The sequence below is a fragment of the Mesorhizobium sp. M0152 genome, from assembly GCF_040322415.1.
In the GTDB taxonomy this organism is placed as follows: domain Bacteria; phylum Pseudomonadota; class Alphaproteobacteria; order Rhizobiales; family Rhizobiaceae; genus Mesorhizobium.
The window spans coordinates 56617-112988 of record NZ_JAMYTH010000008.1 but is presented as its reverse complement, the minus strand read 5'-3'; the positions used below and the strand labels follow the sequence as shown (position 1 = coordinate 112988).

Here is a 56372-nt window from a genome sequence, read left to right as displayed (position 1 = left end):
TCGAGACTGGCGCCCATCTGCAGGTTTTCCATCACGGTCATGCGCGGGAAGATGCGGCGTCCCTCCGGCGATTGGGCGATGCGCATGCGCGCGATCTCGTGCGTCGGCAATTGGGTGATATCGGTGCCGGCGAAGGTGATGGTGCCGTTGCGGGCGCGTGGCGCGCCGAAGATAGTCATCATCAGCGTCGATTTGCCGGCGCCGTTGGCGCCGATCAGCGCCACGATCTCGCCTTGCTTGACGGTGACATCGAAACCGTTAAGCGCCCGGATATTGCCGTAGTAGGTCTGCACACCCTTGATATCGAGCAGCGTTGTCCCGGCCATCACTTGCGCCCTCCACGCTTGCCCGTCGCAGGCTTGGCGGCGGTTTTTCCGGAAGCTTTGCTGGCGGTTTTCCCGGAGACTGCTCCGGCAGCCTTCCCGGAAGGAGCTTTGGCGGTTGCCGGAGCCTTGGCTGCGGGTTTGGCCGCTGCGGGCGACTTCGCCGCCGTTCCGGTTCCCGCCTTTGGCGCGGTTTTCCGAACAGGCTTCGCCTTCGCCGCGGGAGCGGGTGCCGATGGCGAGGCGGTCGCGGAGGCCGCCTTGTTCGCCGCGGCGCGCGACTTGGCGTCGACCTGACCGGCCTTTGACGCGCCCTTGGCCACCGTCACGCGTTCGCCGGTGCTGTGGCCGACCGTGTCGGTCACCGGCCCGGCGAGATACGAGGACGATGTCCCCGGACCATGCGCCGAATCAGGCCCGGTATCGAGCTGTTCGATGACGTCCTCGTCGCCGACTTCGGTCAGCACGGTTTCGACTTCCTCGTCGTCGACGCCGAGATAGGCGGCGATGACGCGTGGATCGGTGCGCACCGATTGCGGATTGCCGTCGGAGATCTTGCGGCCGTATTCCAGCACCACGACATGATCGGAGATCTGCATGACCACCGACATGTCGTGTTCGATCAACAGGATCGATGCGCCAGACGTGTTCTTGATATCGATCAACAGCTCGTTGAGCGCAGCCGATTCCTTCGGATTGAGGCCGGCCGCCGGCTCATCCAGACATAGGAGCTCCGGACCCGTGCACATGGCGCGCGCGATCTCGAGCCGCCGCTGCGCGCCATAGGGCAGGTCTCCGGCCGGATCGTCGGCGCGATCGACGAGATCGGCCTTCTCCAGCCAGTGCCTGGCAAGCTCCACCGATTCGGCGGAGGCCTTGCGGTAACCGCTGAAGCCGAACAGGCCAAGCACCGTATAGCCAGACGCCTTCATCAGCTTGTTGTGTTGCGCAACGAGCAGGTTCTCCAGCAGCGTCATGCCCGAGAACAGGCGGATGTTCTGGAAGGTGCGCGCCACCTTGGCGCGCGCCGGTATCTCATGATTGGGCAAGCGCTCCAGCAGATAGGTCGAGCCGTTGGCCCGGTTGAGCGTAATCATGCCTTCCGACGGCTTGTAGAAACCGGTGATGCAGTTGAACACGGTGGTCTTGCCGGCGCCGTTGGGGCCGATCAGCGCGGTGATCTCGCCGCGCTTGGCGGTGAAGGACAGATCGCCGATGGCGACCAGGCCGCCGAACTTCATCGACAGGTGCTCGACCTGCAGGATGGCGTCGTTCACGGACGGGCTCGCATTCATCAGCCGTGGCCCTCCTTGGTGAAGGAACTGGAGACAGCCCTTCGCACCTTGAGGAAGGCGGTTGGTTCACGGCTGCCGACGAAGCCGCGCGGCTTCCACAGCATGACGATGACCATGGCCATGCCGAACAGAAGCATGCGGTAGAGCTCCGGCGTGAAATCGGGTCCGAAGACCTGCTTGAGGAAGTCGAGTTCGCGCAGCGCCTCGGTGCCGCCTATCATCACCATCGCGGCAACCGCGATGCCGACCAGCGAACCCATGCCGCCGAGCACGACGATGGCCAGGATGATGGCCGATTCCAGGAAGACGAAGGATTCCGGGCTGACGAAGCCTTGCCGGGCGGCGAAGAACGATCCGGCGAACCCACCGAACATGGCGCCGGTGGCGAAGGCGGTGAGCTTGGTGGTGGTGGTGTTGATACCGAGCGAGCGGCAGGCGATCTCGTCTTCGCGCAGCGCTTCCCAGGCACGGCCGACCGGCATGCGTCTCAACCTGACGGTGACGAAGGCGGTGAGCATCGCCAGCGCCAGGATGAGATAGTAGAGGAAGATCTTGTAGTAGGCGCTCGACGTCGCGATGTTCAGCACCTTGCCGATGTAGTTCGGATCCGAGACGTTGAAGCTCATCAGGCCGAAGAAGGTGACCTTGGGAATGCCGGAAATGCCGGCCGAGCCGTTGGTCACCTCGCGCCAGTTGATGATCACCAGCCGGATAATCTCGCCGAAGGCAAGGGTCACGATCGCCAGATAGTCGCCGCGCAGACGCAGCACCGGAAAGCCGAGCAGTACGCCCCAGAAAGCGGCCATCGCTCCGGCGGCCGGCAATAGGATCCAGAACGACAGGCCGTAATGCGTGCCGAGCAGCGCATAGGCATAGGCGCCGACCGCGTAGAAAGCGACATAACCGAGGTCGAGCAGGCCAGCCAGCCCGACGACGATGTTCAGGCCCCAGGCCAGCATCACATAGATCAGGATCTGGATGCCGAAATTGTCGACCCATTTCAGAGATCCCTGCAACCCGCCGGCGATCGACCAGGACATCAACGACAGCACGGTGACGACCATGATCGGGTAAAGCACCAGCGCGGCAATGCCGAGCTTGGTGAAGTTGGCGTGGATGAAGCCGCGGAAATAGTAGATCACGCAGGCCAGCACATAGATGACCGTCAGGGCACGTAGAAATTGCAGATAGCCGGCCGGCTCTGCCCCGATCCATCCAACGAGAGAACTGTTGAACCCGAACAGCAGGGCCGCCGCGATTATGGCCAGGATGAACGCCGGCAGCTGGAAAAACCGAGATGCGACGCTGGCAGGCAAAAGCCCTGTGGCGACGTCGACGATCTTCTGGTTGGCCAGGAAGGGCTGGCCATAGGCGACATAGAGAAAGCGCCCGACGGCCGTGGCGATCACCACTGCGGCGAGCAGCATCCAGCGCTGGGTCAGGACCAGTTCATTGGAGATGTTCTGACCGGTCTTGAGGCCGATGAACAGCACGAACAGGCCAAGCGCGATGGCGCCGGCATAGAAGGCTTCGCGTAGCGCGCGCTGAACGGGGCTGGCGATGGTCTCGCTTTCAGGAGATACGGTGACGGCCATGGGTCTCAGACCTTTTCGACTTCAGGCCGGCCCAATATGCCGGAAGGCAGGAAGATCAGCACGATGGCCAGGATCGAGAACGCCGCCACGTCCTTGTAGTCGATCGAGAAATAGGCCGACCACATGCTTTCGATGAAGCCGATGAGCAACCCGCCGAGCACGGCACCCGGCAAGGAGCCGATGCCGCCAAGCACCGCGGCCGTGAACGCCTTCACCCCCGGCACGAAGCCGTCCGAGAAAGCGATGACGCCGTAATACATCAGGAACAGCGTGCCGGCGACGGCCGCAAGGGCGGCGCCCATGATGAAGGTGATCGAGATGGTGCGGTCGACATCGATGCCGAGCAACGCCGCCATCTTGCGGTCCTGCTCGCAGGCGCGCTGGGCGCGGCCAAGCGAGGTCCTGTTGACCAGATACCAGAACAGCACCAGCAGCAAAGCGGTGACCACGACGATGATGATCTGCTTCAGCGACACGCTGATGCCGTTGATGTTGTAAACCTGGCTGACCATCGGCGGGATCGGCTTGTTGCGCGGCCCCTGTGTCACCTGGACGAAGTTCGACAGCGCGATCGACATGCCGATGGCGGTGATCAACGGTGCCAGCCGGAACGAACCGCGCAGCGGCCGGTAAGCCACCTTCTCGATCGTCCAATTGTAAAGGCTGGTGAGCAGCATCGCCACGATCATCATGACCAGCAGCGCGACGACCACGGGCACCGAATAGAACAGCGCGCCGAGGATGAGGAAGACGATCAGCGCCGTGAAAGCGCCCACCATAAAGATGTCGCCATGGGCGAAATTGATCATTCCGATGATGCCGTAGACCATCGTGTAGCCGATCGCGATCAGCCCATAGATCGATCCCAGCGTCAGCCCATTGATAAGCTGCTGGACAAAATACTGCATGTGTACGTGGCTCCCCTGGAATGTCGCCCATGCAGACGCATTCCTTTTCGTATTTCCCCTAGTCGTAAAGTTTCGAGGCCGGATTGCAATGCGATTTTTTGGTTGCCACGCGTGTTTCCCATGCAGGCCATTCCGATCGCCCGTTTTTTTGCACCCGACCCCTGGACTATCGCGGACCCTACCATTGGCATAACGCAATGTCTTTGGCGATTCAGACGCATCATGCACCGCGTTTCGAAGGAATCGCCGTCAAAATAAGTTGATAAGAAGATTCCTTGCGTTGGTGACAGCATTCCACTTTGCGCGCCATCGCCTTCCGTTGCGTGATGAATTGCCTATTGGACCACGAATCCGTGCGCGAACGGATCGCGGTCGTCGATGAAGATCGTGTTCAATCCGGTCATGCGTGCCCAGCCCCCGATCGAAGGAATGATCGCCGGCTTGCCCGCCACGGCAACCTCCTGTTCGACCTTGCCCTTGAACAGCGAACCGATGATCGATTCATGCACGAAAGCGTCGCCGGCCTTGAGTTTGCCCTTGGCATGGAGCTGTGCCATGCGCGCCGAGGTGCCGGTGCCGCATGGGGAGCGGTCGATCGCCTTGTCGCCATAGAAGACGGCGTTGCGGGCGTCCGCCTCGGCATGGGTCGGCTGGCCAGTCCACAGCATGTGCGACAGCCGGTTGATGCCAGGGTTTTCCGGATGCACGAACGAATATTTCTCGTTGAGCCGCTGCCGCACCACCGGGCTCCAGGCGATGAGGTCGCCGGCGGAATAGTCGGCCATGTCGCGATAGTTCGCCTGCGGCTCGACGATGGCGTAGAAATTGCCGCCATAGGCGACGTCGACGGTGATTTCACCGAGCCCGGGACACTCGACCGTCAGCCCTTCGGCATGGAGGAAGGACGGCACGTTGGTGATGCGCACCTCCTCGACATAGTCGCCGACCTGTTTGTACTCGGCGACGACCAGTCCGGCCGGCGTATCGAGCCTCAGCACTCCCGGGGTCTTCGGCTTGATCAGTCCGTGCTCGATGGCCATCGTCACCGTGCCGATCGTGCCATGACCGCACATCGGCAGGCAGCCCGAGGTTTCGATGAACAGGATGGCGATGTCGCAATCGTCGCGCGTCGGCGGATAGAGGATCGAACCGGACATCACGTCATGGCCGCGCGGCTCGAACATCAGCCCGGTGCGGATCCAGTCATATTCGGCGAGGAAGTGCGCGCGCCGCTCCATCATGGTCGAGCCCCGCAGCAGCGGCCCGCCGCCGGCCACCAGCCGCACTGGATTGCCACATGTGTGACCGTCTATGCAGAAGAAGGATTTCTTGGCCATGACGCTCCTCGAATACTCAAAACCGTTGCGGGCTGAAAGGGGCCAGATCGATCGGCGGAGTCTGCCCCAGGACGAGGTCCCGGATCAACCGTCCGGTTGCCGCCGCCTGGGTCAAGCCGAGATGACCGTGGCCGAACGCATAGACCACCGGCCGGCCTTCCGACGCGCGGCCTATGACCGGAACTGAATCCGGCAGCGAGGGCCGGAACCCCATCCATTCGCGCCCGCCCGAGGGATCGAGCCCCGGCAGGAATTTCTGTGCCTTCCGCAGCAGCGCCTTCGATCGGGAATAATTGGGCGGTCGCTCGATACCGCCGAGTTCGACGGCACCGCCGACGCGCAGGCCCGTTTCAAGCGGCGTGATGACAAAGCCGTGCCCGGAAAAAATCAGCATCCGTTTCACGTCGAAGGCGCTCTTCGGCAATGTCGTGTTGTAGCCGCGCTCGGTCTCCAGAGGAATGCGGTCGCCAATCTGCCGGGCCAGGAGATGCGACCATGCGCCGGCGGCGACGATGAGATGCCTTGCCTGCCTTGTGCTGCCATCCGCCAGTGTCAGCGTCGCACCTTGCTCGTCCGCCGCGACGCGGTCGATCCGAGCCATTTCAAAGCGGGCGCCCTTGGCTTGGGCATAGGCCCACACCGCTTTGCCCAGCAGTTTCGGATCGGCGATCGTCTTCCATCCCGGTACGAACGTGCCCCTGATGAAGCGCGGCGACAGTCCCGCTTGCAGGGCGGCAAGGTCCCCGCCCTCGACATGGCGGAAGCCGATGCCGAAACGCTCGCGCGCCGCCCAGCCCGGCAGCGAGGCGCGAAACTCGGCTTCGCTCTCATAGAGTTCGAGCGAGCCGTCCTCGCGCAGCATCGGCCTGGTGCCGGAGCGGTCGAGCAGAGCCATCCACTCCGCTTCGGCAAGCTTCATCATGCTGGCCTGGGCGGCCAGGCTCGCCTCGAATTTTTCCGGCGCACCGGCGCGCCAGAAGCGGATCAGCCAGGGCAGGAGTTTCGGCAGATAGGCCGGCGGGATGCTGAGCGGACCGAGCGGATCGGCCAGCCATTTCGGCAACTGCCGGATCATGCCCTTGTGCGCCATCGGCAGCACGTCGGAAAAGGCGAAGGCGGCGGCATTGCCGGAACTCGTCTCCTCGCAGATGCCGGTGCGGTCGTAGACCGTGACGTTTCGCCCTGCCTCGGCAAGAAACGCCGCCGCGCAGATGCCGATGATGCCGCCGCCGACGATGGCGATATCTATTCCTTCTCCCCGTTCACGGGGAGAAGGTGCCCGAAGGGCGGATGAGGGGCGGCGCCCCGCTTGCGACGATTTGGAACTTCCTGTCACGTGGGCGCTGCCTCTCGGAAGAAAGCCTCAGAATTGCGGCAGTGTCGGCCGCACCGCGAGCGCGTCCTTGACGATCTTTTCGACCGCCTTGCGGCGCTCGCCCGACAGCGGTTGGCGCGGCATGCGCACGCGGTCGTTGGTCTGAATGGCGAACACTTCGGCAAGCTTGATGTTCTGCACCAGATAGGTCGAGACGTCGAGGTCGAGCAGCGGCCGGAACCAGCGATAGATGGCGAGCGCCTCCTCGCGGCGGCCCTGCTTCATCAGCTGGTAGATGGCGACCGTCTCGCGCGGGAAGGCGGTGACCAGGCCGGCCACCCAGCCGATGGCACCGACCGACAGCGCCTCGAAGGCCAGGTTGTCGACGCCGGTGAACAGGTCGTAGCGGCTGCCCAGGCGATTGATGATCTCGGTCGAGCGCCTGATGTCGTCGGAGGATTCCTTGATGGCGACGAAGCGCTTGTCCGACGCCAGTTCCTCCATTTGGTCGACGGTAACGTCGACGCGGTAGGCGAGCCGGTTGGAATAGATCATGACAGGCAGGTCGCCGGCTTCGGCAACGGCGCGTAGGGCCGCGACCGTCTCTTCAGCATTGGTGTGATAGATTGGACTCGGCACCACCATCAGGCCGTTGGCGCCTTCCTTGGCGGCGCGGCGGGCGATGCTGGCGGCCTCGCGCGTCCCCGCCTCGTTGACCGTCAGCAACACCGGCTTCTTACCGGCAACCTTCTGAGCGGTCTTCAGCACTTCGATCTTCTCGTCATGCGACAGCATCGGCCCTTCGCCCAGCGATCCGCAAACGATGATGCCGTCGCAGCCGGCCTCCATCTGCAAGCCGAAGCAGCGCTCCATCTCGGCATGGTCGAGGCGGTCGTCCGTGGTGAATTTGGTCGTGACGGCTGGGAAAACTCCGGTCCACATGGTCGTTGCTCCATCTGATATATCAGCCGTATATCTATCAGGAAACCCGCTGTCAATGCGGATTCTGCTATGATATATCCGAAATATATCAGGAGATCTGCCTTTGATATCCAGGGAAGCAAACATTGCGTTCGAGCCGGCTACGGCAAAAGCCTATCGCGTGCTCGAGCACATGATCGTCACGCTCGAACTGGCACCGGCGAGCTTCGTCACCGAGGGCGCGTTGATCGAGAAGCTGGCGCTCGGCCGCACGCCGGTGCGCGAGGCGATCCAGCGGCTGGCCTGGGAAGGGCTGCTGGACGTGCGGCCGCGCGCCGGCATCGCGATCGCTCCGCTCCATCCCGGCGACTGGCTGCGCGTGCTCGACGCCCGGCGCGGCGTCGAGGTTGTGCTTGCCCGGTCAGCCGCCCGCTTCGTCACTCGCGAGGCCGCCGACCTGTTCCACGAGGCGGCGCTTGCGATGCAGAAGGCGGTCATCTCGGGCGATGTGCTTGCCTTTATCCAGGCCGACAAGGCACTCGACGACGCCTTGGCGTTGGCCGCCGACAATCCGTTCGCGGCGCGGCTGGCGGCCCCGCTGCAGACCCACAGCCGCCGCTTCTGGTTCCGCTACAAGGCCGACACAGGTCTCGCCGAATCGGCAGAGCATCATGTCGCGTTGATCCGCTCGATTCTCGACGGCGACGAGGAAGCCGCCGCCAAGGACGCCAAGCGGCTGATGGCTTTGTTGCGCGGCCATGCCGAGACGGCGGCAACGCGGTAGAGCAAACCAAATCGCTCAACCCGGTTCAGGCGCCGGGAAGGGCTGCGGTAATCGTTGGGCTGTCCCAGCCTTCGCCTATGGACAAAATGCAACTCTGGCCCTTTGTGTCGGACGCCAGAACCGTCCAGCTGCCCTGTTCGGAAACAAAGACCTCGAGGACCACATTAGGATTGATCAGGCCGCGCCCGGCTTGGCTTTCGTGGAACTTCTCGCCAAGCGCCTTGATCAGATCGGCGCGCGGGGCGCATTGCCCGGCCGCATTCGCCGGCACTGCGCCGCCCGATATCGCAAGCGATGCTAGGAACATTGTCGCCACAAGATGTCGTGTCATCTGACACCTCCTTGCGCCAGACGAGAACCCCGGCTGTCACCGGCGCTGTTGATTGGCCTGCAAGCTATGCAGGGATATAGCCTAAGAACGATGATACCCGCTTGGTTCCATCACATTAGCGAGTTTGCGGATGAACGCCGCAGGCCGGAACGCAGAAAGGCCCGGGGTGCGGCCCAGGCCCTCTATGTGAATGCCGGCGGTCCACCGTCGAAGGCAAGGACGCGCAGACGAAGAAAACCGTCCGGTCAGTTCATCGTCGGAATGACGAATTCGGCGCCGTCCTTGATGCCGGACGGCCAGCGCGAGGTCACCGTCTTGGTCTTGGTATAGAAGCGGAATGCATCCGGGCCGTGCTGGTTGAGGTCGCCGAAGGACGACGCCTTCCAGCCGCCGAACGTGTAGTAGGCGATCGGCACCGGGATCGGCACGTTGATGCCGACCATGCCAACCTGAACCCGCGAGGCGAAGTCGCGCGCCGCGTCGCCGTCGCGGGTGAAGATGGCAACGCCATTGCCCATTTCGTGATCGTTGGCGAGCTTGATCGCACTCTCGTAAGTCGGCGCGCGCACCACCGAGAGCACCGGCCCAAAGATCTCTTCCTTGTAGATGCGCATGTCCGATGTGACGTTGTCGAACAGGCAGCCGCCCATATAATAGCCGTTCTCGTAGCCCTGCATCGTGAAGCCGCGGCCGTCGACGACCAGTTTGGCGCCTTCCTTGACGCCGGTGTCGACATAGCCCTTGACGCGCTCCAGCGCCTGAGCCGTCACCAGCGGGCCGAAATCGGCGGCGGAATCCGTCGACGGGCCGACCTTGAGGCTCTCGACGCGCGGCACCAGCCTTTCCATCAGCCGGTTGGCGGTGTCGTTGCCGACCGGGACGGCCACCGAGATCGCCATGCAGCGCTCGCCGGCCGAACCGTAGCCGGCGCCGATCAGCGCGTCGACGGTCTGGTCCATGTCGGCGTCAGGCATGATGATCATATGGTTCTTGGCGCCGCCGAAGCACTGCACGCGCTTGCCGGCCGCGGTGCCGCGCGAATAGATATAGTGGGCGATCGGCGTCGAGCCGACAAAGCCGATGGCCTTGATGTCGGGATCGTCGAGGATGGCGTCGACGACTTCCTTGTCGCCGTTGACGACGTTGAGAATGCCGGCCGGCAGGCCAGCTTCGAGAAACAGTTCGGCGATCCGGATCGGCACGCCCGGGTCGCGCTCGGAAGGCTTCAGGATGAAGGCGTTGCCGCAGGCGATTGCCGGCGCGATCTTCCACAGCGGGATCATCGCCGGGAAGTTGAACGGGGTGATACCGGCGACGACGCCGAGCGGCTGGCGCATCGAATAGACGTCGATGCCGGGGCCGGCGCCGTCGGTGAATTCGCCCTTCATCATATGCGGCGCGCCGATGCAGACCTCGACCACTTCAAGGCCGCGCTGGATGTCGCCCTTGGCGTCGGCAATGGTCTTGCCGTGCTCGCGCGCCAGTATGTCGGCCAGTTCGTCATAGTCGCGGGCGACCAGTTCGAGGAATTTCATCAAAACGCGCACGCGGCGCTGCGGGTTGGTGGCCGCCCATTTCGGCTGCGCCGCCTTGGCGTTCTCGACAGCCGCGCGCAGTTCAGCCTGCGAAGCCAGCGCCACCGTGCCGCGCACGGTGCCGTCCATCGGCTGCATGACGTCCTGCTTGCGGCCGCTGGTCCCGGCGACACGCTTGCCGCCGATGAAATGACCGTATTCGATCATGATCTCTCTCCCTGTGTTGTGATGGTCCATTGTCCGCCTTTGGCCGGCGGATGGCAACGCGAGTGAGAACGCAACCGTTGTGCAGAAAATAGATAACGGTTGACGGTGGAGCATCAAATCTCGCAAATGATGGGTGCCGTCGCTGTTACATGGATTGAAAGATTGCGTTCCTTCGCGCTCCCCTCTGTCCTGCCGGACATCTTCCTGGCCCTCACCCTCCCCCGTGTGGGGAGGGTCGGCGAGCGGTCGGAGCGAAGCGGAGATCGTTTGACCGGGGTGGAGGTCTCGCGCCGGCCTCCCCCCACCCCGCTCCGCTACGCGGATCGACCCTCCCCACGAGGGGGAGGGTAAGATGAACTGGGATGACGTTCGCGTCTTCCTGGCCGTTGCGCGCGCCGGCCAAATCCTTGGCGCCGCCAGGCGGCTGGAGCTCAATCATGCCACCGTCTCGCGCCGCATCGCCGCGCTCGAGGATGCACTGCGCACGAAATTGTTTCGACGGCTGACCACCGGCAGCGAACTGACGCCCGCCGGCGAGCGCTTCCTCGACATTGCCGAGCGCATGGAAGGCGACATGATCGCCGCGCGTTCCACGATCTCGGGCGAAGGCGACGATGTCTCCGGCACGGTGCGTATCGGCGCGCCCGACGGTTTCGGCGTCGCTTTCCTGGCCAAGCGACTTGGCGAACTTACTGCCCAGCACCGCGAACTCACCATCCAGCTGGTGCCGGTGCCGCGTTCCTTTTCGCTATCGCGCCGTGAGGCCGACATCGCCATCACCGTCGAGCGGCCGACCGAAGGTCGGTTGGTGGCGGGAAAACTGGTCGATTACTCGCTCGGCCTGTTTGCCTCGCGCCCCTATGCCGAGGCGCATGGTCTGCCCAGAACCGCCGCCGAGCTTGACCAGCACACCCTGATCGGTTATGTGCCGGACCTCATCGTCAGCCCTTCGCTCGACTACGCCGCCGAATTCAGCGCGGACTGGCGCACCAGCTTCGCCATCTCCTCGGCACTCGGCCAGGCGGAGGCCGTGCGGTCCGGCGCGGGCATCGGCATCCTGCACACTTTCGTCGCCCGCTCGATGCCGGAACTGGTGTCAGTCGATGTCGTGGCGCCCATCCGCCGCGCCTATTGGCTGGTCTACCACGAATCGGTCCGGCCGCTGCGTCGCGTCCAGGTCGTCGCCAGCTTCATCACCAAGGCGGTGGAACGGGAACGAAGCCTGTTCGTCTAGACAGGCGTTCTGACCCGCTATCGAAGGTAGCGCTCCTGCGCCAGCGCGCGGGCATCGATGTCCGGCACCCGGCTCGAGATGATGTCGGCCAACACCTTGGCCGAACCGCAGGCCATGGTCCAGCCGAGCGTTCCGTGGCCGGTATTGAGAAAAAGGTTGGAGACCTCGGTACGCCCGATCAGCGGCGGCCCGTCCGGCGTCATCGGCCGCAGCCCGCACCAGAACGTCGCCTCCCGCATGGCGCCGGCGCCCGGAAAGAGGTCGCCGACCGAGTGTTCGAGGGTTCGCCGCCGCGATTCGTGCAGCCTGAGGTCGAAGCCGGAAATCTCGGCGGTGCCGCCGACGCGGATGCGGTCGCCAAGCCGGGTGATCGCCACCTTGTAGGTCTCGTCCATCACCGTCGACACGGGCGCCGCGGCGGCATCCTTGACCGGCACGGTGATCGAATAGCCCTTGACCGGATAGACCGGGATCGGCCGTTTTATCCGGCGCATGAAGCCAGCCGAGTAACTGCCCATCGCCATCACATAGGCATCGGCGGCTATGAAGCCCTTGCTGGTGCTGAGATTGGCGATGCGGTTACGACTGCGCAGGACCCGCCAGATCGTCACGTCGTATTCGAACTTGACGCCGCGCGCCACGCAAAGCTCGGCCAGCCTGTCGGTGAACATCTTGCAGTCGCCGGTCTCGTCATGCGGCAACCTGAGGCCGCCGACAAACTTCTCGCGCACCCCGGCCAGCGCCGGCTCGGCAGCAATGCAGCCATCCTGGTCGAGGATCTCGTACGGCACGCCATACTTTTTCAGCACCTCGACATCGCCGGCCGTGCCGTCGAGCTGTTTTTGCGTGCGGAACAGCTGCAACGTGCCCTGGGTGCGCTCGTCATAGGTGATGCCGGTCGCCTCGCGCAGCGCCTTCAGCGTGTCGCGGCTGTACTCGGCCAGCGGCACCATGCGCGACTTGTTGATCGCGTAGCGCTCGGCCGTGCAATTGCGCAGCATCTTGACCAGCCATGTCCACATATGCGGGTCGAAGGCCGGCCGAACCACCAGGGGGCCGTGCTTCATCAGCAACCATTTGATCGCTTTCAGCGGAATGCCGGGACCGGCCCAGGGCGAGGCATAGCCAGGCGAGATCTCGCCCGCATTGGCGAAACTGGTTTCCAGCGCCGGACCTTTCTGGCGATCGATCACCGTCACCTCGTGGCCGGCCTCGGCAAGATAATAGGCCGTGGTCACCCCAATGACGCCACTGCCCAGCACCATGATCTTCATCGCATCACGCTCCACGACGATGCCGCCGATACCGGGCATGCCATCCACTGTCTGCCGGATTTTGTCGCGCCCGCCAAGGGGTTAGCCATTGACGTAGCGCCGGTGAAAGCGCGGGCCGAGGCCGGCCAGGATTTCATAGCCGATAGTACCGGCATGGCTGGCCGCGTCGTCGACGCTTTGCGAGGGGCCCAGCAGCTCGACCAGGTCGCCCTCCGCGAGGCGGCCGGCCGGCAAGGCGGAAATGTCGAGAATGATCGAATCCATCGACACACGGCCCAGGAAAGGCAGCCGCATGCCCTCGAACCAGGCAGCCGACGCGGAGCGGCGCGGCCAGCCATCGGCATAGCCGAACGAGATCGTCGCCAGCCTGAGCGGGCCTTCCGCGCGATAGCTATGGCCATAGCCGATGCCGGCGCCTTTTTCGACGCTGCGCATCTGTGCCACCTTGGCCTGCAGCCGCACGACGGGCAGCATCGGATTGGCTTGCCCAGGCGTCGGGTTAATGCCGTAGAGCGCGGCGCCGGGGCGGGCGAGATCGTAGCGATAGGACGGCCCGAGAAAGATGCCGGAGGAATTGGCAAGCGAGGCAGGCGCCTCGGGCAGCATGGCGCGCAGCCAATCAAACGCCTGCCGCTGCTGTTCATTGGCCGGGTGGCGCGGCTCGTCGGCGCAGGCCAGATGGCTCATCACATATCTGACCTCGATGCCGTCGAAGGCGCTGCTGTCCTTGACCGCCGCTTCGACTTCGGACGGCGACATGCCAAGCCGCGACATGCCGGTATCGCCCTGGATGGCGGCCGGCAGTTTTCGGCCGGCGCGCCGCGCCGCCTCGCGCCAGGCTTTCAGCTGTCCGGTGCTGTTGATGACCGCGCAAAGGCCGGCGGAAACCGCCTCTGGCTCGGATCCCGGCGGCAGCCCGTTCAGCACGTAGATGTCAGGTCCGGTGCCGATCGCCTTGCGCAATTCGACGCCTTCCGCCAGCAGCGCGACGAAGAAGATGTCGCAGCCTTCCCTGGCCAACGCCGAGGCCACCCGGCTCGCGCCGAGTCCGTAGCCGTCGGCCTTGACGACGCCGGCGCAGCGGGCGCCCGCCAGCCGCGCTTTCAGCCGCCGGTAGTTCTCGCGGATGGCCCCGAGATCGATGGTCAGAATCGCTCCTGCCGCCGCTTCACCGATCGGCCAACTGGCGGCGGGTTTCGCAACAGTCCGATTGACGGTGTCGTTCATGGCACCCCTCGTCGCGTTCCCTCAATAGGACGGCTCTGCAGGCACGGCAATCTCGACCGCTGCCCGCGCGATTATCGCACCAGATGCCGGAACGCCGCCACCACATCCTCGTAGACATGACGCTTGAACGGAACGATCAGGTCAGGCAGATCCTGCATCGGCCGCCATGACCATTTGTCGAATTCGGCGGTGTGGCCGCCCGGCGGCGGATTGATCTGGATCTCGCTGGCATCGCCATGGAAGCGGAAGGCGAACCATTTCTGCGTCTGGCCGCGATACCGCCCCTTGAAGGCGATGCCGACGAGGTGGTCCGGCAGATCATAGTTGATCCAGTCCGGCGCCTCGGCCAGCAGCGAGACGCTGCGCATGCCGGTTTCCTCATAGAGCTCGCGCTCGGCCGCCTGCAGCGGCTCCTCGCCCTTGTCGATGCCGCCTTGCGGCATCTGCCAGAGCTGTGTCGTGCCGGCGAATTCGCTGTCGGGCTCGGCAATGCGATGCCCGACCCAGACCAGACCCTCGGCGTTGAGGATCAACAGCCCGACGCAGGGGCGATAAGGCAGCGTCTCGCGATCGACCTTTTTCGTCTTTTGCATAAGTCGGTTTCTTCCGTCTTTCGAGGGCTAGCCTTTTTGCGGATCGATGGCCACTGCCGAGATCGGCACGATTTCGATGCCGCGCTTCTTGGCCTCGGCAACCCAGGACGCCACGGTGTCGACCGTGAGGTCGAAAGCCGAGCCGATGCCGACCGCGAAACCTTTGGCACGCGCGGTCGCTTCGAGCCCGTCGAGTTTCTTCAGGATGGCGCCGCGATCCTGCACAGCATCGATCGCGGTGTCGCCGCCGACGAAGGGCACGCCGTCCTTCAATGCCAGGTCGGGTGCCAGGCTGCGCGCCGACGAGCCGTCATCGATATAGGCGAGGCCCCTTTTGCCAAGCTCGGCCATGAACGGCTCCATCGCCGCCGCGTCGGAGGAGAACCGCGCGCCCATATAGTTCATGACACCGGTATAGTTCGTTGTCCGCGACAGCGCCCAGTGCAGGTTCTTCAGATTCTCGTCCGCGCTCGCCGCCACCGTCAGCGTGTTGCGGCCCGGATTGACGTTGGGATAGTCGAACGGTTCGAGCGGCACCTGCATGACGATCTCGTGGCCGCTCTGCCGCCCGGCCTGCATCCAGCGGCCGATGCTGTTGCCTTGCGGCGCGAACGCCAGCGTCACCTCGGCCGGCAGCTTGGCAATCGCCGCCTGGGTGCCGGTCTGGGACACCGCCAGTCCGCCGATGACGATCGCCACGCGTGCCCCGCGCGCACCCGACCAGGGCCGCGCATAGACGTCGAACGGTCGCCGACCATCGGCGGACCGCATCGGCAAAGGCCCTGTTTCGCTGGCTTCGACCAGCGCCCTGTCGGGGATATGCGCAATCTTCAGATTCTGGCCGATGGTCGACGGATCGCGAATGACGATGGCCGCCTTGGGCGGCCCGTCACCCTCTTCCGTCTGCACATGGATGATCTGCGGCCCGCCTGTCTTGGCCGGCGCCTCCGGCCTTGGCGCGGCGACCGGCGCCAAGGCGCTCGTCAGTGCGGCAGGATCGGCCGCAGCCACCACCTTCGGTGTCGAGACGGCAACCTCTTGCGGCTTTCGAAACGGCCTTTCCCTGAATGCGATGGCGCCGGAGATACCAACCAGGGCCAGTACGACGAGGGTTCCAGCGAGCACACCCGCGCTGACCTTGCGGGCGGCGCGCGGCGGCCGGACGGTCAGTCCCAGCGGGCGTTCGATGTCCTTGCCGATATCAGCCAAGCCCAAATCCCCGGTCGCATGGCTTCGAATACGCAAACGTTCGAAACGGCATGCGCGAATCCATCAACCCCGGCGCATCGCTGGCGCCATCAACCGAGGCTTCGCCTTGCTTCGAAACAACTTGCCCCGAATCAAACTGCCGGAACCTTTCGGTTCCGGCAGCATCGCATCGCTTCGTTCAGGCGGCCAGACTGTTGTGGCCGCCCTGAGCACCGGGCCCAGAACGAAGCCGGTGCAGCGATAGAGCGGCGCGTGCGCCGCTCTATCTTTTTACTGGTTGAGCACGGCCTTTTCCGGATTGGGCGGGAAGGACGGATCGGTCTTCTGGCCGCGCAGCAGCTGCTCGGCATAGATGAGCTGCAGATCGTTCTTCGGATCCGGCGGCACATAGGCTGCCGAGCCGGAACCGGTCGAGCTCTCGTCGGCGCCCTTGATATGGCCCTTGAGATCGGACTCGCCGCGTGTCAGGTCCCTGCCCTGCAACTCCGCCGGCAGCGGCTGGTCGACTTTGATGTCGGGCGTGATGCCCTTGCCCTGGATCGACTTGCCGGACGGCGTGTAATAGAGCGCCGTCGTCAGCCTGAGCGCGCCGTTCTCGCCGAGCGGAATGATGGTCTGCACCGAACCCTTGCCGAAGGACTGCGTGCCGACCACCGTGACGCGGCGCAGATCCTGCAGCGCGCCGGCGACGATTTCGGAAGCGCTGGCCGAGCCGCCGTTGACGAGGACGATCATCGGCTTGCCGCCGATATTGTCGACCTGTTTGGGCTTGGCGTCGAAGCGGGTGACGTCCTTCGGATCGCGGCCGCGCGTCGAGACGATCTCGCCACGCGTCAGGAAGGCGTCGGACACGCTCACCGCCTGGTCGAGCAAGCCGCCCGGATTGAGGCGCAGGTCGAGCACATAGCCCTTGAGCTTATCGTTCGGCACCTGCTTCTTGATGGTGTCGATCGCGTTCTCAAGGTCATCATAGGTCTTTTCGGTGAAGGAGGTGATCTTCATGTAGCCGATGTCGTTCTCGACCCGGAACTTGACCGCCTTTACCTTGATGATGTCGCGCACCACCGTCAGCTCGATCGGCTTGTCAGCGCCTTGGCGCAGGATGGTGAGCTTGATCGGCGTGTTGACCAGGCCGCGCATCTTGTCGACAGCGTCGTTGAGGGTCAGGCCGCGAACCTCCTCGCCGTCGATCTTGGCGATATAGTCACCGGCCAGCACGCCCGCCTTGGCGGCAGGGGTATCGTCGATAGGCGTGATCACCTTGACCAGATCGTTCTCCATGGTGACCTCGATGCCGAGGCCGCCGAACTCACCCTTGGTCTGCACGCGCATGTCCTGCGCCTGCTCGGCGTTCATGTAGGAAGAGTGTGGGTCAAGCGAGGTGAGCATGCCGTTGATGGCGTTCTCGACCAGCGACTTGTCGTCGGGCGGCGTGACATATTGTGCCCGTACCCGCTCGAAGATGTCGCCGAAGATCGCCAATTGCTTGTAGGTCTCCGACCCCGCAGCATTCGCTGCCGAGCCGGGCGCACCATAAACCAGGCTCATGGCGGACGCGCCCATCAGCGCACCGGCAAACAGAAGCGACAGTTTCCGCATCATTTCACGTCCTTCCAGAAAAACGGTCCGCCCACCATGGGGCCGGATCGACGGGTTTTCCATCCTTGCGAAACTCGACATAGAGCTCCGGCGTGGCATTTCCATTCTTCGAAACCGAGGTGCTCGCCACCCGGGCCTCTCCCATCGCGCCGACCGGCTCTCCTGCGAGCACTGACTGGCCAGTCGCGACGCTGATTCTGCTCATCCCCGCCAGGACGACATGATAACCGTCGCCGGCATTGAGGATCAAGAGTTGACCGTAGGAGCGAAACGGCCCCGCATAAAGCACATTCCCATCCGCCGGTGCGGTAACGATGGCTCCCGATTGTGTCGCAACCATGTCGCCAAGCATCACTGCGCCGTTACTGTCCTCCGCGCCGAACCGTCGTTTGATCCGGCCGGTGACTGGCAGCGCGATCTGCCCCTGCAGCGCCGAAAAGGGTGCCGCGGCGGTAAGCCGGTTGCCTTCGGGAACCGGCAGGGAAGCCAACGATGCCGTCTGCCCGTCACTCGTCTGCCCGTCATTCGTCTGCTCGTCATTCGTCTGGCCGGCATTGGCGGTCTTGGCCGCATCCGCGGCCTTGCGGTTCTGGGCTGCCTGCGCTTCGAGCGAGGCGATCAGTTCCTTCAGGCTGCTGGCCTTGGCGGCCAGCGCCTGCGAACGCTGCTGTTCGGCCGTCAGTTGCGCCTGCGCGTCGGCCTCGAGCTTCTGCTTGGCTTCGAGCAGCATGCCGAGACGTTTCTTTTCCGCCGTCTGCTCCCCGACCGCCGCCGTCAACCGCGCCCGCTCGGCCTCGATCGAGGCCGTCACCCGCGACTGTTCCTTGAGATCCGCCAGCAGGGCGTCGGTCTGCTGGCGCAGTTCCGGCACCACGGCGCCGAGCAGGATGGCGCTGCGCACCGAGGACAGCGCGTCCTCCGGCTTGACCAGGATGGCCGGCGGCGGGTTGAGACCCATGCGCTGCAAGGCGCCCAGCACTTCGGCAAGCACATCGCGCCGCGCCATGAGCGAAGCCCGGATCTTCTTTTCCTGGCCCTTCAGTCCTTCCAGCTTGGCGCCGATATCTTCGATATCCTGTCCAAGCTTCTGCTCGGTCATCGCCGACTGGATCAACGCTGCGGTAATCGAGGCGTGGTCCTTCTTGACCGCGGCAATGTCGGCGGCAAGCTTGGCGAGCCGTTCCGACGACAGCGTTATCTCCTTGGAAACCTGTTCGTATTCTGCGCGGCTCTGGTCCGGATCGGGGGCCATGTCGAGCGTGTTTTCGGCCCAAGTGACATGCAGCGACAGAAGCACCGCCGCTGCTACGATGCCGCAGCGCGCGCGCCAGGAACTCGTCGTCCATTTCCAGCCTTCAGACATTCGCGGTCGACTCTATCTGCGGCTTCGTTAACGAACCATCAACCATGTTTGAAAGGCCCGCTCCCGAATGCATATCGCCCAAAAATCGTCCCGAATGCGGGAGGACGGCAGGCGTAAAAACCAAGGATGCACTTTTGCACGGCATTGGGGCGGAAATCCGGGTGGTGAGCGTCGATTCGTGGGTCTTGGTCGGAAATTCCGCGCCAGGCTCACGAGCGATGATAGGGGTGTCCCGCCAGAATAGTGGCCACTCGATAAAGCTGCTCTCCCAGCATCACGCGCACCAACTGGTGCGGCCAGGTCAACGCGCCGAACGACAGCACCAGATCGGCCTGGTCGCGCAGTGATTGATCGTGACCGTCGGCGCCGCCGATGGCGATGACCAGCGCCTTGCGGCCGCCGTCGCGTAGCTGCCCGATGCGCGCCGCGAACTCTTCGGAGGAGAAGCTTTTGCCGCGTTCGTCGAGGAGGACCAGCGCCGTGCCCGGCTGCAACTGTGCCAGCAGCCTCGAGCCTTCGTCACGCTGGCGCTCGCTGGCGCCCTGCGCGCGGCCTTCGGCGATCTCGGTGATGCCGGCGAATTCAAGCCCCACCGCCGGCCCGCTCTTGGCAAAACGCTCGAAATAGCGGTCGGCGAGTTCTCTCTCGGGGCCGGCTTTCATTCGGCCCACGGCATGAACTGATATCTTCATCCCTCGCCCCTATAAGCCGCTAATGCATGTCACCAAAAGTGGGAACCGGTATTGGGGCAATGACATGCATCAAAACAAAGGCGGCTTAGTGGAGGGTCTCTTCCTCGAGATCCGGCGCCTGCCACATCTTTTCGAGATTGTAGAATTCGCGGACTTCGGGGCGGAAGACATGGACGATGATGTCGCCTGAATCGATCAGGACCCAGTCGGCGCCGGACAGCCCCTCGACGCGCGCCGTGCCGAGGCCGGCATCCTTGAGCGCCTTGAGGAGATGGTCGGCAACAGCCGAGACATGACGGTGCGATCGACCCGACGCGACGACCATATAGTCGCCGAGGCTCGATTTCCCCTGAATGTCGATTGAGACGATGTTTTCGGCCTTGGAGTCTTCCAGACTGGCAAGGACTGTGTTGATGGCGCGGGACACGGCGTCGTTTACGCTGATCCCGGCCGGCGAAGGCACGATGTCGGCCTTCTTCCGCAGTGCTGTTCTCAGTGTATTTCCTTTCGCAGCAAGAACAACCAAATCACCCCTAAAGCAGGTGACACCGCTTAGATAGGCAGAGTTCCGTTGCAGTTTCAAGACGGAGCCCCGCTTCTAAGCGAACTCATTTGATGGCTGGCTTGTTCCGCGCGGCATGCAAAAGATCGGAACCCAGGCGTTCCGCAGGGGTTATCGGCTGATTGATCAACCGGAATCCCATCATGCCGATCGATCCGCAAAACGCCCTGCTGACCGTTCAGGCTGGGCTCTCGCAGCTCAGTGCGCTGATCGTCTCCTATTCCTTTTCGGCCATCGGCGCCGTCATCCTTCTGGTTGTCGGCTACGTCGTCGCCGGCCTTAGCGAGCGTTCGGTCTATGCCGGCCTCGGCCACATTCACGGCTTCGACGAGACGCTGCGGCATTTCTTCTCTCAGCTCATCCGCTATGTCATCCTGATCCTCGTCGTCATCATGGTACTCGGCCAGTTCGGCGTGCAGACAGCCTCGATCATCGCCGCCATCGGCGCCGCCGGCCTGGCCATCGGCCTTGCGCTGCAAGGCACGCTGCAGAACATTGCCGCCGGCATCATGCTTCTGGCGCTGCGGCCGTTCCGCATCGGCGAATCCGTCGAAGTCGGCTCCATTGCCGGCTCGGTCGAGGAAATCGGTCTCTTCGCGACCAAGCTCCGAACCGCCGAAGGCGTCTACATCCTGGCGCCCAATTCGACGCTGTGGAACCAGCCGGTGCGCAATTTTTCGCGCAACGGCGTGCGGCGCGGCGACATCACGCTCAGCATCGGCTCGTGGAACGACATCGACCGCGCCCAGAAGACGCTGCTTGCCATCGCCACTGCCGAGCGTCGCGTCAAGCGCGAGCCGGCGCCGACCGCCTTCGTCGCGGCGTTGGGCGATAGCACCGTCTCCATCACCTTGCGTTACTGGACGTCGGCCGCGGATTTCTTCGCCACCCAGGCCGATCTCACCAAGCGCGCCAAGCAGGAATTCGATCGCGAACGCATATCGATCCCGCTGCCGCCACCGCAAACCCCGGCGCCGGAAGCCCGCCGGTAATGGTCAATCGCTCCAGTGCCGTTGCCGTGGCTCGATTCCGTTTCGGTCTGGTTGTTCACGAGAGTGGCCGTGTCTGCGCAGGATTGCCCACCCGAATCAGCGCGTCGATCAGCCCTTCCCCTGATTGCGGATGGCAGTCGACGACAGCGACGAGCGCGGGCCATGGATGAAGGTCCAGGCCGGCGCCTTCATGCGGGCGAGCCTCGGCGCATCGCCTTCGTCGACGCGGGCATAGTCGAAAGTCTTGGCAACGACCGACGACAGGAACGACAGCGTCGCGCCCGGGCGGTCGATGACCGCGATCGGAAACGTCATGACGATCTCGCGCCAGCGCTGCCAGCGATGGAAATCGCGCAGGCTGTCGGCGCCCATGATCCAGACGAAGCCGACACCGGGATTGCGTGCCTTGACCAGCGCCAGCGCGTCGGCGGTGTAGCGCACATGATGCGTCGCCTCGAAGGCGGTGACCTTGATTTTCGGGTTCTTGGCGATCTGCTCCGACAGTTGCAGCCGCTCGCTGAGCGGCGCCAGCTCGCGCGTGTTCTTCAGCGGATTGCCCGGGGTGACCATCCACCACAACTGGTCGAGCGCCAGGCGTCGCAGTGCAATCTCGGCGACCAGCGCGTGGCCGGCATGCGGCGGGTTGAACGAACCGCCGAACAGGCCGACCGCAAGGCCTTTTTCAGCATGCGGCATTTTGAGGTATGCGGAGGGGACGAGGGGCTGGGACGACGACAGCATGGTGCTAGGCGCCCCCCTCTGTCCTGTCGGACATCTCCCCCTCAAGGGGGGAGATTAGCAGCTTCGGAGAAAGCGTCCATCTGGCGACCTCGGCGATAGGCGAAAGGCGCCGCGTCAGCCAATCTCCCCCCTTGCGGGGGGGATGTCCGGTCCACCCTCCGCAGCAGCTGCGCTGCAGCTGCGGAGGACGGGCAGGACAGAGGGGGGTGGCTGGGCGCAAGCTTCAAGCCCTTAGGACAAAAAGCGTCAAGGCCTCACCTGTCCCGACCCGCGTACGCGGTATTTGAAGGAGGTCAGCTGCTCGACGCCGACCGGGCCGCGCGCGTGCATCTTGCCGGTGGCGATGCCGATCTCGGCGCCCATGCCGAATTCGCCGCCATCGGCGAACTGTGTCGAGGCGTTGTGCAGCAGGATCGCCGAATCGATCTCGTTGAAGAACCGTTCGACGGCCTTCGGATCCTCGGCGACGATCCCCTCGGTGTGATGCGAGGAGAAGGTTTCGATATGCTCGATCGCACCACCGACACCGTCGACCAGCTTCACCGCGATTATGGCGTCGAGATATTCGGTCACCCAGTCGGCGTCTGTCGCCGGCTTGGCATCGAAAAACAGCTTCAGCGCTTCGGCATCGGCATGGATCTCGCAGCCGGCGGCACGCAAAGCGTCGAGGATAGGCACCAGATGGGTGGACGCAACGGCGCGATCGACCAGCAGCGTCTCCGCCGCGCCGCAGACGCCGGTGCGCCGCATCTTGGCGTTGACGGCGATCCCCACCGCCATGTCGAGCTGGGCGGAACGGTCGATGTAGAGATGGCAAATGCCTTCGAGATGGGCGAAGACCGGCACGCGCGCCTCGCTCTGCACCCGTCCGACAAGGCTTTTGCCGCCGCGCGGGATGATGACGTCGAGCGTGCCCTCGAGCCCCTTGAGCATCTCGCCGACAGCGGCGCGGTCGGCGGTCGGCACCAGTTGGATGGCGTCTTCCGGCAGGCCGGCGGCCTTCAGCCCCTCGACCAGGCACGCGTGGATGGCGGCCGACGAATTGAGGGAATCCGAGCCGCCGCGCAGGATCACCGGATTGCCCGCCTTGAGGCAGAGCGCGCCGGCGTCGGCCGTCACGTTCGGCCGGCTTTCATAGATGACGCCGACGACGCCGAGCGGCGTACGCACACGCTCGATATGCAGGCCGTTCGGCCGCTCCCATGCGGCGATCACGTCGCCGACGGGATCGCTGAGCCCGGCGATTTCCCGGATGCCGTCGGTCATGGCGCGGATGCGCGCCGGCGTCAGCTTCAGCCGGTCCATGGAAGACGCCGAGAGGCCCGATTGCTTGCCGTTCGACATGTCGATGGCATTGGCGTCGAGTAGCTCCTGCTGGCGGCGCATGATGGCGTCTGCCATGGCGGCCAGGGCGCTGTTCTTGGATGCGGTCGTGGCGATCGCCAGCGGCCGGGCGGCGGCACGGGCGCGTCGGCCGATACCGGCCATCAGCGCCACAGTGTCATCCCGGGATTTTTCATGCAGCTTCAGCATGGCTCATCCTCCGCCGGTTACGTGGTCGACAGCCGGTATCTGGTCACCGGCTTCTACCTGGTCGCTGCCCCGTACTTGGTCATTGGCCCGTGCTTGGTCACTGGCCCGTACTTGGTCACTGGCCCGTACTTGGTCACCGGTATGACTCACCACAAGGTCGTCACGATGGATCATCGCCGAACGCGCCTCGTAGCCGAGCACGGTTTCGATCTCGGCCGTTTTCAGGCCAGCGATCCTTACGGCATCGGCGGCATCATAGGCAACCAGTCCGCGCGCGATCTCGCGGCCCTCGGGCGACAGGATCGCCACCGTGTCGCCGCGCGAGAAATTGCCGCTGACCAGCTTGACGCCGGCCGGCAGCAGCGACTTGCCCGACAGCAGCGCGCCGATGGCGCCTGCATCGACCGTCAGCCGGCCGGCCGGTTCGAGCTGGCCGGCGATCCAGGTCTTGTAGCCCTTGACCGGATTGGCGCTCGGCCGGAAGAAGGTGGCACGCTCGCCGCGTTCGATCGCCATCAGCGGCGACAGCCGCGTACCGGACGTGATGATCATCGCCGTGCCGGCGGCGGTGGCGATCTTGCCGGCATCGAGCTTCGTCCGCATGCCGCCGCGCGACAATTCGGAAGCCGCCGCCCCCGCCATCGCCTCGATATCCGGGGTAATATGATCGACCACCGGAATGAACTTTGCCTGGGGATCCCGCGCCGGCGGCGCGGTATAGAGCCCATCGATGTCGGACAGCAGCACCAGCAGGTCGGCGCCCATCATCGTCGCCACGCGCGCGGCCAGCCGGTCATTGTCGCCATAGCGGATTTCGGACGTCGCCACCGTGTCGTTCTCGTTGATGACCGGCACCGCCTTCATCTTCAAGAGCGTCGAGATCGTCGCCCGTGCATTGAGATAGCGGCGGCGCTCTTCGGTGTCGCCGAGCGTCAGCAGGATCTGGCCCGATTTCAGGCTTCCCCTGCCGAGCGCATCCGACCAGGCGCCGGCAAGCGCGATCTGGCCGACGGCGGCCGCCGCCTGGCTTTCCTCGAGCTTCAAGGCGCGCTTGCCGAGGCTCAAAATCGTGCGGCCAAGCGCAATGGCGCCGGACGAGACGACGAGTATTTCGGCACCGCCATTGGCAAGCACGGCAATGTCGTCCGCGAGCGAGGCCAACCAGTCGCGCTTCAAGCCGGTCGCGCGGTCGACAAGCAGTGCCGAGCCGATCTTGACGGTGATGCGCCGGTAATTCTTCAGCGACTGCATGGCCTACTTTTCCCAGCGCGTCTCGACCGGGGCGGCGATCTGCGCGCGGGCCTCGGCGATCACCGCCATCAAGGCCCGCAGCACCGCCTCTACACCTTCGCCGGTGACGGCCGACAACAGCAGCGGGGCGCGGCCGGCGGCGCGCTTCAGCGAGGCCACCTTCTTCTTGCGCTCTTCGGCGTCGAGCGTATCGATCTGGCTGAGCGCCAGGATCTCGGCCTTGTCGGTCAGGCCGTGGCCATAGGCCTCGAGCTCGCCGCGCACGGTCTTGTAGGCCTTCCCGGGGTTTTCCTCTTGCGCCGAAACCAGGTGCAGCAGCACGCGCGTGCGCTCGACATGGCCGAGGAAGCGGTCGCCTATGCCGACGCCCTCATGCGCGCCTTCGATCAGGCCCGGAATATCGGCGATGACGAATTCGCGCGCATCCATTCGCGCGACGCCAAGACCTGGATGCAGCGTCGTGAACGGATAGTCGGCGATCTTCGGCTTGGCCGCGGTGACCGCGGCAAGGAATGTCGACTTGCCGGCATTGGGCAGCCCGACCAGCCCGGCATCGGCGATCAGCTTCAACCTCAGCCAGATGTTGAGCTCCTCGCCCGGCAGGCCGGGATTGGCGCGGCGGGGTGCCTGATTGGTCGAAGTCTTGAAGTGCTGGTTGCCGAAGCCGCCATTGCCGCCCTTGGCGAGTAGAAACCGCTGGCCGACCACGGTCAGGTCGCAGATCAGCGTCTCGTTGTCCTCTTCGAAAACCTGGGTCCCGGCCGGCACCTTCAGCGTCACGTCGGCGCCCTTGGCGCCGGTCATGTTGCGGCCCATGCCATGAACCCCGGTCTTGGCCTTGAAATGCTGCTGGTAGCGATAGTCGATCAGCGTGTTCAGCCCGTCGACCGCTTCCAGCCAGACATCGCCGCCGCGGCCGCCATCGCCGCCGTCCGGTCCGCCGAACTCGATGAACTTCTCGCGCCGGAACGACACGGAACCTGCGCCCCCGTCACCGGAGCGGACATAAACCTTGGCTTGATCGAGAAATTTCATCGGACTGGCGGTTTCTTTATTGGTTTTGCGGGATTGCTCTTAACCCTTGGCCTTGCTCTAAACCAAGGCGCGGCCAAGGGCGAGGCCCGTTTTGTGACAACGGCCGCGCGGGATTGGCCGGAGAGATGTCGGCATGCAGCTTGTAACTTACAATATCCAGTACGGCGTCGGTCTCGATGGACAGTACGATGTCGGCCGCATCGCCGATGCCGTGCGCGGCGCCGATGTGATCGCGCTGCAGGAGGTCACCCGCAACAATCCGAGGAACGGCGGGCGCGACATGGTCGCCGAGATCGGCGAGGCGCTGCCCGACTATTTCGCCGTCTATGGCAGCAATTTCGAGGCCAATATCGGCTCGCGCGTCGAGAATGGCCGCGCCATGACCACGACCTTCCAGCTCGGCAACATGGTGCTGTCGAAGACGCCCATTCATCTATCGCGCAACCTGCTTTTGCCGCGCAGCCGCAGCTTCGAAATGATGAACTTCCAGCGCGGCGCGCTGGAAGCGCTGATCGAGACGCCGCTTGGTTTCATTCGTTTCTATTCCATCCATCTCGATCACCGCAGCCCGGTCGAACGCGCCAGCCAGATCCAGTTTCTGCGCCGGCGCCTGTTGAACTATGCGCTCGAAGGCGGTGCATTGTCCGGCGTCGCCGAGATCGGACTGCCGGAACTGCCGCACCCGGAAGCCTTTGTCGCCATGGGCGATTTCAACATGCTGGCCGGCTCGCCCGAATATGTCGAACTCGCCGGCCGGCCGGACCACGAATTCGGCATGCCGCTGACCGCCGATTTTGCAGTCGACGCCGCCGTCCGCCTCGATATCACCGGCGACGATCTCGTCAGCTGGGTCGACCCCAAGGACCCCGCCAACACCAACCGCCACAAGCGCATCGACTACATCTTCACCAGCGCCTCGCTTGCCCGGTCGCTGAAGCGCCTGTGGGTCGACCGGCAAGCGGCCGGCTCAGACCATCTCCCCGTATGGGTCGAACTGGGCTGATGGTTCTTCATCCGGCTGCGTTTTCGCGGTCGACGATCGCCATCATGATCGTATCGCCATATTGTCCGTCGATACAGATAGCGTCGCTCTGCACACCCTCCCTGACAAACCCGACCTTGTCGTAGAGAGCGATGGCGCGGGCATTGTCGGCATGTACGGACAGCTCGACGCGGACAAAGCCGGCCTTGCGTGCCTGCGTCAGCGTCGCATTGATAAGCCGCAGTCCGAGGCCGCGCCCGCGATAAGAGGGAACAATCCCCATTCCGAGGGTGCCGCGATGGGCATGGATGAGCCGGTCATGGCGTGAGATATCGCACCAACCGACAACCTCGCCACGAACGACGGCGATGAACCCTGGATCGCCTCCCGCGATGCGGTCCAATACGAATCGTCGGGTTTGATCCAGCGGTGGCGCCTCGAGGAAGGACAGGTACTTCCGCTCACGCGCGACGAGATCAAGCGCGCGTCGAAAGCTTTCAACGTCCTCGGGCGTTATCGGCGCGATCGCGACCGTTTCAATATCGCTGCTGTCATCGACCATTGGCTTGACCGGCGTCATCCATCAAAAATGCACCCAGTTCCGCAGGCTGGTCCAGGTCTTCCTGTCGAGCCGGTAGCGCTCGACCGGCACCTGGCCGGCGACGATGGAGTTCAGCATGCCCTGGCCGGCGTACTGGAAGCCGCATTTGTGGATGACCCGGCGCGAGGCCGGATTGATCACCCGCGTCGAGGCGTGCAGCACCTGGATCGATGTCCTCTGGAAGGCGAGGTCGACCAATGCGTGGGCGGCTTCCGTCGCGTAGCCCCGCTTCCAGTAAGGCTCGCCGATCCAGTAGCCGAGTTCCAGCCCGCGGTCGGTTGTGTTGAGCCCGGCGCAGCCAACGAAGGTGTCGGTGCCGGCCAGCGTCAAGGCATAGGCGATGCCGGCACGGCGCGACTTGGTCATGGCGAGGAATGCCCGTGCCTCGGCCTCGCCATAGGGGTGCGGCATGCGCGCCAGCATTTCGGCGACATGGCGATTGTCGGCCAGCTCGACCAGCTGTGCGATGTCGCTTTCGCAGGGCGCCCGCATCACCAGCCGTTCGGTGACCAGCACCGGGCAGTCTATCGCGTAACTTTCGTCGTCGCTGTCTTCCGCTTCGGCAACCATTTGCAGTCCTCCAGGCACAAGAAAAAGGGGAGATGGAAACCCATCTCCCCTGATCCTTTTCCTGGCATTGCCAGACACCGGTTCCCGAGATGGGCGCCGGTGTTTTAGTGCGGAACCGGCTACTCCGCGGCTTTGGTAATCGGGTTGACCGATACGAAGGTTCGGCCGTTGGCTTTTTTGTTGAACGTCACGGCGCCGGCTTCGAGCGCAAAAAGCGTATGGTCCGTGCCCATGCCGACATTGACGCCGGGATGCCAGGTGGTGCCGCGTTGACGAATGATGATGTTGCCCGGGATGACGGCTTCGCCGCCGAACTTCTTCACGCCCAGACGCTTGGAATGCGAGTCGCGACCGTTGCGCGACGAGCCGCCAGCTTTCTTGTGTGCCATCTAACTAACTCCGATGCGCCCAAGGGCGCTTGAATGGTCTTATGAACGCGTTCGCGTTCCGTTTCAAGTCCGATCCGGCGACGTTTCGCGCCGGTCGTCTTACTTCTTCGCCAATTCCTTGGCCTGCTCGCGCCAGTCCTTGATCTGGTCGGCGCTGAACGGCATGTGCTCGTCGATCTTGGCGACATCCTTCTCCGTCAGCTTGGCGAGCTGCGCGAAGGTGATGATGCCCTGTTCGTTGAGATCCTTGGCTGCGACCGGGCCGATGCCCTTGATCACGGTCAGGTCGTCCGGCTCGCCCTTCGGCGCCTTGAACAGCGGCGCTGCCGCGGTCTCGGCTGCGTTTGTCTCGGCTGCCTTGGCCTTGGGCTCCTTCTTCGGCGCGGCTTCCGCCTTCGCTTCAGTCGCGGCCTCTGCCTTGGCTTCCTTCTTCGGCGCCTTGACCGATGCCGTCTTCGTCGGCTTGGCGCCACCCAGCAGGATCTCGGAGATCCGCACGGTGGTCAAAAGCTGGCGATGACCGATCTTGCGGCGCGAATTCTGGCGGCGGCGCTTCTTGAAAGCGATGACCGTGCGGTTCTTGCCCTGCTCGACGACTTCGGCGGTGACCAAGGCACCATCGACGAACGGCGCGCCGAACGTGACATTCTCGCCCTCGCCATGCGCGAGCACGTGGCCGATTTCGACGATATCGCCGACATTGGCTTCGACTTTTTCGATCTTCAGGAGATCGTTGGCGGCGACGCGATACTGCTTGCCGCCCGTTTTGATGACTGCGAACATTTTTTGCCTTTCGCTGTTCGGTCGGCCTCGATGAACCGCCTCTGGCGGTTCGGCCGTCTTTTTGTCAGTCTGCGGGTTCAAAAAACAAGCGGCGCGGAAGAACCCTCCACGCCGATTGCGCGCTGTCCCTAACCGAAGGTTGGGTGCGAGTCAAGGCAGCGCCGTTGTCGGGAGTTGCCGAGACCGTTATCGGCGGACAAGCACCCGCCGTGTCAACGCGATCGAACGCGTGCCCCCGTCTGGAGGCAAGGATGCGTGCATGGCCCGCAACGCCCGCGCCTCGCCGCACCGGAGCCACTATGAATCCGCCGCTTGTCCGGCAAGCCAAATAACTCGCGGATTGGCCTTGTAACCTGCCCGTTCAGCCGTTATCTAGTGCGCCGCGCCGGCAACGGCCGACCATGACCGCGGAGAGGTGGCAGAGTGGTCGAATGCACCGCACTCGAAATGCGGCATGGGTGCAAGCCCATCGGGGGTTCGAATCCCTCCCTCTCCGCCATCCTGCTTCGCCCTTCGAGCTTCGCAGGATTAGCGCAGCCGTGCCCGAAACAGGATGCCCTCCGAAGCTTCAGCGTCAGTGAGGTGCGGCTGACCCAAAGCCAGGGTACCTTATGTAAATGCTTGGGCTGGAAGGTACGCGCGCCTCTTGTGGCGCAACACGTGACCCAGCACGTACCGAATTTGGTCCAGCCGGCGGCGCGCGACCTCACAGCTCAGGTGGCCAGCCCGATCGTTCGGCTCGACGCAACGACGACTTTACGATCAGGCGATGGAATGGCGCAATTCCGGCGATATAGGCCCGCCCTCCCAAATGATTGAAGGTCACGACCGTTGTGGCGACAAGTCGGCGGCACAAAGCGGACTCTTCAACCAAAACGGACAAACGGAAGTCGAGATGGCGATCGTCCTAGCCAAGAATAATCTCATGACGACGCCGATCGTAGACCCGAAAGAAGTCGATCCTGTCGGTCGCAACGTCATCGCGCAACTCAGACGAGGTCTTAAGACCAAACCCCGCAACCAAGGTGTCCCTTAGAGCTATTAGCCAGCCAACCCACCGCGCCTGACCCATAAGCATATGGGCGGCGAGGCGCTCGGCGTCGCCCGTAGCATTGCCCGGCAGATCGATCGCGAATGCGTCAGCGAAGCCGGCCTTGGCGTAGAGCGGCTTAAGCACCGAACGTTGCGGCAAATCGACTCGAGCAACGCGCGCCATAAATGTTTCGCCCGGACTGAATGGAAGCGAAGAGGTGGGTGCATTCCGATAGCACGAACGGGGCTCCCCATCAAACATAGCAAGGAACTTCGGCTGTTGGCCTTTCTGCGACCTCGGGCAACGTCCGCTCTTCCGCCGCTATTGGGGTTGAGCGGACATAAGTTGGCAAGCCGCGCCGGTGGGATGTCCGTACAAATGTGACGATCGCAAGGGCGGAATTTGCCGTTCCGCCGCGAACAGCCTGTCCAAAGGCAGACCGTCTCGGTAGATTCGGACATAAGCGAAAGAACGAGGATGCCATGAAGAAGGAAGACGAGGAAAAATTCCTTGGCAACGGCCAGCCGGGCTTCGATCTCGGTCCGATAGAACACTACCTTCATGCCGTGGCAACGGAGCGGCGGTTACCGGATCTCGCGATTCGGCAGTGTACCGTCAGGATAGAAGAATCCGCTCCCGCACTGCGGGCGGTCCTCACAAGAGCGGCCGACGGAGAAGCTCTGTCGGAAGGCGAAGAGCTGCTACTCTTCCGAGGCCTGTACATTCTGGGCGGCGCCCACGACGGCCAGGCATGCCAACCCTTGCTGCGCCTGCTGCGTCGCCCCGCCGACGAAATCGATCGCCTGCTTGGCGACGCCGTTACCGAATCCCTGGCGCCCATTATCGCCGGTGTTTTCGATGGCAATGTCGACGCCCTAGTCGACATCATCGCCGATCGCTCGGTCGACGAATTTGTTCGCGACGCGCTGTTCGGCGCAATGACCTTTCTGACCTGGGACGGCCGTATCGAGCGTGGCCGGACACAGCAGTTTCTGGAGCGGTTCCACAACGAGAAGCTGGCTGACGACGGCGATTACGCCTGGATTGGCTGGCTGGAGGCAATCGCTCTGCTCGCCCTGCGCGACCTTGTTCCGCTGGTCGACAGTGCCTGGGACGAAGGCTGCGTGCCGGAAGGCGTGCTTGAACACCACCACTTCGAACGCGACCTGCTGGATGCCGAGCAACGACCGAACGACATCGACCGGTTCCACTATGCCAACCTCGGCTACATCGACGATGTGCTCGTGGCGCTGGACTGGACCCGCGGCTCCGGTTTTGGCGATGGCGTCGGGCTTGACGGGGAAGATCGGCAATCGCCCTGGCTAGACCGAAATTGGTACACCAACATGACTCCGGTCACGAACCCCTTGCGTGATGTCGGCCGCAACGATCCATGCCCCTGCGGGAGCGGCAAGAAATTCAAGAAATGCTGCCTCGCAAGTTGACTGTTGCCGCAGCACGTTGGCGGTGATTTTCAGCCCGCCCCATTCGCCTGGTGCTCCGCGATCGCCTGCAGAAAAGCCTGCCCGAACTCCTTCAGCTTCGCCGCCCCGACGCCATTCACCTCGGCGAACGCATCGAGGTCGCGTGGACGCCGCTCGGCCATGTCGATCAGCGTGCGATCTGAGAACACTACATAGGCAGGCACCTGGCGCTCCTTGGCGAGACGCAGCCGCAGCGCCTTGAGCGTGGCGAGCAGCGCGGCGTCCAGATTCTCGGCCTGCGCAATGTCCTGGGCGGCGCGCACCTTGCCGCGCGAGGCGCGCCCGCGCAGCTCAATGCGGTAGTGGAAGGGCATCTCGCCGCGGCCAAGCGCATGGCCCTTTTCCGCGATGGCGAGGCCGCCATGGCCGCCCGGATCCGGCTCCAGGAAGCCGCCAGCGGCAAGCTGCCGGATCAGCGACAGCCAGAAGTCCTTTTTGTGCGCCAGCCCGCCGCCGAAGCTGGCGAGCCTTTGGTGGCCCCTGGCCAGGATCTTCTCGGTTTCGTGACCGAGCAGAATGTCGATGACATGGCCGGCGCCGAAGCGTTCGCCGCTCTGCGCGATCGCCGCCAGGATGATCCGCGCCTCGGCCCCGCCATCCGCGCGCGGTGCCTGGTCGAGGCAGTTGTCGCAATTGCCGCAAGGTTGCGCTTCCTCGCCGAAATAACCGAGCAGCACCTGGCGGCGGCACTGCGCCGTCTCGCAATAGCCGATCAGCGTGTCGAGCCGGCGATGCGCGCGCCTTTTGTGCTCCGCCGGCGCGTCCTCGTCGTCGATGAACAGCCGGCGCATGCGGATGTCGCCGAGGCCGAACAGCATATGCGCCTCGGCCTCCCGTCCGTCCCGGCCAGCACGGCCGATTTCCTGATAGTAGGCCTCCAGGCTGCCCGGCAGATCGGTATGGAAGACGTAGGCCACGTCAGGCTTGTCGATGCCCATGCCAAAGGCGATGGTCGCCACCATGACGACGCCGGAGAGCGTCATGAAAGCGTTTTGATTGGCCTCGCGCGCGTCCTTGCTCATGCCGGCATGATAGGCGAGCGCTCGCACGCCGTTCCGCTCCAGGAAAGCAGCCATTTCCTCGGTCTTCTTGCGCGACAGGCAATAGACGATGCCGCTGCGGCCGGCGTGACGCTCGACGAAATCCAGCAATTGCCGCTTGCTGTCCTGCTTGGCCGCGAGGCCAAGCTTGATATTCGGCCGGTCGAAGCCCAGCACCAGCGTTTCGACGCGCTCGGCGAACAACCGCGCTTCGATGTCGGTACGGGTACTCTCATCCGCGGTTGCCGTCAGCGCGATGATGGGCACGTCGGGAAAGATGCCGCGCAGCCGCGACAAATCCTCATATTCGCGCCGGAACGCGGGACCCCATTGCGAAATGCAATGCGCCTCGTCGACGGCGATCAGGCTGACCTCGAGCCTCGATAGCGCCTCGAGCATCCGCTCGGTCATCAGCCGCTCTGGCGCGAGATAGAGCAGCCGCGTCTGCCCTGAGGCAACGCGGCGCCAGGCGGCGACATTGGCCTCGCGGTCGAGCGAGGAATTGATCGTATCGGCGCCAACGCCGGCAAGGCGCAGCGCGGCGACCTGGTCCTGCATCAGCGCCACCAGCGGCGAAACGACGATGGTGAGCCCACCCAGCACCAGCGCCGGCACCTGGTAGCAAAGCGATTTGCCCGCACCCGTCGGCATCACGGCCAGCACATGACGCCCGGACAGCAGCGCCTCCATCACGGGCGCCTGGCCGGGACGAAAATCATCGAAGCCGAACACGTCCTTCAGGACGCGCCGCTTGGGGTCCTCGGCCGGGATGTTCGCTGCCTCTGCCGGCATCAGTCGGGCACCGGGCTGGATTTGATTTTTGGTGGATTGGAGAGGATGTGGAAACCGATCAAAACGACTCTCCGCGTGAGGCCTTGCAGTAGCGCAGCTGTCGTCGAACGACAACAGGAACGGGCGCTCGCACGCTGCGGTCAAGATCACGATCTACCTCGCACCTGCGCGATCGGTGATGTCATGCAGCAGACAGGTCGATATTTCCCCTGGGCTGGGCACCTTCCCCTGCGACACCCGCGCCCCCGCTGGATTCCCCCGCGCTGTACGATGTAAGCTTGGCCCGGCAAGCCAGGGAGGGCGCGATGCTGCAGACCAGACAGGATGCTCTCGGCGAGCGGTTCCAGTTGCAGCGCGCGGCTTTCGAGGCGCAGCCTTTTCCGGACATCGGCGTGCGAAAGGATCGCCTGAAGCGGCTGCTGGCGCTTACCGAGCGGCATGAGGCCGACATCTGCGCGGCGATCGACGCCGACTTTGGCGGCCGCTCGGCGCACGAAACCCGGCTGGCGGAGCTGTTCGTCGTCCGCGCCGGCATCCGCCACGCGCTGTCGCATCTGAGGGGATGGATGCGGGAGCGCCGTGTCGCCACCTCAATGCCGTTCCTGCCGGGCAGGAACCGTCTCGTCCGACAGCCGCTCGGTGTCGTCGGCATCGTGTCGCCCTGGAATTATCCTTTTCAGCTCGCTGTCGCGCCGGTCACCGCGGCACTTGCCGCCGGCAATCGCGTCCTGGTCAAGCCTTCCGAACTGACGCCCGCTTTTTCCGCCTTGCTGGCCGAACTGGCAGGCGAGTATTTCGCGCCGGACGAGCTCAGCATCGTCACCGGCGATGCCGAGATGGGCAAGACATTCGTCTCGATGCCTTTCGATCACCTGCTGTTCACCGGCTCGACCGCGGTCGGGCGCCAGGTCGCGATCGCCGCGGCCGCCAACCTGACACCCGTCATGCTCGAACTCGGCGGCAAGTCGCCGGCGATCCTCGATCCGTCATGCGACCTCGATGCGGCAATATCCAGCGTCGCCTATGGCAAGCTCCTGAATGCCGGGCAAACCTGCATCGCGCCGGATTATCTGCTGGTGCCGAAGGGACAGGCTGGAACCGTCGCCGCGAAGCTGGCTACGGCAATGGCGCGGCTCTATCCGAGCCTGCGCGACAACCGCGATTACACCGCCATCGTCAGCGACCGGCACTATCAGCGCCTGCGCGAGATGATCGCGGAGGCCCGCGATGCCGGGGCCGATGTCACGGAAATCAACCCGGCCGGCGAAGAACTCGGCACCACGAGCCGGAAATTGCCGCCGACCCTGGTCAGGAACGCCGGGCCAAACCTGCGGCTGATGCGCGAGGAGATTTTCGGCCCGGTGCTGCCGATCATCGAATATGCCGGGATAGACGAGGCGATCGACCACGTGAACAAGGCGGACCGGCCGCTGGCGCTCTACTGGTTCGGCCGGAACAGCGGCAATCGTCGACGCATCCTGCACGAGACGGTCGCCGGCGGTGTCACCATCAATGACTGCATGCTGCATCTGGTGCAGGAGAACCAGCCCTTCGGAGGTGTCGGCGCCAGCGGCATGGGCGCCTATCATGGCGAATGGGGATTCCGCACCTTCAGCAAGGAGAAGCCGGTTTTCCTGCAGTCCCGGCTGAGCGCGGGCGCCTTGTTGCGTCCGCCCTATGGGAAGACGTTCGAGCGGCTTTTCAGCCTGCTCCGGCATATCACCTGAGGGCAGTCGCCGATCGTGCCGGCCAGGCGGTGCGTTAAGCTTATGTTCACCATCATGCGGCAGGGTCGACATCCTGCGGTGATGTTTTGAGTACCGCGGCGCCACAAGCGCCCAGGCAACAAGCCCGTGCCTCTCCTGAGGCGCGGGCGATTCATTTTTGGAAACGGCCACGCCGTCACGACATCCGTTGACCGTCGCGAAACCGGCCGCGGCGACCTGCTGTCAGGCGAGGAAATCGGCCCGGTGCGGCGTAAAACTGTCGACCAGCCGCCCCGCCTCCAGCGCCTTGACGCCGTGCACCAGATTGGACGGCACGATGAAGCTGCCGCCGGCCTCGAGGGTTTCGGTCCGGCCATCGATCGTCACCTCGAAGCGGCCCTCCGCGACATAACTTGCCTGGACATGCGGGTGCGAATGCAGCGCACCTACGCCACCCTTGTCGAAGCCGAATTCGACCATCATCAATTCATCGGTATGCAGGAGAACGCGCCTTCTGTTGCCGTCCGGGGTCGGCGTCCAGGCACCCTCGCCGGCATGCGCGAAAATCTTTGGCTCAGCCATCTTCAGCTCCTTATCGCGCCAACCAGCCGCCATCCACCGGCACCACGGCGCCATGCATGTAGTTCGACGCCGACGCCAGCAGGAAGACGGCGGCATCGCCGATGTCTCCCGGCTCGCCCCAGCGGCCGGCCGGAATGCGCGCCAGGATGGCGGCGCTGCGGTCGGGATCGGCGCGCAGCGCCTGCGTGTTGTTGGTCTCGATATAGCCCGGCGCGATGGCATTGACGTTGATGCCTTTTGCCGCCCATTCGCAGGCCAGCAGCCGGGTGATGCCGAGCACGCCATGCTTGGAGGCGGTGTAGGACGCGACCCGGATGCCGCCCTGGAAACTCAGCACCGAGGCGATGTTGACGACCTTGCCTTGGCGGCTGCTGGCAAGCACGCGTCTGGCGAAGCTCTGGCAAAGCAGGAAGACCGTCTTCAGGTTGACGTCCATGACGTCGTCCCAATCGGCCGCTGAGAGATCGACGGCGTCGGCGCGCCGTATGATGCCCGCATTGTTGACCAGCCCGTCGAGCGGACCGCTCTCGTCCCAGACCCGGTCGAGCAACGGGCCGGCGGCCGCCGTATCGGCAAGGTCGGCGCTCACCGCCTCGAATTGCCCGCCCGTCGCGGCGATCCTGCCTGCCGTGCCATCCATCGAAGAACGGCCGACGCCGATCACCGTGCCGCCGGCGCGCGCGATCGAGAGTGCAATACCTTGCCCGATGCCGGTATTGGCGCCGGTGACGAGAATGCGCTTGCCGGCCAGGCTGAAGGGGGAGAGGTCGCTCACCGCAGCTCGTCCATCGCCACCAGGTCGACATCGGTATAGTCGACATTGTCGCCGGCCATCGCCCAGATGAAAGCGTAATTGGAGGTGCCGGCGCCCGAGTGAATCGACCAGCCCGGCGACAGCACCGCCTCCTCGTTACGCATGACGATGTGGCGCGTTTCGTCGGGCTCCCCCATGAAATGGAACACCCGCGCCGCCTCCGGCAGGTCGAAATAGAGATAAGCCTCCATGCGCCTGTCATGCACATGGCAAGGCATGGTGTTCCACACCGAGCCCGGCGCAAGCTGCGTCATGCCGACGACGAGCTGGCAGGTCTTTACGCCCTCGGCATGGATGAACTGGAAGATCGAGCGCTCATTGCAGCTATCCTTGCTGCCGAGGTCGAGGCGCTTGGCATCGCCGATGCGGATCAGCCGGCTGGGCCAGCTCTGGTGCGCCGGCGCGCTGAGCAGATAGAATTTGGCCGGCTCGCTGGAACTTGCGGAAGCAAACGACACATCCGGCGTGCCCATGCCGAGATAGAGCATGTCGCGCGCCTGCAACTCGTGGGTTTGGCCGCCTGCTTTCACGCTGCCGGCACCGCCTATGTTGACGGCGATCAGCTCGCGGCGATCGAGGAAGTTCTTGGTCCCGGTCGGCTTGATCGCTTCCAGCGGCAGCGGTGTCGCCACTGGCATGGCGCCGCCGACGATCATGCGGTCGTAATGGGTGTAGGTCAGGCTGACGCGGCCGGGCTGGAACAGGTCTTCAATGTGAAAATTGTGGCGCAGCTCGTCGGTTCCCATGGCTGCGGCGGCCACCGGATCGATGGCGAAGCGGGATGTGTAATGGATATCGCTCTGGCTCATGGCTGTCCTGACTTGAGATGGGTCATTCGCCGGCAGCGGCCATGACCGAATTGGCATAGAAAACCTGCCTTGCGTGCAGGCGCTCGCGATAGCGCTGCTGGCTGGCAGCAAGGTGGACACGCATCGCCTCGCGTGCGGCCTCGGCATCACCCGATGTGATCGCGTTCAAAATCACCAGATGCTCGCGCTGCAGCCCGCGCTGGTATGCATCGGACTGGACCAGTTCCGTCGACCATGGCGAGGTCACGTCGCAAGGAATGGCGCGCCGGCCGAGCACGTCGAGCATTTCGACATAGAACGGGTTGTTGGTGGCGCTGGCGATGGCGCGATGGAAGGCGAGGTCGGCCGGACCGGTCGGCTCGCTGGCGAGCAGCAGCCGTTCGAACTCGAAGAAGGCTTCCTGGATCGCCGCCTCCTGCGCGGCGTTGCGGCGATCGGCGGCGAGCCCGGCCGATTCGATCTCGACCGCCAGTCGCACTTCTAGCACGTTGAGCGCGATCGAATCCTTGCTGCCCATGTCGGCGGCAAGCGCACCGAACATGGTCGAGATATGCTCGGTGACGAAGACGCCGGCCCCTTGGCGTGGCTCGACCAAGCCGTCGGCGGCCAGCTTGGCCAAGGCCTCGCGGATGACGGTGCGGCTGACGCCGAAGGTCTCGGTCAACTGGCCTTCGGTCGGCAGTTTGTGGCCGGGCAGGATCTCGCCCGCCTGCAGCTGCCTGCGGATCGCCGCGACGACGGTCTCCGACAGCTTGGGTTTTCGTTCGACCCGGAGGTCGGTTGCGGCAGCGGACACGTGGCAAACTCCTAGTGGAACAGGCTCGGCAGCCACAATGAGATTTCCGGTATGTAGGTGACAAGCATCAACACGGCGAAGGCCGCTCCGTAGAATGGCCAGATCGAGCGCATCGCCGTCCAGATCGGGATGCGGCCGATGGCGCAGCTGACGAACAGCACCGCGCCCACCGGTGGCGTGCACAGGCCGATGCCCAGATTGAGGATCAGGATGACGCCGAAATGCACCGGATCGACGCCATAGGCCATGACCACGGGCAGGAAGATCGGCGTGGTGATGATGATCAGGGGCGACATGTCCATGAACGTGCCGAGGATAAGCAGCACCACGTTGATCATCAGCAAGATGACCAGCTTGTTGTCGGACACGGATTGCAGGAAAGCGACCAGCGCTGCCGGGACCCTGAGATAGGCGAGCAGCCAGCCAAAAGCCGCGGCGCAGCCAATGATCATCAGCACCATTGCCGTGGTGCGCACCGCAGCGGTGGTGGCGGTGACGAAGTCGTTCCAGCTCATCGAACGGTAGATGATAAGCGTCACCAGGAAAGCATAGACGATGGCAATGCAGGAGCTTTCGGTGGCGGTGAAAATGCCCGACCGGACCCCGCCGAAGATGATGCCGATCAGGATCAGGCCTGGAATGGCGGCAAGAAGCAATTGCAGCGCCCGGCCGAAGCCGGCAAAGGGCTCCGTCGGATAGCCGCGGCGGCTGGCGACCCAATAGGCCGTGATCATCAGCGACAGCGCCAGCAGCAGGCCGGGTAGCACGCCGGCGGTGAACAGATCGGCGATCGAAATGCGGCCGCCGGCCGAAATCGAATAGATGATCATGTTGTGCGAGGGCGGGATCAGCAGCGCGATGATGGCGCCGACCGAGGTGATGTTGACGGCATAATCGACGCCGTAGCCGCGCGCCTTCATCTGCGGGATCATCAGTCCGCCGACCGCCGAGGCGTCGGCCACCGCCGACCCGGAAATGCCGCCGAACATGGTTGACGCGGCGATGTTGACCTGGCCCAACCCGCCACGCAGGTGGCCGACCAGCGAGCCGGCCAGTGCCACCAGCCGGGCGGCAATGCCGCCGCGCACCATCAGGTCGCCGGCGAAGATGAAGAATGGAATGGCCATCAGCGAAAACACGCTGACGCCGGAGTTGAGGCGCTGGAACACCACCAGCGGCGGCAGGCCAAGCACCAGCACCGTCGCGAAGCTGGCGACGCCGAGGCAAAACGCGATCGGCGTGCCGATGATCAGCAGGAAGACGAAGGTGCCGAACAGGACTGTCAGGGCCATTATAGATCCTCCTCGCCCGTGGCGTACTGATCGGCGTCGACGGGCAGACCGGCAAATCGCCCGGCCAGCCGCTCCAGTGAAAACAGGCAGACAAGCGCGCCGCCCAGGATGACCGGCAGGAAGCCGACGCCGCCGGGCAGTGCAAGGGACGGCATTACCGTGTTCCAGGTCAGCATGGTAAGCTGGACCCCGTAGACGATCATGCCGGCGCCGAAGGCGAGCACGACGATATCCGAAATGCTGCGCAACACCGCCTTGGCGGCATGCGGCAGGAAGTACAGCAGTACGTCGAAACCGAGATGCGTGCGCTCGCGAACCCCGACAGCGGCACCCAGGAAGATGAACCAGCCCATCAGAAGCACCGAGAAGGACTCGGTCCAGCTCGGCGAGCGGTTCAGGACATAACGCGAAAACACCTGCCAGAAGATGATTATCGTCATCAGGGTCAGTCCGGCACCGCTGACCCACAGTGCAAGCCTTGCAAGCTGTGACAGCATGCGCTCCGTGGCCAGCCAGAACGGTTTCATGTGCGCGCCTCCCTGGCAGTGGCGCGCAAATGGCGCCACCGCCTTCGCGAATGGATTATTTGGTTGCCTGGATGCGCGCCGCGAGGTCCTTCAGCGCCGGCGTCGACAGATATTTGTCGTAGACCGGCTTCATCGCGTCGATCAGCGGCTGCTTGTCGATCTCGCTGACCTTCACGCCCGCGGCTTCGACGATCCCGCGCGACTTTTTCTCCTGCGCGTCCCACAGTTCGCGCATCTTGACGACGCTGTCCTTGGCCGCCTGCCGGACGATCGTCTGATCCTCGGGAGACAGCTTGTCCCAGCTCGCCTTCGACATTACCAGCACCTCCGGAACGATCTGGTGCTGGTCCATCGTGTAGTGCTTGGCAACCTCGTAATGCTTGGCGGATTCGAAGCTCGGCCAGTTGTTCTCGGCGCCGTCGATGACACCTGTCTGCAAGGCCGAGTAGACTTCGCCGTAGGCCATCGGCGTGGCGTTGGCACCGAGCGCATTGACCATGTCGACGAACACGTCCGACTGGATGACGCGGAATTTCATCCCCTTCATGTCGGCCATCGAGGTGATGTCCTTCTTGGTGTTATAGAAGGAGCGCGCGCCGGAATCGTAGAAGGCGAGGCCGATCAGACCATGCGCCTCGAAAGCTTTCAGGATCTGATCGCCGATCGGCCCGTCCATGACATGGCGCATATGTTCGACCGAGCGGAACATGTAGGGCAGTGACGGCACCGCGGTTTCAGGCACGATGCCGTTGAACGGTCCCATCGAGACGCGGTTGAGATCGATGACGCCGGTCTGGGTCTGCTCGATCGTGTCCTTCTCCTCGCCAAGCTGCGCCGAATGGTAGACCTCGACCGAATAGCGGCCATCGGTGCGCTGCTTGATCAGGTCGCCCATGTATTTGACCGCCTCGACCGTCGGGTAACCATCGGGATGGGTATCCGACGATCGCAGCACCGTCTCGGCGTTGGCGACGCCGACCAGCAGCGAGCCGACGGCGAACGCGGCCGCCGTCAATTTCGAAAAATGCAACATGACTTCCTCCCTTTGTTAAATCAAAGCACCCGGCTCAGAGCCGGTACGCCTTCTTTGCAAGCGTGTAGGCAAGTTCCCGCGCCAGTTCGTGCGCTTCCTCTTCGCGCAGCCGGTGCTCGGCGACGAGGCGCGCCAGGAACGCGCAGTCGACCCGCCGCGCCAAATCATGGCGGGCGGGGATCGACGGAAAAGCGCGGGTGTCGTCGTTGAAACCGACGGTGTTGTAGAAGCCGGCAGTCTCGGTGGTCATCTCGCGGAAGCGGCGCATGCCCTCCGGGCTGTCGTGGAACCACCAGGCCGGCCCAAGCTTCAGCGCCGGGTAGACGCCGGCGAGCGGCGCCAGCTCGCGCGCATAGCTTGTCTCGTCGAGGGTAAAGAGGATGATCGTCAGGTCACGCTCCAGCCCGACGCAGTCGAGCAGCGGCTTCAACGCCGTCACATAATCGGTCCGCGTCGGGATATCGAAACCCTTGTCGCGGCCGAATTTCTGAAAAATGGAAGGCGAATGATTGCGCCAGGAGCCGGGATGGATCTGCAGGACCAGCCCATCGTCCAGGCTCATCTTGGCCATCTCGGTCAGCATCTGGGCGCGAAACAGCTTTCGCTCGCGCTCGTCCTGCGAACCCTGGCGGATGCGGCTGAACAGCTCCGCCGCAGCGGCGTCCGAAAGATTGGCGGTCTCCGCCGTTGGATGGCCGTGATCGGACGAGGTGGCGCCGAAGCTCTTGAAGAAGGCGCGCCGCTGGCGATGTGCATCGAGGTAGCCGCCCCAGCTGCCTGTGTCGCAGCCGGTGATTTCTCCGAGCCTATCGAGATTGGCCGAGAATCCTTCGAAATCCGGATCGACAATCGCATCCGGCCGGTAGGCGGTGACGACGCGGCCCCCCCAGCCGCTGTCGCGGACCATCTTGTGCCATTTGAGATCGTCGAGCGCGCCTTCGGTCGTGGCGATCACCTCGATGTTGAAGCGCTCGAACAGAGCTCGGGGGCGGAAATTCTCCCATTGCAGCAGCATCGCGATCATATCGTAATGGCGGTCCGCCGTTGCGGCGGTCAGCGGCTCGTCGATGCCGAACAGATGCTCGACCACATGGTCGAACCACAGCCGGGTGGGCGTGCCGCGAAACAGGTGATAGTTCTCGGCGAAGCGCCGCCAGATCGTCCGGCCGTCGGTTTCGACAGGTGCGCCGTCGAGCGCCGGCACGCCGAGATCCTCAAGCCGCACGCCCTGGCTGAAGAGCATGCGGAAAATATAGTGGTCGGGCACGATGAGCAGCTGCGCCGGGTCCGGGAAAGGCTCGTTCAGCGCATACCAGCGCGGATCGGTGTGGCCGTGCGGGCTGACGATGGGCAGGTCCTTGATCCCGGCGTAGAGATCGCGCGCGATCGAACGCGGACGCGCCTCGGCCGGAAACAGCAAATCCGCGTCGGTCAGTGCCACGTCGATCCTCCCAGAGCCGCCATCGGTAGGGTCGGTCAGAAATAATGTCAACATACAAAAATTAGATTGTTGTATGATGACTTTTCCAACCATTGTGTGGCAAGAAATCGAATGCTACGCCCCCTGCCGACCATCCTCGAGGCGATTTTCATGCCGTCCAACCAGACCAGCCGCACCACCATGACCAAGCGCCTCTCCGGCGGCACGGTACAGGCATTACCGGCTTTGGTGGCGAGACCTGCGTATGATCGCAGCCGTGTCGTCCCGGGCATCGTGCATCTCGGCGTCGGCGCCTTTCACCGCGCCCACCAAGCCGCCTATGTCGACGACTGCCTGGCAGCCGGGGAGACAGGCTGGGGCATAACAGGCGTCTCGTTGCGCAGCGCCGACACCCGTGATGCGCTGGCGCCGCAGGACGGGCTCTACACGCTGGCAATCAGGAGCAGCGGCGAGGAAAAGCTCCGCGTCGTCGGCTCCATCGGCTCGATGCTGGTGGCGCCGGAAGACCCCGGCGCGGTGCTGGCCGCGCTAGCCGATCCACGGACCCGCATCGTCACGCTGACCATCACAGAAAAGGCGTATCTGCGCGCGGCCGGCGGCGGCCTGGACACCGCTCATCCCGACATCGTCCACGACCTAGCGAACCTGCAAACCCCGAAGACGGCGCATGGTTTTCTGGCCGAGGCGCTCGCCCGGCGACGCGCCGCCGGCACGCCGCCGTTCACCGTGCTGTGCTGCGACAATCTGCCGGCCAACGGCGCCACGCTGCACAGATTGCTGATTGAATTTGCAGAATTGCGTGGCCCCGGCATGAAGAGCGATGCAGGGCTCGCCAGCCACATCGCCGACGCGGTCGCATTTCCCTCAAGCATGGTCGACCGCATCGTGCCGGCGACCACCGATGCCGACCGGGCGCGGATCGCTGGCCAACTCGGCGTCGAGGACGCCTGGCCGGTCATGACCGAGCCGTTCTGCCAATGGGTGATCGAAGACAAATTCCCCGAGGGCCGGCCGGCCTGGGAACAATTCGGCGTCACCATGGTCGATGATGTCGGGCCCTTCGAGGACATGAAGCTCAGGCTGCTCAACGGCTCGCATTCGGCCATTGCCTATCTCGGCCTGCTCAGCGGTCACGCCACCGTCGATCGCGCTTTCGCCGATCCGGCGATACGGGCTTTTGTCGACGCGCTGTGGGCCGAGGCCATTCCGACGCTGCCCACAAATGCCGGGCTCGATACGACGAGCTATACGGCAGAACTTACCAAGCGTTTCTCGAACACTGCGCTCGCCCACCGCACGGCGCAGATCGCCAATGACGGCAGCCAGAAATTGCCGCAGCGCATCGTCGCGTCCGCCATCGAGCGCATCGAAGCCGGCGCACCGCCCGAGCACCTGACGCTGGTGATCGCCGCCTGGATCGCCGCGTCCGAAGCGCGCGGCAAGACCTTGCCGGAAGCCCACTTCACCGATCCGCTGGATGCGGCGCTGGCGGAAGTTTTCAGCCAGCAGTTGCCGGCGAACGAAACAGTGGCGGCGGTATTCGACCTGGCCGGCTTTGCCAGGGAACACGCCGGACGCCAGACGCTGATGGAACTGGTGGCCAGCCATCTCGTGCACTTGCGGCAAGGTGGGGTGGAGCTTGCGCTCGCAGCACTTGGCATAGGAAGTGGGTCCAGTGCCGCGACATTAACTTAGAGCCTGGGAACGCAGAACGCCGACATCCGTGGGCCAGCGCCCGCCGACCTCCGCATACCCGAATCTTCACGCCACGCGACCAGGGACGTCTCAACAAAAAAGCGAGGCAAGGCCCCGCTTTTCATTCAATCGTCTGAAGCTAACTTCAGGCCGGAAGTATCGCGCCTTCCAGCGTGGTTAGCTGGCTAAGGAACTGTTCCGCCTTGCTGCGCGCCTGGTCGTCCTTGGCGTCGGCGGCGTCTTCCCTAGCTTCCTGGATGCGGCGGGCGAGATCGGCGCGGTCGACATCCTTCACCGCGACGGCCGATTCCGCCAGCAGCGTACAGCCGGCCGGAACGATGTCGGCGAAGCCGCCGAACACGACATAGCGTTCTTCGCTACCCGACACGGCCTTCACCGTGACGACGCCTGGCTTGATCGTGGTCATGACCGGGGCGTGATGCGCCATGACGGTCATCTCGCCTTCGGCGCCCGGAATGACGACGGATTCGACCTCAGCGGAAACCAGCAGGCGTTCCGGAGAAACCAGTTCGAACTTGAAAGCTTCAGCCATGATCAGTTTAGTGAGTAGGGAATAGTGAGTAGGGAGTAGGGAGAGAGGACAACCGCCCCGATCACCCAGCTGCTATTCACTACTGACTACTGACTACTCCCTATTCCCTTGATTAAGCCGCTTCGGCGGCCAGGCGCTGTGCCTTCTCGACCGCTTCCTCGATGCCGCCGACCATGTAGAAGGCAGCTTCCGGGAGATGGTCGTAGTCGCCATTGCAGAGGCCCTTGAAGCCCTTGATGGTGTCGGCGAGGTCGACCAGCTTGCCCGGCGCACCGGTGAACACTTCGGCGACGAAGAAGGGCTGCGACAGGAAGCGCTCGATCTTGCGGGCGCGGGCAACCGTCTGCTTGTCCTCTTCCGAAAGCTCGTCCATGCCCAGGATGGCGATGATGTCCTGCAGCGACTTGTAGCGCTGGAGGATCGACTGCACCTGGCGTGCGACGCCATAGTGCTCGTCGCCGACGACCAGCGGGTCGAGCATGCGCGAGGTCGAATCCAGCGGATCGACAGCCGGGTAGATGCCCTTTTCGGCGATGGCGCGGTTGAGCGTCGTCGTTGCGTCGAGGTGGGCGAACGAGGTCGCCGGCGCCGGGTCGGTCAGATCGTCGGCGGGCACGTAGATCGCCTGCACCGAGGTGATCGAACCCTTGGTGGTGGTGGTGATGCGTTCCTGCAAAGCGCCCATGTCGGTGGCGAGCGTCGGCTGATAGCCCACGGCCGACGGGATGCGGCCGAGCAGAGCCGACACTTCCGAACCCGCCTGCGTGAAGCGGAAGATGTTGTCGACGAAGAACAGCACGTCCTGGCCCTGGTCGCGGAAATATTCCGCAACCGTCAGGCCGGTCAGGCCGACGCGGGCACGCGCGCCCGGGGGCTCGTTCATCTGGCCGTAGACGAGTGCGGCCTTGGAGCCTTCGCCGCCGCCCTTCTTGTTGACGCCGGATTCGATGAACTCGTGATAGAGATCGTTGCCTTCGCGGGTGCGCTCGCCGACGCCGGCGAACACCGAATAGCCGCCATGCGCCTTGGCGATGTTGTTGATCAGTTCCTGGATCAGCACGGTCTTGCCGACGCCGGCGCCGCCGAACAGGCCGATCTTGCCGCCCTTGGCGTAGGGCGCGAGCAGGTCGAGCACCTTGATGCCGGTGATCAGGATCTGCGCTTCCGTCGACTGCTCGACATAGGTCGGAGCCGGCTGATGGATGGAGCGCATTTCGATCGCGTCGACCGGGCCTTCTTCGTCGACCGGCTCGCCGATGACGTTGATGATGCGGCCGAGCATGCCCGGGCCGACCGGCACGGTGATCGGCGCGCCGGTGTCGCGCACTTCCTGGCCGCGCACCAGACCTTCGGTGGAGTCCATGGCGATGCAGCGCACGGTGTTTTCACCGAGGTGCTGGGCGACTTCAAGCACGAGGCGGTTGCCGACATTGGTCGTTTCGAGCGCGTTCAGGATCGCCGGCAGGTGATCGCCGAACTGCACGTCGACGACGGCGCCGATGACCTGGCGAACCTTGCCGACGACGCCCGTTGCCTTGGCAACCACTGCCGGTGCCCGGGCCGCGGCGGCCCTGGCGGGCGCTGCCGCCTTGGCCGGAGCCGCCTTCACTGCTGCTGCCGGTGCCTTTGCCGCCTTCGCCGCTGCGGTCTTGGGGGCCGCCGCCTTGGGGGTCGCTGCTTTCGCCATCGTCTTTACCCTTTTCGTCCTTTTGTTTCTCACGCGGTCCTGTCGCGGGCCGTGACCCGCCAACCGCGCCTAGAGCGCCTCGGCGCCCGAAATGATTTCGATCAGTTCCTTGGTGATCTGCGCCTGCCGCTGGCGGTTGTAGGTGATCGACAGCTTGTTGATCATCTCGCCGGCATTGCGCGTCGCGTTGTCCATGGCGCTCATCTTGGCGCCCATTTCGCCGGCTGCGTTTTCGAGCAGCGCCCGGAAAACCTGCACGGAGATGTTGCGCGGAATGAGGTCGGAGAGGATTTCGCCCGGCTCCGGTTCATACTCGTACACGGCGTTGCCGCCAACCGCCGCCTCGGCAGGAGCCGAAGCAACACCGGCCGGGATGATCTGCTGCGCGGTCGGGATCTGGCTGATGACCGACTTGAACTGCGAGTAGAACAGCGTGCAGATGTCGAATCCGCCCTCGTTGAAGAGGTGGATGACTTTCTTGGCGATGGCATCGGCATTGACGAAGCCGAGCGTCTTGACCTCGCGCAGATCGACACGGTCGATGATCATCGCTGCATAGTCGCGGCGCAGGATATCGAAACCCTTCTTGCCGACGCAGATGATCTTGACCTTCTTGCCATCGGCCAGAAGCTTGCGGATATGGTCGCGGGCCAGGCGGGCGATCTGCGAATTGAAGCCGCCGCACAGGCCGCGCTCGGCGGTGCAGACGACGAGCAGATGTACGTCGTCCTTGCCGGTGCCGGTCATCAGCGCCGGGGCATCGCCGCCGCCGCCGATTGCCTGGGTAATGTTGGCCAGTACGGAACCCATGCGCTCCGAATAGGGCCGCGCCGCTTCGGCGGCCTCTTGCGCACGGCGCAGCTTCGCCGCGGCGACCATCTGCATCGCCTTGGTGATCTTCTGCGTCGCCTTGACCGAGGCGATACGGTTACGAAGGTCTTTTAATGAAGGCATGCTTCAAACCTGATCCCGTCTTGTCTCATCCGGACTGGCGCTTCGCTCAGGCGAAGGTCTTGGCGAAAGCGTCGATCTCGGCCTTCAGCTTGCCGCGCAGATCTTCCGACAGCGCCTTTTCCTTGCGGATGGCATCGAGAACGTCCTTGCCGGCCGAACGCATGTGGCTGAGCAGGCCATGCTCGAACTTGCCGACCTGGTTCACCGGCAGCTTGTCGAGGTAACCGTTGACGCCGGCGAAGATCACCGCGACCTGCTCTTCCGTCTTCAGCGGCGAGAACTGCGGCTGCTTCAGGAGCTCGGTCAGGCGCGATCCGCGGTTGAGCAGGCGTTGCGTGGCGGCGTCGAGATCGGAGCCGAACTGCGCGAAGGCCGCCATTTCGCGATACTGCGCGAGCTCGCCCTTGATCGAGCCGGCAACCTGCTTCATCGCCTTGATCTGCGCGGCGGAGCCGACGCGGCTGACCGAAAGGCCGACGTTCACCGCAGGACGGATGCCCTGGAAGAACAGGTTGGTTTCGAGGAAGATCTGGCCATCGGTGATCGAGATCACGTTGGTCGGGATATAGGCCGATACGTCGTTGGCCTGCGTTTCGATGATCGGCAAAGCGGTCAGCGATCCACCGCCCAGATCGTCGTTGAGCTTGGCGGCGCGCTCGAGCAGGCGCGAATGCAGGTAGAAGACGTCGCCCGGATAAGCTTCGCGGCCCGGCGGGCGGCGCAGCAGCAGCGACATCTGGCGATAGGCGACGGCCTGCTTCGACAGATCGTCATAGCTGATCAGCGCGTGCATGCCGTTGTCGCGGAAATACTCACCCATGGTGCAGCCGGCGAACGGCGCCAGGAACTGCATCGGTGCGGGATCGGAAGCGGTAGCGGCGATGATGACCGAGTATTCGAGCGCGCCGCGCTCCTCAAGCACCTTGACGAACTGCGCGACGGTCGAGCGCTTCTGGCCGACGGCGACGTAGACGCAGTAGAGCTTTTCCTTCTCGGGGCCGTTGTCGTGCACCGACTTCTGGTTGAGCATCGTGTCGAGGATGATGGCGGTCTTGCCGGTCTGGCGGTCGCCGATGACCAGCTCGCGCTGGCCGCGACCGACCGGGATCAGCGCGTCGATGGCCTTGAGGCCGGTCGACATCGGCTCGTTCACCGATTTGCGCGGAATGATGCCGGGCGCCTTGACGTCGACGCGCTTGCGCTCGACTGCCTTGATCGGCCCCTTGCCGTCGATCGGATTGCCGAGCGCGTCGACGACGCGGCCAAGCAGGCCGGGACCGACGGGGACGTCGACGATGGCGCCGGTGCGCTTGACGATGTCGCCTTCCTTGATGTCGCGGTCGGCACCGAAGATGACGACGCCGACATTGTCGGCCTCGAGGTTGAGCGCCATGCCGCGGATGCCGCCGGGGAATTCGACCATCTCGCCGGCCTGGACATTGTCGAGGCCGTAGACGCGGGCGATACCGTCACCGACGGACAGCACCTGTCCAACTTCGGAGACCTCGGCCTCCTTGCCAAAATTCTTGATCTGGTCTTTCAGAATTGCGGAAATTTCCGCGGCGCGGATGTCCATCAGCCGACCTCTTTCAGTGCAAGCTTGAGCGAATTGAGTTTGGTTTTGAGCGACGTATCGATCTGGCGCGAGCCCATCTTGACCACCAGCCCGCCGAGCAACGACGGATCGACGGTGACGGAGATGGCCACGTTCTTGCCGGCAACGCTCTTCAGCGCCGCCTTGAGTTCGGTCTGCTGGGCGGCGGTCAGCTCGTGAGCCGAAATCACGTCAGCAGCGGTCTCGCCACGATGCTCGGCGGCGATCTGGCGGAACGCTTTGATCATACCGGGGATGGCGAACAGCCGGCGGTTCTTGGCGACGACGCGCAGGAAATTGCCGGTGAGGCCCGTAATCCCGGCCTTGTCCGCGATCGCCGCGATGGCCTTGGCCTGATCTTCGCTGGAGAAAACCGGGCTGTTGATCAATCGGGTAAGATCGGCGCTGCCCGCGAGCATGGCTTCGAAACTGTTCAGGTCGGTCTCGACCTTGACCACCGAATTGGCCTGCAGCGCGAGTTCGAACAGCGAACCCGCGTAGCGTTCTGCGACACCTGAGATTGGCGATGACGATTGAGCCACGGACCGTCTTTTCTCTTGTCTGACAGGCCGCAGATTGTTGGCGCGAGCGAAAACTCTGGCTAAATCTTTGACCTTACTGCATTTTTTCGAGCACGGAGGCGCGGCTTCCGCTATCCCCGGCCGAAAGTCGATTGCCGTCTAGCACAGGCATTTTAAGACCGCAATGCGTCGTTCCGTATGGTTTCAGGCACTATTGTCGCATCCGGCGAAAGACTCGCGCCTTCCGCCCGGCGATAGCCGCGGATTCAGGGCACAAAGCCGAAGGCAAAGGCGAGCGGCAAGGCCGCCAGTGCCAGCTCCACCACGATGGAAACCCAGTTGAAGGGCGTGTTGGCGCCGTCCGACATCATCGACAGCAGGCGGCCGAAGGCGGTGAACAGCCAGGAGAAGCCGAGCGCCATGTAGATAAGCGGCTGCGCCAGCAGGATGCAGCACAGGCCGACGCCGAGATAGAAGCCCGACATCCTGCCGCGCCCCTCGGCGATCGCCGCCGCCTTCTCCGGCTTGGCCTGCAAGCGCAGGACACGGAAGGCAAGACCCGGCGCCAGAAAGAACAAAAGGCCGAGCAGCACGGTAAAGACGGCGCTCGACCAGGCCAGCCATTCGCCCTGGCTCGTCGGCCATGGAAGCGCAAAATCCATCTCGTCCCCTCGAAATGCCTGTTTGAAATTCCGCGCATTCTAGCGAAGGAAAGAATGGATGCCAGATGGCTGTGGGCACTTTAGGTGGAGCGCATCAAGAGAGCGCGAACTCGACGGCGGCTTCGACATGGATGCGGGTCGTGTCGAACACCGGGATGTCGAAATCCTGCTGGCCGATGAGCATGGTGATCTCGGTGCAGCCCATGATGACGCTGTCGGCGGCCTCTTCGCGGCGCAGACGTTCCGTCTCGGCAATGTAGGCCGCCTTGGAGGCTTCCGTGAGGATGCCCTGGCACAGTTCCTCGTAGATGACGCGATGCACCATGTCGCGTCCGGCCGCATCGGGCACGACAGGTTGCAGACCATATTTGCCGGCAAGCCGGCCCTTGTAGAAATCCTGCTCCATTGTGAAGCGTGTCGCCAGCAGAGCCGGGCGCCGCATGCCGGCGCGCTTGATCGCCGCCGCCGTGGCGTCGGCGATGTGAATCAGCGGAATCGATACCGACGCCTGCACCTGATCGGCGAGCTTATGCATGGTGTTGGTGCACAAAAGCAGCCCTTCCGCGCCGCCGGCCTCAAGGTTGCGCGCGGCTTCGACCAGAAGCACGCCGGCGCCGTCCCAGTCGCCATGATGCTGCCGCTCGGCGATCTCGGCGAAGTCGAACGACCAGAGCAGCAGTTTCGCCGAATGCAGCCCGCCGAGCCGCTCGCGCACGATCTCGTTCAGCAGCCGATAGTAGATGGCGGTCGATTCCCAACTCATGCCGCCCAGAAGGCCGAGGGTTTTCATCGAGGCTGTTCCTTTGCTGCTCGAATACCTATATTATGACCCCATGAGACCACAAGGAGATTGCCGTGAAAACGATGCAGGTTAGGGAAGCCAAGGCAGGGTTCTCGGCGCTCGTCGAGGCCGCAGAGAGCGGCGAGCCCACCATCATCACAAAGCATGGCAAGCCAGCAGCGGCCGTCGTTTCGGTCGAGGACCTGCAAAAGCTCTATCCAACCAAGCGTCGAAACTTCGGGGAGTTTCTTCTGACCTATCCGGGAGGGATCGAGCTTGAAAGGAACGAGTCGCCGTCGCGGGATATCGATCTTTGAGCGGCTATCTTCTGGACACTTCCATCTTATCCGCGTTCGCGCCCGGCAGGCCGCCGCTTGCGAAAAGCGTCGCAAACTGGATCGTAACGCAAGGTGAAAAACAAACGCTATTCATCTCCGTTATAGCGATCACCGAAATCGAGAAAGGCATACGCAGGCTCGATCGTGCCGGGGCCACAAACCGCGCGGACAGTCTCACTGCCTGGCTCAACGACACTATCGAAGGATTTGCAGATCAAATTCTGGGGATCAACGCCGATATAGCGCGAAAAGCGGGCCGAATGGAGGAAGCAGTCTCTGCGAAAGGGAAGAATCCAGGCCTGGCGGACATACTGATCGCTGCCACGGCGGCAGCAAATGGGCTCACCGTCATTACGGCAAACGTCAGGCATTTTGAGGCGCTTGACGTTTGGTGCTGGAATATACTGCAAGACCCGCCAGGCCCCGACTGATCGATCCCATTTCTACAAAAAAGGTCTGCGGGTTTTACAAAAAGCTCTGCGGGTCGATGTCGACCTGCACCCGGACCGAGCCGCGCTGTTTCGGCCCGTTGGCCAGCATGGCACGGATGAAGCCTTGCATGTCGGCGCGCCGTTCGCCCTGTATCAGCAGGCGGAAGCGGTGACGGCCGCCCAGCAGTGACAGCGGCGCCTCCGCCGGACCCAGCACGAACAGGTCGGTGGCTTCCGGCGCGGCCCGCCGCAGGCCGCGTGCATGGCCCTCGGCTTCCGCCCGCGTCACCGCGCTGACGATGACGCCGGCGAGCCGGCCGAAGGGCGGCAGCGCCGCTCGTTCGCGCTCGGTGATCTCGCGTTCGTAAAACGCCTCGGCATCGCCCGAGACGATCGCCCGCATCACCGGGTGGTCGGGCTGGAAGGTTTGCAGCAGGCCTAGGCTCTTCTTGCCGGTGCGGCCGGCTCGCCCAGTCACCTGGCTGAGCAGCTGGAAGGTACGCTCGGCGGCGCGCGGATCGCCATTGGCGAGACCGAGATCGGCATCGACTACGCCGACCAGGGTCATGTTGGGGAAGTTGTGGCCTTTGGCGACCAGCTGCGTGCCGATGACGATGTCGGCCTCGCCATTGGCGATCGCCTCCAGCTCCAGCCGCAATCGCCGCACGCCGCCCATCAGGTCGGACGACAGCACGATGGTGCGTGCGTCGGGAAAATGCGCGACCACCTCCTCGGCTATGCGCTCGACTCCCGGCCCGCAGGCGACCAGATGATCGAGCGTTCCGCATTCCGGACACGCTTCGGGGCGGCGCTCATTGTGCCCGCAATGGTGGCATACGAGCTGGCCGCGAAAGCGGTGCTCGACCAGCCAGGCCGAGCAGACCGGACAGCCGAAGCGGTGGCCGCAGACCCGGCACAGTGTCAGCGGCGCATAGCCGCGCCGGTTGAGGAAGAGCAGCGACTGTTCCTTCTTCTCCAGCGTCTGGCGCATATGGTCGAGCAGGACCGGCGACAGGAAGCCGCCCCGTGCCGGCGGCGCGCGCCGCACGTCGATCGCCTTGAGGTGAGGCAGCGCCGCCTCGGCGAAGCGAGCCGAAAGTACCGCCCTGGCATAGCGGCCCTGGCTGGCGTTGACCCGGCTTTCGACCGATGGAGTCGCCGAAGCCAACACCACCGGGAAGCCGCCTATGTGGCCGCGCACCACCGCCATGTCGCGGGCATTGTAAAAGACGCGGTCTTCCTGCTTGTAGGCGGGATCATGCTCTTCATCGACGACGATCAGGCCAAGCTCCCTGAACGGCAGGAACAAAGCCGAGCGTGCGCCGGCGACGACGCGCACGCCGCCTTCCGCCACTTGCCGCCAGACCCTTTCGCGCATCCGCGGCGGCAGGTCAGAATGCCATTCGCCCGGCCTGGCGCCGAAGCGCTGCTGGAAGCGCTCGAGAAACGCATGCGTCAGCGCGATTTCCGGCAAAAGGATCAGCACCTGCTTGCCCTGGTCGAGCGCCGCCGCCACCGCCTCGAAATAAACCTCCGTCTTGCCCGAGCCGGTGACGCCGTCGAGCAGCGCGACGTTGAAGGAAGCCGCTGCGACATTGGCGCGCAGCATCGATGCCGCGTCGCTCTGGTCCGGCATCAGCTCCGGCACGGCGTAGCTGGAGTCAGGCGCGGCCACCACCGGGCGCGGCGGAATCATCACCGTCTCGAACACGCCTTGCGCCTTGAGACCCTCGATCACCGTCGACGACACGCCGGCCGCATGGGCGAGGCCTGATCGCGTCCAGGCAAGCCCGCCTTCGGCGGTCTCCAGCACGCGCGCTCGCGCATCCGTCATCCGATCGGGAGCGAGAAGCGTGCGCTGCAGCCCCTCGATCCATGGTTCGGGGTCGAAGGCCTCCGGCGCCCTGAGCAGCATGCGCGCCACCATGCCCGGCGGCGACAGCGTGTACTGCGCCACCCAGTCGACGAAGCGGCGCATGGCGCGGTCGATCGGCGGACAGTCGAAGACCTGCTCGATGGGGCGCAGCTTTTTCGCGTCGACCCTCTCGACCGCGCCATCCCAGACGATGCCGGCGACCTGGCGCGGCCCGAGCGGCACGCGCACGATCGACCCCGGCACCACGCGCATGCCGGCCGGCACGGCGTAGGTGTAAGGGCGTTCAGCCGGCATCGGCACCAGCACCGGCGCGGCCGCGACAAAGGGCGAATCTTCGATCATGAGGCGTGACCTTGCCCCGACTTTGGTCTAGAGCAAAGGCCGACGCTGAACGTGCCCAGCCCGCACGATAAAATCTTCAGGAGACCCGCCATGAAATTTTTTGTCGACACCGCCGATATCAAGGATATCCGTGAGCTCAACGATCTGGGACTGCTCGACGGCGTCACCACCAATCCCTCGCTTATCCTAAAATCGGGTGGCAAGATCTCCGAGGTCACCAAACAGATCTGCGATATCGTCGCAGGGCCGGTTTCGGCGGAAGTCGTGGCGACCGAGTACAAGGACATGATGGCGGAGGCCGAGGTGCTGGCCAAGATCGCGCCCAATGTCTGCATCAAGGTGCCGCTGACGCTGGACGGCCTCAAGGCCTGCAAGACGATCCGCACTCAGATGAACCGCATGGTCAACGTCACATTGTGCTTCTCGGCCAATCAGGCGCTGCTCGCCGCCAAGGCCGGCGCCTCCTTCATCTCGCCCTTCGTCGGCCGCATCGACGACACCGGCTCGGACGGTATGGAGTTGATCCAGGAGATCCGGCAGATCTACGACAACTACGATTTCCAGACCGAGATCCTGACCGCATCGGTGCGCACGGTAAACCACGTCAAGCAGGCGGCCCTCATCGGCGCCGACGTCATCACCGCGCCGCCGGCGACGCTGAAGGCACTGGTCAAGCATCCGCTGACCGACAAGGGCCTGGAAGCGTTCCTCGCCGACTGGGCCAAGACCGGCCAGAAGATCAGCTGAGACCATTCCACTTTGCAAAAAAGACCGGGCAACCGGTCTTTTTTTGTGCGCGGTGCGGATCAGGGCCTGCCGATCAGTCCGTACCCGCATCGTCGGGCGCCGTTACCGGCTGACGCCGGCCCATGATGATCTCGCGTTTGCCGACGTGGTTGGGTGCGCCGACCAACCCTTCCTTCTCCATGCGCTCGACCAGTGAAGCGGCGCGGTTGTAACCGATGCCGAGGCGACGCTGGATGTAGGACGTCGAACACTTCTTGTCGCGCAACACGACCTTGACCGCCTCGTCGTAGATGGAATCGCTGTCCTCGGCTGCAACGGAGACCGCTCCCTGGTCGCCCTCGTCTACCTCTTCATCCTCGTCGGCAGTCACGGATTCCAGATATTCGGGGCGGCCCTGTGCCTTCAGATGCGCCACGACATGCTCGACCTCCACATCCGAGACAAAGGGACCGTGCACGCGCGCGATGCGACCGCCACCCATCATGTGCAGCATGTCGCCCTGGCCAAGCAGCTGCTCGGCACCCTGCTCGCCCAGGATGGTGCGGCTGTCGATCTTGGAGGTGACCTGGAAGGAGATCCGGGTCGGGAAGTTGGCCTTGATCGTGCCGGTGATGACATCGACGGAAGGGCGCTGAGTTGCCATGATCAGGTGGATGCCGGCCGCGCGCGCCATCTGTGCCAGGCGCTGGATGGCGCCTTCGATCTCCTTGCCGGCGACCATCATCAGGTCGGCCATTTCGTCGACGATGACGACAATGTAGGGCATCGGCGCAAGGTCGATTTCCTGCTGTTCGAAGAGGGGTTCGCCGGTGCCCTTCTCGAAGCCGGCCTGCACGGTCATGACGACCGCCTCGCCCTTGTCGCGGGCAGCGGCCGCGCGCTCGTTGTAGCCGTCGATATTGCGGACGCCGAGCCGGGCCATCTTGCGATATCGGTCTTCCATCTCGCGCACTGCCCATTTGAGTGCGGTGACGGCCTTTTTGGGGTCCGTGACGACGGGGGTCAAAAGATGCGGAATGCCGTCATAGACGGAGAGTTCGAGCATCTTGGGATCGACCATGATCAGCCGGCATTCTTCCGGTTTCAGCCGATAGAGCAACGACAGGATCATCGTATTGATGGCAACCGACTTGCCTGAGCCGGTCGTGCCGGCGACCAGCAGGTGGGGCATCTTCGCCAATTCGGCGATCACAGGCTCGCCGCCGATCGTCTTGCCGAGGCAAAGCGCCAGCTTGCAGCTGGTTTTGCGGAAACCCTGCGATTCGATCAGTTCGCGGAAATAGACGGTCTCGCGGGTCTCATTCGGAAGCTCGATGCCGATGACGTTGCGGCCGGGCACGACGGCCACGCGTGCTGAAACCGCCGACATGGAGCGGGCGATATCGTCGGCTAGACCGATGACGCGGGAGGATTTGACGCCTGGCGCCGGCTCGAACTCATAGAGGGTGACGACCGGGCCGGGGCGAACATGGATGATCTCGCCGCGCACGCCGAAATCCTCCAGCACGCTTTCCAGAAGATCGGCATTCTGCTCGAGCCGCTCCTGCGACATGTAGAAGCCCTGCCCTTCCGGCGGCTGCTGTAGCAGCTCTTCCGAGGGAAGCTCGTAGGCCGCTCCAGTCGTCGACCGGACGATTCTGCCGACCTTGGGCAACGGCGAA

At 64.0% G+C, this 56372-nt stretch carries 51 protein-coding genes, 1 tRNA gene and 3 pseudogenes (2 of these 55 only partly in view); 11 read left to right on the top strand and 44 right to left on the bottom strand.

The window, feature by feature from the left end:
* The 7 genes and pseudogenes from NKJ26_RS11300 to NKJ26_RS11270 form a co-directional block, all read right to left on the bottom strand.
* A protein-coding gene (locus NKJ26_RS11300; protein WP_352695311.1) for an ABC transporter ATP-binding protein crosses the window boundary here: on the bottom strand, positions 1-326 show its 5' portion. The gene continues 403 nt to the left of window position 1, outside the view; the window shows 326 of its 729 coding nt (coding positions 1-326); it begins with the start codon at positions 324-326; its stop codon lies beyond the left edge, outside the window.
* The gene (locus tag NKJ26_RS11295) at positions 326-1618 is read right to left on the bottom strand and encodes an ABC transporter ATP-binding protein (protein ID WP_352695310.1); all 1293 of its coding nucleotides are present in this window, start codon (positions 1616-1618) and stop codon (positions 326-328) included. The genes NKJ26_RS11300 and NKJ26_RS11295 overlap by 1 nt, the downstream gene beginning before the upstream one ends.
* A pseudogene (gene livM / locus NKJ26_RS11290) lies at positions 1618-3129 on the bottom strand (high-affinity branched-chain amino acid ABC transporter permease LivM); the annotation flags it as partial. The gene NKJ26_RS11295 and the pseudogene livM, both read right to left, overlap by 1 nt.
* A gap of 89 nt (positions 3130-3218) precedes the next feature.
* Positions 3219-4121 carry a branched-chain amino acid ABC transporter permease gene (locus tag NKJ26_RS11285; RefSeq protein ID WP_352600478.1) on the bottom strand — a complete coding sequence of 301 codons (903 nt, stop codon included), beginning with the start codon at positions 4119-4121 and terminating at the stop codon, positions 3219-3221.
* Positions 4122-4456: 335 nt separating this feature from the next.
* Positions 4457-5458 (bottom strand): 4-hydroxyproline epimerase, encoded by a 1002-nt coding sequence (locus NKJ26_RS11280; RefSeq protein ID WP_352695308.1) that lies wholly within the window; start codon positions 5456-5458, stop codon positions 4457-4459.
* 16 nt (positions 5459-5474) lie between these two features.
* The gene (locus tag NKJ26_RS11275; RefSeq protein WP_352695307.1) at positions 5475-6794 is read right to left on the bottom strand and encodes an NAD(P)/FAD-dependent oxidoreductase; all 1320 of its coding nucleotides are present in this window, start codon (positions 6792-6794) and stop codon (positions 5475-5477) included.
* A 27-nt stretch (positions 6795-6821) separates the two neighbouring features.
* Positions 6822-7715 (bottom strand): dihydrodipicolinate synthase family protein, encoded by an 894-nt coding sequence (locus NKJ26_RS11270; RefSeq protein ID WP_352695306.1) that lies wholly within the window; start codon positions 7713-7715, stop codon positions 6822-6824.
* A 103-nt stretch (positions 7716-7818) separates the two neighbouring features.
* Here NKJ26_RS11270 and NKJ26_RS11265 point away from each other — a divergent pair, with 103 nt between their 5' ends.
* Positions 7819-8478: a GntR family transcriptional regulator gene (locus NKJ26_RS11265; RefSeq protein ID WP_352695305.1), complete on the top strand. Its 660-nt coding sequence runs from the start codon at positions 7819-7821 to the stop codon at positions 8476-8478.
* A gap of 25 nt (positions 8479-8503) precedes the next feature.
* Here the strand turns inward: NKJ26_RS11265 and NKJ26_RS11260 are convergent, their stop codons facing one another.
* Together NKJ26_RS11260 and NKJ26_RS11255 are read right to left on the bottom strand one after the other, a co-directional pair.
* Positions 8504-8809 (bottom strand): hypothetical protein, encoded by a 306-nt coding sequence (locus NKJ26_RS11260; protein WP_352600488.1) that lies wholly within the window; start codon positions 8807-8809, stop codon positions 8504-8506.
* Between the two features lie 245 nt (positions 8810-9054).
* Positions 9055-10551 carry a CoA-acylating methylmalonate-semialdehyde dehydrogenase gene (locus NKJ26_RS11255; protein ID WP_352695304.1) on the bottom strand — a complete coding sequence of 499 codons (1497 nt, stop codon included), beginning with the start codon at positions 10549-10551 and terminating at the stop codon, positions 9055-9057.
* 352 nt (positions 10552-10903) lie between these two features.
* On the opposite strand from NKJ26_RS11255, the gene NKJ26_RS11250 reads away from it, so the two are divergent.
* On the top strand, positions 10904-11785 hold the full coding sequence (locus tag NKJ26_RS11250) for a LysR family transcriptional regulator (RefSeq protein WP_352695303.1): 882 nt from the start codon (positions 10904-10906) through the stop codon (positions 11783-11785).
* 17 nt (positions 11786-11802) lie between these two features.
* On the opposite strand, the gene NKJ26_RS11245 is transcribed toward NKJ26_RS11250, so the two are convergent.
* From NKJ26_RS11245 to rsfS, 8 genes are all read right to left on the bottom strand, one after another.
* The gene (locus NKJ26_RS11245; protein ID WP_352695370.1) at positions 11803-13059 is read right to left on the bottom strand and encodes a D-amino acid dehydrogenase; all 1257 of its coding nucleotides are present in this window, start codon (positions 13057-13059) and stop codon (positions 11803-11805) included.
* 81 nt (positions 13060-13140) lie between these two features.
* Positions 13141-14286: an alanine racemase gene (alr, locus tag NKJ26_RS11240; protein WP_352695302.1), complete on the bottom strand. Its 1146-nt coding sequence runs from the start codon at positions 14284-14286 to the stop codon at positions 13141-13143.
* Positions 14287-14357: 71 nt separating this feature from the next.
* Positions 14358-14879, bottom strand: a complete 522-nt coding sequence (locus NKJ26_RS11235) for an RNA pyrophosphohydrolase (protein WP_352600496.1) — start codon at positions 14877-14879, stop codon at positions 14358-14360.
* Between the two features lie 27 nt (positions 14880-14906).
* Positions 14907-16088, bottom strand: coding sequence for a divergent polysaccharide deacetylase family protein (locus NKJ26_RS11230; RefSeq protein WP_352695301.1), 1182 nt, complete (start codon positions 16086-16088; stop codon positions 14907-14909).
* Positions 16089-16358: 270 nt separating this feature from the next.
* Positions 16359-17690, bottom strand: coding sequence for a S41 family peptidase (locus NKJ26_RS11225; RefSeq protein WP_027027331.1), 1332 nt, complete (start codon positions 17688-17690; stop codon positions 16359-16361).
* 1 nt (position 17691) lies between these two features.
* Entirely contained in the window at positions 17692-19050 is a 1359-nt protein-coding gene (locus NKJ26_RS11220; protein WP_352695300.1) for a murein hydrolase activator EnvC family protein, read from the bottom strand.
* A gap of 209 nt (positions 19051-19259) precedes the next feature.
* On the bottom strand, positions 19260-19742 hold the full coding sequence (gene rlmH, locus NKJ26_RS11215; RefSeq protein ID WP_352695299.1) for a 23S rRNA (pseudouridine(1915)-N(3))-methyltransferase RlmH: 483 nt from the start codon (positions 19740-19742) through the stop codon (positions 19260-19262).
* Positions 19743-19827: 85 nt separating this feature from the next.
* Entirely contained in the window at positions 19828-20205 is a 378-nt protein-coding gene (gene rsfS, locus NKJ26_RS11210; RefSeq protein ID WP_010912111.1) for a ribosome silencing factor, read from the bottom strand.
* Positions 20206-20447: 242 nt separating this feature from the next.
* On the opposite strand from rsfS, the gene NKJ26_RS11205 reads away from it, so the two are divergent.
* Positions 20448-21296, top strand: coding sequence for a mechanosensitive ion channel family protein (locus tag NKJ26_RS11205; RefSeq protein ID WP_352600504.1), 849 nt, complete (start codon positions 20448-20450; stop codon positions 21294-21296).
* 108 nt (positions 21297-21404) lie between these two features.
* Here NKJ26_RS11205 and NKJ26_RS11200 read toward each other — a convergent pair whose 3' ends face one another.
* From NKJ26_RS11200 to obgE, 4 genes and pseudogenes are all read right to left on the bottom strand, one after another.
* The gene (locus NKJ26_RS11200; protein ID WP_352600506.1) at positions 21405-21992 is read right to left on the bottom strand and encodes a nicotinate-nucleotide adenylyltransferase; all 588 of its coding nucleotides are present in this window, start codon (positions 21990-21992) and stop codon (positions 21405-21407) included.
* Positions 21993-22283: 291 nt separating this feature from the next.
* Positions 22284-23570, bottom strand: coding sequence for a glutamate-5-semialdehyde dehydrogenase (locus NKJ26_RS11195; protein ID WP_352695298.1), 1287 nt, complete (start codon positions 23568-23570; stop codon positions 22284-22286).
* A 126-nt stretch (positions 23571-23696) separates the two neighbouring features.
* A pseudogene (gene proB, locus NKJ26_RS11190) lies at positions 23697-24821 on the bottom strand (glutamate 5-kinase); the annotation flags it as partial.
* Between the two features lie 3 nt (positions 24822-24824).
* Positions 24825-25856 (bottom strand): GTPase ObgE, encoded by a 1032-nt coding sequence (obgE, locus tag NKJ26_RS11185; RefSeq protein ID WP_352695297.1) that lies wholly within the window; start codon positions 25854-25856, stop codon positions 24825-24827.
* Between the two features lie 133 nt (positions 25857-25989).
* Between obgE and NKJ26_RS11180 the strand changes: the two genes are divergently transcribed.
* Entirely contained in the window at positions 25990-26859 is an 870-nt protein-coding gene (locus NKJ26_RS11180; protein ID WP_352695296.1) for an endonuclease/exonuclease/phosphatase family protein, read from the top strand.
* 7 nt (positions 26860-26866) lie between these two features.
* Here the strand turns inward: NKJ26_RS11180 and NKJ26_RS11175 are convergent, their stop codons facing one another.
* The 4 genes from NKJ26_RS11175 to NKJ26_RS11160 all read right to left on the bottom strand — a co-directional run bounded on the left by NKJ26_RS11175 (position 26867) and on the right by NKJ26_RS11160 (position 29181).
* Positions 26867-27418, bottom strand: a complete 552-nt coding sequence (locus NKJ26_RS11175; RefSeq protein ID WP_352695295.1) for a GNAT family N-acetyltransferase — start codon at positions 27416-27418, stop codon at positions 26867-26869.
* 3 nt (positions 27419-27421) lie between these two features.
* Positions 27422-28009: a GNAT family N-acetyltransferase gene (locus NKJ26_RS11170; RefSeq protein WP_027027341.1), complete on the bottom strand. Its 588-nt coding sequence runs from the start codon at positions 28007-28009 to the stop codon at positions 27422-27424.
* A gap of 119 nt (positions 28010-28128) precedes the next feature.
* Positions 28129-28398 carry a 50S ribosomal protein L27 gene (gene rpmA, locus NKJ26_RS11165; RefSeq protein ID WP_027027342.1) on the bottom strand — a complete coding sequence of 90 codons (270 nt, stop codon included), beginning with the start codon at positions 28396-28398 and terminating at the stop codon, positions 28129-28131.
* 99 nt (positions 28399-28497) lie between these two features.
* The gene (locus NKJ26_RS11160) at positions 28498-29181 is read right to left on the bottom strand and encodes a 50S ribosomal protein L21 (protein ID WP_352695294.1); all 684 of its coding nucleotides are present in this window, start codon (positions 29179-29181) and stop codon (positions 28498-28500) included.
* Positions 29182-29590: 409 nt separating this feature from the next.
* On the opposite strand from NKJ26_RS11160, the gene NKJ26_RS11155 reads away from it, so the two are divergent.
* Positions 29591-29680: transfer RNA gene (locus tag NKJ26_RS11155), tRNA-Ser, on the top strand.
* Between the two features lie 207 nt (positions 29681-29887).
* On the opposite strand, the pseudogene NKJ26_RS11150 reads toward NKJ26_RS11155, so the two are convergent.
* Positions 29888-30397: pseudogene (locus tag NKJ26_RS11150) on the bottom strand (DUF2867 domain-containing protein).
* Positions 30398-30696: 299 nt separating this feature from the next.
* On the opposite strand from NKJ26_RS11150, the gene NKJ26_RS11145 reads away from it, so the two are divergent.
* A complete protein-coding gene (locus tag NKJ26_RS11145) occupies positions 30697-31659 on the top strand; it encodes a DUF1186 domain-containing protein (RefSeq protein WP_352695293.1) in 963 nt (320 codons plus the stop codon).
* Between the two features lie 29 nt (positions 31660-31688).
* Here NKJ26_RS11145 and recQ read toward each other — a convergent pair whose 3' ends face one another.
* The gene (recQ, locus tag NKJ26_RS11140; protein WP_352695292.1) at positions 31689-33530 is read right to left on the bottom strand and encodes a DNA helicase RecQ; all 1842 of its coding nucleotides are present in this window, start codon (positions 33528-33530) and stop codon (positions 31689-31691) included.
* A gap of 305 nt (positions 33531-33835) precedes the next feature.
* On the opposite strand from recQ, the gene NKJ26_RS11135 reads away from it, so the two are divergent.
* Positions 33836-35257 (top strand): coniferyl aldehyde dehydrogenase, encoded by a 1422-nt coding sequence (locus NKJ26_RS11135; RefSeq protein ID WP_352695291.1) that lies wholly within the window; start codon positions 33836-33838, stop codon positions 35255-35257.
* Positions 35258-35479: 222 nt separating this feature from the next.
* Here the strand turns inward: NKJ26_RS11135 and NKJ26_RS11130 are convergent, their stop codons facing one another.
* The 8 genes from NKJ26_RS11130 to uxaC are packed head-to-tail and all read right to left on the bottom strand — an operon-like array spanning position 35480 to position 42584.
* Complete coding sequence (locus NKJ26_RS11130; protein WP_027025498.1) at positions 35480-35818, bottom strand: cupin domain-containing protein; 339 nt, start codon at positions 35816-35818, stop codon at positions 35480-35482.
* Between the two features lie 10 nt (positions 35819-35828).
* The gene (gene kduD, locus NKJ26_RS11125) at positions 35829-36593 is read right to left on the bottom strand and encodes a 2-dehydro-3-deoxy-D-gluconate 5-dehydrogenase KduD (protein WP_352695290.1); all 765 of its coding nucleotides are present in this window, start codon (positions 36591-36593) and stop codon (positions 35829-35831) included.
* Positions 36590-37441, bottom strand: coding sequence for a 5-dehydro-4-deoxy-D-glucuronate isomerase (gene kduI / locus NKJ26_RS11120; protein WP_352695289.1), 852 nt, complete (start codon positions 37439-37441; stop codon positions 36590-36592). Before kduI ends, kduD begins: the two co-directional genes overlap by 4 nt.
* A gap of 22 nt (positions 37442-37463) precedes the next feature.
* Positions 37464-38237: a FadR/GntR family transcriptional regulator gene (locus tag NKJ26_RS11115; protein WP_352695288.1), complete on the bottom strand. Its 774-nt coding sequence runs from the start codon at positions 38235-38237 to the stop codon at positions 37464-37466.
* A gap of 11 nt (positions 38238-38248) precedes the next feature.
* On the bottom strand, positions 38249-39529 hold the full coding sequence (locus NKJ26_RS11110; protein WP_352605988.1) for a TRAP transporter large permease: 1281 nt from the start codon (positions 39527-39529) through the stop codon (positions 38249-38251).
* A complete protein-coding gene (locus NKJ26_RS11105; RefSeq protein WP_352695287.1) occupies positions 39529-40056 on the bottom strand; it encodes a TRAP transporter small permease in 528 nt (175 codons plus the stop codon). Before NKJ26_RS11105 ends, NKJ26_RS11110 begins: the two co-directional genes overlap by 1 nt.
* Before the next feature lie 55 nt (positions 40057-40111).
* A complete protein-coding gene (locus tag NKJ26_RS11100; protein ID WP_352695286.1) occupies positions 40112-41089 on the bottom strand; it encodes a TRAP transporter substrate-binding protein in 978 nt (325 codons plus the stop codon).
* A 34-nt stretch (positions 41090-41123) separates the two neighbouring features.
* Positions 41124-42584: a glucuronate isomerase gene (gene uxaC / locus NKJ26_RS11095; RefSeq protein WP_352695285.1), complete on the bottom strand. Its 1461-nt coding sequence runs from the start codon at positions 42582-42584 to the stop codon at positions 41124-41126.
* Positions 42585-42680: 96 nt separating this feature from the next.
* Between uxaC and NKJ26_RS11090 the strand changes: the two genes are divergently transcribed.
* On the top strand, positions 42681-44225 hold the full coding sequence (locus NKJ26_RS11090) for a mannitol dehydrogenase family protein (RefSeq protein ID WP_502903102.1): 1545 nt from the start codon (positions 42681-42683) through the stop codon (positions 44223-44225).
* Between the two features lie 145 nt (positions 44226-44370).
* Here NKJ26_RS11090 and NKJ26_RS11085 read toward each other — a convergent pair whose 3' ends face one another.
* The 7 genes from NKJ26_RS11085 to NKJ26_RS11055 form a co-directional block, all read right to left on the bottom strand.
* On the bottom strand, positions 44371-44778 hold the full coding sequence (locus tag NKJ26_RS11085) for a F0F1 ATP synthase subunit epsilon (RefSeq protein ID WP_352605997.1): 408 nt from the start codon (positions 44776-44778) through the stop codon (positions 44371-44373).
* A gap of 112 nt (positions 44779-44890) precedes the next feature.
* Positions 44891-46465 carry a F0F1 ATP synthase subunit beta gene (gene atpD, locus NKJ26_RS11080; RefSeq protein ID WP_352605999.1) on the bottom strand — a complete coding sequence of 525 codons (1575 nt, stop codon included), beginning with the start codon at positions 46463-46465 and terminating at the stop codon, positions 44891-44893.
* 69 nt (positions 46466-46534) lie between these two features.
* Entirely contained in the window at positions 46535-47419 is an 885-nt protein-coding gene (locus tag NKJ26_RS11075) for a F0F1 ATP synthase subunit gamma (protein WP_352606001.1), read from the bottom strand.
* 46 nt (positions 47420-47465) lie between these two features.
* Positions 47466-48995 carry a F0F1 ATP synthase subunit alpha gene (gene atpA / locus NKJ26_RS11070; protein ID WP_352695284.1) on the bottom strand — a complete coding sequence of 510 codons (1530 nt, stop codon included), beginning with the start codon at positions 48993-48995 and terminating at the stop codon, positions 47466-47468.
* Positions 48995-49555: a F0F1 ATP synthase subunit delta gene (locus NKJ26_RS11065; protein ID WP_352695283.1), complete on the bottom strand. Its 561-nt coding sequence runs from the start codon at positions 49553-49555 to the stop codon at positions 48995-48997. The genes atpA and NKJ26_RS11065 overlap by 1 nt, the downstream gene beginning before the upstream one ends.
* Positions 49556-49800: 245 nt before the next feature.
* Positions 49801-50196, bottom strand: coding sequence for an AGROH133_08824 family phage infection protein (locus tag NKJ26_RS11060; protein ID WP_352695282.1), 396 nt, complete (start codon positions 50194-50196; stop codon positions 49801-49803).
* A gap of 94 nt (positions 50197-50290) precedes the next feature.
* On the bottom strand, positions 50291-50986 hold the full coding sequence (locus tag NKJ26_RS11055) for an aspartate/glutamate racemase family protein (RefSeq protein ID WP_352695281.1): 696 nt from the start codon (positions 50984-50986) through the stop codon (positions 50291-50293).
* A 65-nt stretch (positions 50987-51051) separates the two neighbouring features.
* On the opposite strand from NKJ26_RS11055, the gene NKJ26_RS11050 reads away from it, so the two are divergent.
* Positions 51052-51294 carry a type II toxin-antitoxin system Phd/YefM family antitoxin gene (locus NKJ26_RS11050; protein WP_352606010.1) on the top strand — a complete coding sequence of 81 codons (243 nt, stop codon included), beginning with the start codon at positions 51052-51054 and terminating at the stop codon, positions 51292-51294.
* The gene (locus NKJ26_RS11045) at positions 51291-51746 is read left to right on the top strand and encodes a type II toxin-antitoxin system VapC family toxin (RefSeq protein WP_352695280.1); all 456 of its coding nucleotides are present in this window, start codon (positions 51291-51293) and stop codon (positions 51744-51746) included. The genes NKJ26_RS11050 and NKJ26_RS11045 overlap by 4 nt, the downstream gene beginning before the upstream one ends.
* 34 nt (positions 51747-51780) lie before the next feature.
* Here NKJ26_RS11045 and NKJ26_RS11040 read toward each other — a convergent pair whose 3' ends face one another.
* Positions 51781-53964 carry a primosomal protein N' gene (locus tag NKJ26_RS11040; protein WP_352695279.1) on the bottom strand — a complete coding sequence of 728 codons (2184 nt, stop codon included), beginning with the start codon at positions 53962-53964 and terminating at the stop codon, positions 51781-51783.
* Positions 53965-54054: 90 nt separating this feature from the next.
* On the opposite strand from NKJ26_RS11040, the gene fsa reads away from it, so the two are divergent.
* Positions 54055-54711: a fructose-6-phosphate aldolase gene (gene fsa / locus NKJ26_RS11035; protein ID WP_027025515.1), complete on the top strand. Its 657-nt coding sequence runs from the start codon at positions 54055-54057 to the stop codon at positions 54709-54711.
* Positions 54712-54784: 73 nt separating this feature from the next.
* On the opposite strand, the gene NKJ26_RS11030 is transcribed toward fsa, so the two are convergent.
* A protein-coding gene (locus tag NKJ26_RS11030; RefSeq protein ID WP_352695368.1) for a DNA translocase FtsK crosses the window boundary here: on the bottom strand, positions 54785-56372 show its 3' portion. It continues 914 nt past the right edge of the window; 1588 of the gene's 2502 nt are visible here — the last part of the coding sequence; its start codon lies beyond the right edge, outside the window — the gene reads right to left on this strand; the stop codon is at positions 54785-54787.

Bases quoted from the DNA above. Each gene is read 5' to 3' on its own strand.
- NKJ26_RS11170 (WP_027027341.1), bottom strand. From the start codon at position 28,009: ATGGTTGCCGAAGCGGAAGACAGCGACGACGAAAGTTACGCGATAGAC.
- NKJ26_RS11235 (WP_352600496.1), bottom strand. From the start codon at position 14,879: ATGCAAAAGACGAAAAAGGTCGATCGCGAGACGCTGCCTTATCGCCCC.
- uxaC (WP_352695285.1), bottom strand. From the start codon at position 42,584: ATGTTGACATTATTTCTGACCGACCCTACCGATGGCGGCTCTGGGAGG.
- NKJ26_RS11285 (WP_352600478.1), bottom strand. From the start codon at position 4,121: ATGCAGTATTTTGTCCAGCAGCTTATCAATGGGCTGACGCTGGGATCG.
- NKJ26_RS11110 (WP_352605988.1), bottom strand. From the start codon at position 39,529: ATGGCCCTGACAGTCCTGTTCGGCACCTTCGTCTTCCTGCTGATCATC.
- NKJ26_RS11260 (WP_352600488.1), bottom strand. From the start codon at position 8,809: ATGACACGACATCTTGTGGCGACAATGTTCCTAGCATCGCTTGCGATA.
- NKJ26_RS11205 (WP_352600504.1), top strand. From the start codon at position 20,448: ATGCCGATCGATCCGCAAAACGCCCTGCTGACCGTTCAGGCTGGGCTC.
- NKJ26_RS11295 (WP_352695310.1), bottom strand. From the start codon at position 1,618: ATGAATGCGAGCCCGTCCGTGAACGACGCCATCCTGCAGGTCGAGCAC.
- atpD (WP_352605999.1), bottom strand. From the start codon at position 46,465: ATGGCGAAAGCAGCGACCCCCAAGGCGGCGGCCCCCAAGACCGCAGCG.
- NKJ26_RS11175 (WP_352695295.1), bottom strand. From the start codon at position 27,418: ATGACGCCGGTCAAGCCAATGGTCGATGACAGCAGCGATATTGAAACG.
- rpmA (WP_027027342.1), bottom strand. From the start codon at position 28,398: ATGGCACACAAGAAAGCTGGCGGCTCGTCGCGCAACGGTCGCGACTCG.
- NKJ26_RS11180 (WP_352695296.1), top strand. From the start codon at position 25,990: ATGCAGCTTGTAACTTACAATATCCAGTACGGCGTCGGTCTCGATGGA.
- NKJ26_RS11245 (WP_352695370.1), bottom strand. From the start codon at position 13,059: ATGAAGATCATGGTGCTGGGCAGTGGCGTCATTGGGGTGACCACGGCC.
- NKJ26_RS11225 (WP_027027331.1), bottom strand. From the start codon at position 17,690: ATGATGCGGAAACTGTCGCTTCTGTTTGCCGGTGCGCTGATGGGCGCG.
- recQ (WP_352695292.1), bottom strand. From the start codon at position 33,530: ATGCCGGCAGAGGCAGCGAACATCCCGGCCGAGGACCCCAAGCGGCGC.
- NKJ26_RS11250 (WP_352695303.1), top strand. From the start codon at position 10,904: ATGAACTGGGATGACGTTCGCGTCTTCCTGGCCGTTGCGCGCGCCGGC.
- alr (WP_352695302.1), bottom strand. From the start codon at position 14,286: ATGAACGACACCGTCAATCGGACTGTTGCGAAACCCGCCGCCAGTTGG.
- atpA (WP_352695284.1), bottom strand. From the start codon at position 48,995: ATGGACATCCGCGCCGCGGAAATTTCCGCAATTCTGAAAGACCAGATC.
- NKJ26_RS11130 (WP_027025498.1), bottom strand. From the start codon at position 35,818: ATGGCTGAGCCAAAGATTTTCGCGCATGCCGGCGAGGGTGCCTGGACG.
- NKJ26_RS11200 (WP_352600506.1), bottom strand. From the start codon at position 21,992: ATGCCGCATGCTGAAAAAGGCCTTGCGGTCGGCCTGTTCGGCGGTTCG.
- NKJ26_RS11090 (WP_502903102.1), top strand. From the start codon at position 42,681: ATGCCGTCCAACCAGACCAGCCGCACCACCATGACCAAGCGCCTCTCC.
- NKJ26_RS11220 (WP_352695300.1), bottom strand. From the start codon at position 19,050: ATGTCTGAAGGCTGGAAATGGACGACGAGTTCCTGGCGCGCGCGCTGC.
- NKJ26_RS11270 (WP_352695306.1), bottom strand. From the start codon at position 7,715: ATGTGGACCGGAGTTTTCCCAGCCGTCACGACCAAATTCACCACGGAC.
- kduI (WP_352695289.1), bottom strand. From the start codon at position 37,441: ATGAGCCAGAGCGATATCCATTACACATCCCGCTTCGCCATCGATCCG.
- NKJ26_RS11085 (WP_352605997.1), bottom strand. From the start codon at position 44,778: ATGGCTGAAGCTTTCAAGTTCGAACTGGTTTCTCCGGAACGCCTGCTG.
- NKJ26_RS11040 (WP_352695279.1), bottom strand. From the start codon at position 53,964: ATGATCGAAGATTCGCCCTTTGTCGCGGCCGCGCCGGTGCTGGTGCCG.
- fsa (WP_027025515.1), top strand. From the start codon at position 54,055: ATGAAATTTTTTGTCGACACCGCCGATATCAAGGATATCCGTGAGCTC.
- NKJ26_RS11075 (WP_352606001.1), bottom strand. From the start codon at position 47,419: ATGCCTTCATTAAAAGACCTTCGTAACCGTATCGCCTCGGTCAAGGCG.
- NKJ26_RS11135 (WP_352695291.1), top strand. From the start codon at position 33,836: ATGCTGCAGACCAGACAGGATGCTCTCGGCGAGCGGTTCCAGTTGCAG.
- NKJ26_RS11060 (WP_352695282.1), bottom strand. From the start codon at position 50,196: ATGGATTTTGCGCTTCCATGGCCGACGAGCCAGGGCGAATGGCTGGCC.
- NKJ26_RS11255 (WP_352695304.1), bottom strand. From the start codon at position 10,551: ATGATCGAATACGGTCATTTCATCGGCGGCAAGCGTGTCGCCGGGACC.
- NKJ26_RS11280 (WP_352695308.1), bottom strand. From the start codon at position 5,458: ATGGCCAAGAAATCCTTCTTCTGCATAGACGGTCACACATGTGGCAAT.
- NKJ26_RS11105 (WP_352695287.1), bottom strand. From the start codon at position 40,056: ATGAAACCGTTCTGGCTGGCCACGGAGCGCATGCTGTCACAGCTTGCA.
- NKJ26_RS11100 (WP_352695286.1), bottom strand. From the start codon at position 41,089: ATGTTGCATTTTTCGAAATTGACGGCGGCCGCGTTCGCCGTCGGCTCG.
- NKJ26_RS11145 (WP_352695293.1), top strand. From the start codon at position 30,697: ATGAAGAAGGAAGACGAGGAAAAATTCCTTGGCAACGGCCAGCCGGGC.
- NKJ26_RS11195 (WP_352695298.1), bottom strand. From the start codon at position 23,570: ATGCTGAAGCTGCATGAAAAATCCCGGGATGACACTGTGGCGCTGATG.
- rlmH (WP_352695299.1), bottom strand. From the start codon at position 19,742: ATGAAGATATCAGTTCATGCCGTGGGCCGAATGAAAGCCGGCCCCGAG.
- NKJ26_RS11160 (WP_352695294.1), bottom strand. From the start codon at position 29,181: ATGTTCGCAGTCATCAAAACGGGCGGCAAGCAGTATCGCGTCGCCGCC.
- NKJ26_RS11055 (WP_352695281.1), bottom strand. From the start codon at position 50,986: ATGAAAACCCTCGGCCTTCTGGGCGGCATGAGTTGGGAATCGACCGCC.
- obgE (WP_352695297.1), bottom strand. From the start codon at position 25,856: ATGAAATTTCTCGATCAAGCCAAGGTTTATGTCCGCTCCGGTGACGGG.